Annotated in this window: 56 protein-coding genes, 1 tRNA gene and 1 pseudogene; 12 read left to right on the plus strand and 46 right to left on the minus strand. The window is 34.9% G+C overall.

Annotation, left to right across the window (positions count from 1 at the left end):
- Positions 1 to 334: 334 nt before the first annotated feature.
- The 5 genes from IEW94_RS16180 to IEW94_RS16200 form a co-directional block, all read right to left on the minus strand.
- Complete coding sequence (locus tag IEW94_RS16180; RefSeq protein WP_188655011.1) at positions 335 to 1534, minus strand: virulence-associated E family protein; 1200 nt, start codon at positions 1532 to 1534, stop codon at positions 335 to 337.
- A gap of 106 nt (positions 1535 to 1640) precedes the next feature.
- Positions 1641 to 1892, minus strand: coding sequence for a helix-turn-helix domain-containing protein (locus IEW94_RS16185; RefSeq protein WP_188655012.1), 252 nt, complete (start codon positions 1890 to 1892; stop codon positions 1641 to 1643).
- 452 nt (positions 1893 to 2344) lie between these two features.
- Positions 2345 to 4570 (minus strand): nitric-oxide reductase large subunit, encoded by a 2226-nt coding sequence (locus IEW94_RS16190; protein WP_188655014.1) that lies wholly within the window; start codon positions 4568 to 4570, stop codon positions 2345 to 2347.
- Between the two features lie 27 nt (positions 4571 to 4597).
- Positions 4598 to 4933 (minus strand): cupin domain-containing protein, encoded by a 336-nt coding sequence (locus IEW94_RS16195; RefSeq protein ID WP_188655016.1) that lies wholly within the window; start codon positions 4931 to 4933, stop codon positions 4598 to 4600.
- A gap of 13 nt (positions 4934 to 4946) precedes the next feature.
- Positions 4947 to 5255 (minus strand): 2Fe-2S iron-sulfur cluster-binding protein, encoded by a 309-nt coding sequence (locus IEW94_RS16200; protein ID WP_188655018.1) that lies wholly within the window; start codon positions 5253 to 5255, stop codon positions 4947 to 4949.
- A 584-nt stretch (positions 5256 to 5839) separates the two neighbouring features.
- Here IEW94_RS16200 and IEW94_RS16205 point away from each other — a divergent pair.
- Positions 5840 to 7120, plus strand: coding sequence for a chloride channel protein (locus tag IEW94_RS16205; protein WP_188655020.1), 1281 nt, complete (start codon positions 5840 to 5842; stop codon positions 7118 to 7120).
- A gap of 462 nt (positions 7121 to 7582) precedes the next feature.
- Here the strand turns inward: IEW94_RS16205 and IEW94_RS16210 are convergent.
- Positions 7583 to 7656, minus strand: a tRNA-Met gene (locus tag IEW94_RS16210).
- A 129-nt stretch (positions 7657 to 7785) separates the two neighbouring features.
- On the opposite strand from IEW94_RS16210, the gene IEW94_RS16215 reads away from it, so the two are divergent.
- Together IEW94_RS16215 and IEW94_RS16220 are read left to right on the plus strand one after the other, a co-directional pair.
- Positions 7786 to 8178, plus strand: a complete 393-nt coding sequence (locus IEW94_RS16215) for an START-like domain-containing protein (protein WP_188655022.1) — start codon at positions 7786 to 7788, stop codon at positions 8176 to 8178.
- 71 nt (positions 8179 to 8249) lie between these two features.
- The gene (locus IEW94_RS16220; protein ID WP_188655024.1) at positions 8250 to 9092 is read left to right on the plus strand and encodes an aminotransferase class IV; all 843 of its coding nucleotides are present in this window, start codon (positions 8250 to 8252) and stop codon (positions 9090 to 9092) included.
- Here IEW94_RS16220 and IEW94_RS16225 read toward each other — a convergent pair.
- The 5 genes from IEW94_RS16225 to IEW94_RS16245 form a co-directional block, all read right to left on the minus strand.
- Positions 9089 to 9649, minus strand: coding sequence for a YqgE/AlgH family protein (locus IEW94_RS16225; protein ID WP_188655026.1), 561 nt, complete (start codon positions 9647 to 9649; stop codon positions 9089 to 9091). The two genes, IEW94_RS16220 and IEW94_RS16225, sit on opposite strands and share 4 nt — an antisense overlap.
- 120 nt (positions 9650 to 9769) lie before the next feature.
- Positions 9770 to 10042, minus strand: a complete 273-nt coding sequence (locus IEW94_RS16230; protein ID WP_188655028.1) for an HU family DNA-binding protein — start codon at positions 10040 to 10042, stop codon at positions 9770 to 9772.
- Between the two features lie 192 nt (positions 10043 to 10234).
- Positions 10235 to 11182 carry a methionyl-tRNA formyltransferase gene (gene fmt, locus IEW94_RS16235; protein WP_188655029.1) on the minus strand — a complete coding sequence of 316 codons (948 nt, stop codon included), beginning with the start codon at positions 11180 to 11182 and terminating at the stop codon, positions 10235 to 10237.
- Positions 11179 to 13083 (minus strand): RecQ family ATP-dependent DNA helicase, encoded by a 1905-nt coding sequence (locus tag IEW94_RS16240; protein WP_188655031.1) that lies wholly within the window; start codon positions 13081 to 13083, stop codon positions 11179 to 11181. Before IEW94_RS16240 ends, fmt begins: the two co-directional genes overlap by 4 nt.
- 9 nt (positions 13084 to 13092) lie before the next feature.
- Entirely contained in the window at positions 13093 to 13647 is a 555-nt protein-coding gene (locus tag IEW94_RS16245; protein WP_188655033.1) for an AAA family ATPase, read from the minus strand.
- 89 nt (positions 13648 to 13736) lie between these two features.
- Here IEW94_RS16245 and IEW94_RS16250 point away from each other — a divergent pair, with 89 nt between their 5' ends.
- The 3 genes from IEW94_RS16250 (at position 13737) to murA (ending at position 16067) form a co-directional block, all read left to right on the plus strand.
- Complete coding sequence (locus tag IEW94_RS16250) at positions 13737 to 14030, plus strand: DUF493 family protein (protein ID WP_188655035.1); 294 nt, start codon at positions 13737 to 13739, stop codon at positions 14028 to 14030.
- Positions 14031 to 14099: 69 nt separating this feature from the next.
- Positions 14100 to 14747 carry a DUF4290 domain-containing protein gene (locus IEW94_RS16255; RefSeq protein WP_188655037.1) on the plus strand — a complete coding sequence of 216 codons (648 nt, stop codon included), beginning with the start codon at positions 14100 to 14102 and terminating at the stop codon, positions 14745 to 14747.
- Positions 14748 to 14756: 9 nt separating this feature from the next.
- The gene (murA, locus tag IEW94_RS16260; RefSeq protein WP_188655039.1) at positions 14757 to 16067 is read left to right on the plus strand and encodes a UDP-N-acetylglucosamine 1-carboxyvinyltransferase; all 1311 of its coding nucleotides are present in this window, start codon (positions 14757 to 14759) and stop codon (positions 16065 to 16067) included.
- A gap of 27 nt (positions 16068 to 16094) precedes the next feature.
- On the opposite strand, the gene IEW94_RS16265 is transcribed toward murA, so the two are convergent.
- The 3 genes from IEW94_RS16265 to IEW94_RS16275 all read right to left on the minus strand — a co-directional run bounded on the left by IEW94_RS16265 (position 16095) and on the right by IEW94_RS16275 (position 18932).
- Positions 16095 to 17135 (minus strand): serine hydrolase domain-containing protein, encoded by a 1041-nt coding sequence (locus IEW94_RS16265; protein WP_188655040.1) that lies wholly within the window; start codon positions 17133 to 17135, stop codon positions 16095 to 16097.
- Positions 17136 to 17233: 98 nt separating this feature from the next.
- Positions 17234 to 18310 (minus strand): acyltransferase family protein, encoded by a 1077-nt coding sequence (locus IEW94_RS16270; protein ID WP_188655042.1) that lies wholly within the window; start codon positions 18308 to 18310, stop codon positions 17234 to 17236.
- A gap of 25 nt (positions 18311 to 18335) precedes the next feature.
- Positions 18336 to 18932: an ankyrin repeat domain-containing protein gene (locus tag IEW94_RS16275; RefSeq protein WP_188655044.1), complete on the minus strand. Its 597-nt coding sequence runs from the start codon at positions 18930 to 18932 to the stop codon at positions 18336 to 18338.
- 223 nt (positions 18933 to 19155) lie between these two features.
- Here IEW94_RS16275 and IEW94_RS16280 point away from each other — a divergent pair, with 223 nt between their 5' ends.
- Positions 19156 to 21231, plus strand: a complete 2076-nt coding sequence (locus IEW94_RS16280) for a helix-turn-helix domain-containing protein (RefSeq protein ID WP_188655045.1) — start codon at positions 19156 to 19158, stop codon at positions 21229 to 21231.
- A gap of 54 nt (positions 21232 to 21285) precedes the next feature.
- Here the strand turns inward: IEW94_RS16280 and IEW94_RS16285 are convergent, their stop codons facing one another.
- The 18 genes from IEW94_RS16285 to IEW94_RS16370 all read right to left on the minus strand — a co-directional run bounded on the left by IEW94_RS16285 (position 21286) and on the right by IEW94_RS16370 (position 35306).
- Positions 21286 to 21549 carry a hypothetical protein gene (locus tag IEW94_RS16285; RefSeq protein WP_188655047.1) on the minus strand — a complete coding sequence of 88 codons (264 nt, stop codon included), beginning with the start codon at positions 21547 to 21549 and terminating at the stop codon, positions 21286 to 21288.
- A gap of 33 nt (positions 21550 to 21582) precedes the next feature.
- Positions 21583 to 22887: a cryptochrome/photolyase family protein gene (locus IEW94_RS16290; RefSeq protein ID WP_188655119.1), complete on the minus strand. Its 1305-nt coding sequence runs from the start codon at positions 22885 to 22887 to the stop codon at positions 21583 to 21585.
- 1 nt (position 22888) lies between these two features.
- A complete protein-coding gene (locus tag IEW94_RS16295) occupies positions 22889 to 23350 on the minus strand; it encodes an SRPBCC family protein (protein ID WP_188655049.1) in 462 nt (153 codons plus the stop codon).
- 3 nt (positions 23351 to 23353) lie between these two features.
- Positions 23354 to 23815, minus strand: coding sequence for a TspO/MBR family protein (locus IEW94_RS16300; RefSeq protein WP_188655051.1), 462 nt, complete (start codon positions 23813 to 23815; stop codon positions 23354 to 23356).
- Positions 23812 to 23985: a Lacal_2735 family protein gene (locus IEW94_RS16305; protein WP_188655053.1), complete on the minus strand. Its 174-nt coding sequence runs from the start codon at positions 23983 to 23985 to the stop codon at positions 23812 to 23814. Before IEW94_RS16305 ends, IEW94_RS16300 begins: the two co-directional genes overlap by 4 nt.
- A gap of 2 nt (positions 23986 to 23987) precedes the next feature.
- Complete coding sequence (locus IEW94_RS16310; protein ID WP_188655121.1) at positions 23988 to 24506, minus strand: glutathione peroxidase; 519 nt, start codon at positions 24504 to 24506, stop codon at positions 23988 to 23990.
- Between the two features lie 31 nt (positions 24507 to 24537).
- Positions 24538 to 25221, minus strand: coding sequence for an SDR family NAD(P)-dependent oxidoreductase (locus IEW94_RS16315; protein WP_188655055.1), 684 nt, complete (start codon positions 25219 to 25221; stop codon positions 24538 to 24540).
- A gap of 7 nt (positions 25222 to 25228) precedes the next feature.
- Complete coding sequence (folE, locus tag IEW94_RS16320) at positions 25229 to 25930, minus strand: GTP cyclohydrolase I FolE (protein ID WP_188655057.1); 702 nt, start codon at positions 25928 to 25930, stop codon at positions 25229 to 25231.
- A 55-nt stretch (positions 25931 to 25985) separates the two neighbouring features.
- Positions 25986 to 26258: a TIGR03643 family protein gene (locus IEW94_RS16325; protein WP_188655059.1), complete on the minus strand. Its 273-nt coding sequence runs from the start codon at positions 26256 to 26258 to the stop codon at positions 25986 to 25988.
- Positions 26258 to 26686, minus strand: coding sequence for a hypothetical protein (locus tag IEW94_RS16330; protein WP_188655061.1), 429 nt, complete (start codon positions 26684 to 26686; stop codon positions 26258 to 26260). Before IEW94_RS16330 ends, IEW94_RS16325 begins: the two co-directional genes overlap by 1 nt.
- A gap of 132 nt (positions 26687 to 26818) precedes the next feature.
- The gene (locus tag IEW94_RS16335) at positions 26819 to 28288 is read right to left on the minus strand and encodes a cryptochrome/deoxyribodipyrimidine photo-lyase family protein (protein ID WP_188655063.1); all 1470 of its coding nucleotides are present in this window, start codon (positions 28286 to 28288) and stop codon (positions 26819 to 26821) included.
- Positions 28278 to 29810, minus strand: coding sequence for a cryptochrome/photolyase family protein (locus tag IEW94_RS16340; RefSeq protein WP_188655065.1), 1533 nt, complete (start codon positions 29808 to 29810; stop codon positions 28278 to 28280). The genes IEW94_RS16335 and IEW94_RS16340 overlap by 11 nt, the downstream gene beginning before the upstream one ends.
- 1 nt (position 29811) lies before the next feature.
- Positions 29812 to 31122, minus strand: coding sequence for a DASH family cryptochrome (locus IEW94_RS16345; protein WP_188655067.1), 1311 nt, complete (start codon positions 31120 to 31122; stop codon positions 29812 to 29814).
- Positions 31092 to 31241: a DUF2256 domain-containing protein gene (locus IEW94_RS16350; protein WP_188655069.1), complete on the minus strand. Its 150-nt coding sequence runs from the start codon at positions 31239 to 31241 to the stop codon at positions 31092 to 31094. Before IEW94_RS16350 ends, IEW94_RS16345 begins: the two co-directional genes overlap by 31 nt.
- Positions 31234 to 32658 (minus strand): SDR family oxidoreductase, encoded by a 1425-nt coding sequence (locus IEW94_RS16355; protein ID WP_188655071.1) that lies wholly within the window; start codon positions 32656 to 32658, stop codon positions 31234 to 31236. The genes IEW94_RS16350 and IEW94_RS16355 overlap by 8 nt, the downstream gene beginning before the upstream one ends.
- Positions 32659 to 32705: 47 nt before the next feature.
- Positions 32706 to 33326, minus strand: a complete 621-nt coding sequence (locus tag IEW94_RS16360) for a flavin reductase family protein (protein ID WP_188655073.1) — start codon at positions 33324 to 33326, stop codon at positions 32706 to 32708.
- Between the two features lie 3 nt (positions 33327 to 33329).
- Entirely contained in the window at positions 33330 to 34640 is a 1311-nt protein-coding gene (locus IEW94_RS16365; RefSeq protein ID WP_188655075.1) for an ABC1 kinase family protein, read from the minus strand.
- Positions 34641 to 34649: 9 nt separating this feature from the next.
- Entirely contained in the window at positions 34650 to 35306 is a 657-nt protein-coding gene (locus IEW94_RS16370; RefSeq protein WP_188655077.1) for a TetR family transcriptional regulator C-terminal domain-containing protein, read from the minus strand.
- A 222-nt stretch (positions 35307 to 35528) separates the two neighbouring features.
- Between IEW94_RS16370 and IEW94_RS16375 the strand changes: the two genes are divergently transcribed.
- The gene (locus IEW94_RS16375) at positions 35529 to 36377 is read left to right on the plus strand and encodes a DUF2911 domain-containing protein (RefSeq protein ID WP_188655079.1); all 849 of its coding nucleotides are present in this window, start codon (positions 35529 to 35531) and stop codon (positions 36375 to 36377) included.
- Between the two features lie 91 nt (positions 36378 to 36468).
- Here IEW94_RS16375 and IEW94_RS16380 read toward each other — a convergent pair whose 3' ends face one another.
- The 12 genes from IEW94_RS16380 to IEW94_RS16435 all read right to left on the minus strand — a co-directional run bounded on the left by IEW94_RS16380 (position 36469) and on the right by IEW94_RS16435 (position 47444).
- Positions 36469 to 36669 (minus strand): helix-turn-helix transcriptional regulator, encoded by a 201-nt coding sequence (locus IEW94_RS16380; protein ID WP_188655081.1) that lies wholly within the window; start codon positions 36667 to 36669, stop codon positions 36469 to 36471.
- Positions 36659 to 37135, minus strand: coding sequence for a hypothetical protein (locus tag IEW94_RS16385; protein WP_188655083.1), 477 nt, complete (start codon positions 37133 to 37135; stop codon positions 36659 to 36661). Before IEW94_RS16385 ends, IEW94_RS16380 begins: the two co-directional genes overlap by 11 nt.
- Before the next feature lie 109 nt (positions 37136 to 37244).
- Complete coding sequence (locus tag IEW94_RS16390; protein ID WP_188655084.1) at positions 37245 to 38231, minus strand: Gfo/Idh/MocA family protein; 987 nt, start codon at positions 38229 to 38231, stop codon at positions 37245 to 37247.
- A complete protein-coding gene (locus IEW94_RS16395; protein WP_188655086.1) occupies positions 38209 to 39903 on the minus strand; it encodes a sodium:solute symporter family protein in 1695 nt (564 codons plus the stop codon). The genes IEW94_RS16390 and IEW94_RS16395 overlap by 23 nt, the downstream gene beginning before the upstream one ends.
- A 116-nt stretch (positions 39904 to 40019) precedes the next feature.
- Positions 40020 to 42542 (minus strand): PIG-L family deacetylase, encoded by a 2523-nt coding sequence (locus IEW94_RS16400; RefSeq protein ID WP_188655123.1) that lies wholly within the window; start codon positions 42540 to 42542, stop codon positions 40020 to 40022.
- Between the two features lie 90 nt (positions 42543 to 42632).
- Positions 42633 to 43703, minus strand: coding sequence for a magnesium/cobalt transporter CorA (corA, locus tag IEW94_RS16405; protein ID WP_188655088.1), 1071 nt, complete (start codon positions 43701 to 43703; stop codon positions 42633 to 42635).
- A 31-nt stretch (positions 43704 to 43734) separates the two neighbouring features.
- Complete coding sequence (locus IEW94_RS16410) at positions 43735 to 44265, minus strand: mechanosensitive ion channel domain-containing protein (RefSeq protein WP_188655090.1); 531 nt, start codon at positions 44263 to 44265, stop codon at positions 43735 to 43737.
- Positions 44266 to 44308: 43 nt separating this feature from the next.
- Positions 44309 to 44896 carry a Maf-like protein gene (locus IEW94_RS16415; RefSeq protein WP_188655093.1) on the minus strand — a complete coding sequence of 196 codons (588 nt, stop codon included), beginning with the start codon at positions 44894 to 44896 and terminating at the stop codon, positions 44309 to 44311.
- The gene (locus tag IEW94_RS16420) at positions 44896 to 45831 is read right to left on the minus strand and encodes a geranylgeranylglycerol-phosphate geranylgeranyltransferase (protein ID WP_229669561.1); all 936 of its coding nucleotides are present in this window, start codon (positions 45829 to 45831) and stop codon (positions 44896 to 44898) included. The genes IEW94_RS16415 and IEW94_RS16420 overlap by 1 nt, the downstream gene beginning before the upstream one ends.
- 15 nt (positions 45832 to 45846) lie before the next feature.
- Entirely contained in the window at positions 45847 to 46173 is a 327-nt protein-coding gene (locus IEW94_RS16425; protein WP_188655095.1) for a hypothetical protein, read from the minus strand.
- The gene (locus IEW94_RS16430) at positions 46166 to 46696 is read right to left on the minus strand and encodes a KdsC family phosphatase (RefSeq protein WP_188655097.1); all 531 of its coding nucleotides are present in this window, start codon (positions 46694 to 46696) and stop codon (positions 46166 to 46168) included. Before IEW94_RS16430 ends, IEW94_RS16425 begins: the two co-directional genes overlap by 8 nt.
- The gene (locus IEW94_RS16435; RefSeq protein ID WP_188655099.1) at positions 46677 to 47444 is read right to left on the minus strand and encodes a Rossmann-like and DUF2520 domain-containing protein; all 768 of its coding nucleotides are present in this window, start codon (positions 47442 to 47444) and stop codon (positions 46677 to 46679) included. The genes IEW94_RS16430 and IEW94_RS16435 overlap by 20 nt, the downstream gene beginning before the upstream one ends.
- Before the next feature lie 60 nt (positions 47445 to 47504).
- On the opposite strand from IEW94_RS16435, the gene IEW94_RS16440 reads away from it, so the two are divergent.
- From IEW94_RS16440 to IEW94_RS16450, 3 genes are all read left to right on the plus strand, one after another.
- Positions 47505 to 47894: a group III truncated hemoglobin gene (locus IEW94_RS16440; RefSeq protein WP_188655101.1), complete on the plus strand. Its 390-nt coding sequence runs from the start codon at positions 47505 to 47507 to the stop codon at positions 47892 to 47894.
- Between the two features lie 101 nt (positions 47895 to 47995).
- Positions 47996 to 51184 carry a cytochrome c biogenesis protein CcsA gene (locus IEW94_RS16445; protein WP_188655109.1) on the plus strand — a complete coding sequence of 1063 codons (3189 nt, stop codon included), beginning with the start codon at positions 47996 to 47998 and terminating at the stop codon, positions 51182 to 51184.
- A gap of 87 nt (positions 51185 to 51271) precedes the next feature.
- The gene (locus IEW94_RS16450; protein ID WP_188655111.1) at positions 51272 to 51718 is read left to right on the plus strand and encodes a DM13 domain-containing protein; all 447 of its coding nucleotides are present in this window, start codon (positions 51272 to 51274) and stop codon (positions 51716 to 51718) included.
- 16 nt (positions 51719 to 51734) lie between these two features.
- On the opposite strand, the gene IEW94_RS16455 is transcribed toward IEW94_RS16450, so the two are convergent.
- Positions 51735 to 52451: a DUF3307 domain-containing protein gene (locus IEW94_RS16455; RefSeq protein ID WP_188655113.1), complete on the minus strand. Its 717-nt coding sequence runs from the start codon at positions 52449 to 52451 to the stop codon at positions 51735 to 51737.
- Positions 52445 to 53047 (minus strand): SatD family protein, encoded by a 603-nt coding sequence (locus IEW94_RS16460; RefSeq protein ID WP_188655115.1) that lies wholly within the window; start codon positions 53045 to 53047, stop codon positions 52445 to 52447. Before IEW94_RS16460 ends, IEW94_RS16455 begins: the two co-directional genes overlap by 7 nt.
- A 245-nt stretch (positions 53048 to 53292) precedes the next feature.
- On the opposite strand from IEW94_RS16460, the pseudogene IEW94_RS16465 reads away from it, so the two are divergent.
- Positions 53293 to 53508: pseudogene (locus IEW94_RS16465) on the plus strand (TMEM175 family protein); the annotation flags it as partial.
- Positions 53509 to 53611: the final 103 nt, after the last annotated feature.

Raw genomic sequence — 53611 nt, forward strand, 5'->3', positions numbered from 1 at the left:
TCAGGAACCAAGCGTCTTGTTCCGTTTCCCTTTTGGGAAAGTGCCCCAGTTTTTCCAGTGCCTCTGTCACTGGAAAATTACGGGCTGTTTCACAATTTATTTTTTTTCTTTTCATCAGCTAAATAATTTATTTTTTCCATTTTCACCTACCTACTTACCTAAACCTTTATCAATAAGGGTTAAGGTCTTAGGTCAGTTCGAAATCCACCTTACCTTTCTTACCAATTAGGTAAGTTGGAAGGGAACCAGGTAACTTGGTTCTTAATAAAGTTACCTGAGGAACCCACTGAAACCATGGGGCATTCGGTCCCTCTAGGTAACTAGGTAGGTCGTTTTAGCCATTTATAGGTAATTCCAGTTCCCATGGACTGCTATTAAAAGTCGGTCTTGCCAAATATCCATACACCTGCCGCTTGGGGTGCTTCACGCGCTGAAAGTTAAAACCCGAAAAGGCCTTGCCAATGTTCACTTGGTTGAGCCTCACGTTCAAACAGGACAATGTGACCATGACATCGGATGCCGTCAGGAAATCCTCGATCTCGGTCGATTTCTCATAATACTTGGCGACCAGCTCCTGTTCCGTGGTGAGCCTTGTATATTTCTTGTTCCGTTCCTCGTTTTCACGGATATCCTGGATTGTCAGTTCAGGATTGAAACCATGGTTCTTATAGGCCAGATGGTATGCTTGTGTCCATACACTTTTGATATCAACCTCTTTTGAATACGCAAAATCAATCTGGCCCTTTAGCTCAAAGCACAGCCAACGCACGGAACCCGTTTCATCATTGAGAAAGGAGGACATATTGGTGGACCCCATAAAGGAACATATCCTGGGCAGGGTGGTGTTCTTTCTGTCATAGGGCAGTCTTTCGTTGATGAATGTCTTGGAGAAAAAGGCCTTTAGGGCGTTGACATCTTTTTTGGAAAGCACGGCCAGTTCATCGAGGTTAAACAGAAAATTCCTGCACAGTTGGATCCTGGCATCCTTATCGTTACTGATGTCCTCGGCCATATATTCGGCCAGTTCGGGCGGGCACAGGTACCTGCACCAGGTGGACTTGCCAGAGCTTTGTCCTTTGTGGCTGATTATCAAGGCCTGCTTGTTGAAATAATTGGGCTCAAGGGCACACCGTATCGCCCGGACCAACCATTTCCTTAAATGGTATAAGAAAGCATCATCGTCATAGGTGGGCACATGGGACGCCAATTTTGCAATATGGTCAGATCCGTCCCATACGGGAAGGGACTCAAAATAGGCCTTGATAGGGTTGTGCCTCTTGATAAGTTCCGACTTGATCAAGATCTCGAGCTTGGCGGAACTGATCTCGATTCCCGCTTTGGCCAGCTCTATGATCAAAGAGTTCACGTTGAGATAGTGCCATGATTTGTCCCCTTTAAGTGATATCTGGAAATCATGCGATATCTCATTATAAAAGATATCATACTTTGAGCAGAGATATTCATGGGTATAATCATAGATTGTTTTCTTCTTGGAGTCTTTGACCAAATAAAGCCTATTGTTCGTTGGATCCATGTCTTACGCTTTGGAAAACGGCAAAAGGTATTGCCATTTGATTAAGAATTGATTTTGGAAATTGAATGCCCCTGCCTTCTTTTACTTCTAAAGGTGCCGTAATGGTTTAGGCCCCCATCACAAGATCAGGTTTGCGGCTATTTTGCAGTAACCATTCCACGAGTTTACTTTTCTCGAAAAAGAGCATCTTGCCGTTGGGCTTGGAGTGCGGGATCTTTCCGGAAGCCGTCAGTTTATAAAGGTAGCTTCTGGATATGCCCGTATAGTCACAGGCCTCATCAAAGGTCAGGACCTCTTTGCTTCCTATCAGTAGTTTTTCCAAACGATCCAATCGTTCAAGAATTAATAAAGTGTCCATTTTTATTGTTTTTAGGTTAATAAAATGAACAAAAGCGCTTTTGTTATCCCTTTTTGGGATTATGGAACTAAAGGTATAAAAGATGGCTATTGAAAGAATGAAAATTTTGATAATTTATTCACAAATAATTGATAAACAACACATTAAAACAAAAAATATTAAATTATATAATGATTTCTTTCAGTGATTTTATTTGAATACTTATTGTATCAAATGACATTAATTTTAAAGGACAGAAAACGACCTGATTCTTGGTTTTTTTAGGTTATTAACAATTGAAATCTATGGTCTTTGTAATTTTTGTAGCTTGAAAGCGCAGTTTTTTTACTTAAACCACTTTGTTCAAAATTTGAAAATCAAGAAATCTGTGATTAGATTTCTTATGATAATAGAAATGAAGTTGAATTCTAAATAAGAAACAAAGAATCCAACCTCAAATCTTTTACATTGTTTTATTTGGTAATTTTTCTTTTTAAATTATAAATGGTTTCATCAATAGCAAACCAACAGAAGTAAAAAATACCAACTGAGAATATGATATCTCCAACCATACGCATCCATTTAAGTGTTTGAACAGTAGGCGAGTAAAGCAACTCAGAGTCCCTCGCGAATGAATACCCTTTGGTTATGGAAGTATAAGCTTGAATAATACCAACGGGAAGCAGGCTTAAAACAATCATGGCTATTAAACCAATATTAAGCAGCCAAAAAGCTCTTTTTAGCTTTGTATTTGACCACATTCTATCAGAATAGAAACGTAAACAGATCAAAATAAAGCCCATACCCAGCATACCATACACGCCAAATAAAGCCGCATGGGCATGTACCGCAGTTGTATTTAAGCCTTGTATATAGTATAGTGCAATCGGCGGATTGATTAAAAATCCAAAAATACCCGCTCCAACAAAATTCCAAAAAGCAACAGCTAAAAAGAAAAATATGGGCCATTTGTATTTTTGCATCCATTGTTTACTTTTCAAAAGGTTCCAATTCTCTCTAATTTCAAATCCCATCAGTGTCAGTGGGACCACTTCCAAAGCACTAAATGTAGCGCCCAATGCAATAGCTTGAATAGGTGTTCCTGAATAGTACAAATGGTGCAATGTGCCAATAATACCACCGGCTAAAAATATAGAAGCGGAGGCAACAGACACACGTCCTGCGGTTTTTGTAGATATGATCTTCATTCTTGAAAATATAAACGCAATAATGACGGTTGCAAACACCTCGAAAAAGCCCTCTACCCATAAGTGGACAAGCCACCATCTCCAATAATTAATAACAGGTAAGCTACTGTTCTCACCATACATGAGTCCAGAGAAAAAGAACATACCAATCGCTAATACCGATATTAACAATATGATCAATAAGTGTTTAGATTCATCGTTCTTACGAATACCATAAATAATATGGCGGCTTACCATGATCACCCAAAGCACTAATCCAATGCCTAAAAATATTTGCCAGAATCTGCCTAGATCCATGTATTCGTAGCCTTGGTGGCCAAAAAAGAAATTAGCCGTTAAATTAAAAAACTGGTGTATGCCCAGCCATTCACCAAACATAGAACCAAGTACAATAACTATTAGGGCAACAAATAAGAAATTAATGCCAAAAACTTGATATTTCATTTCTTTGCCTGAAATCATAGGAGCCAAAAACAGACCGGTACTGAGCCATATTGTAGCAATCCAAAACACTGCAAGCTGCGTATGCCATGTTCTGGTTACTGAATAGGGGAGGATATCCGATAAATTAAATCCAAAAAAGGCTTGACCTTCAACGGTATAATGCACGGTGATTACCCCTAAAACAATTTGCAAGGCAATGAGCAACGAGATGACTATAAAATATTTTAACAGGGCCTTTTGAGATCTGTATAATTTAAGATTTACTAGTGGATCTGAATCTGGTTTTGTAACCAAATCACCCTTTTCATGGTTTAGTAAATAGTAATAGGTAAGTATGCCGATGAATAACAACAGTAACACAATGGATAACCCGGACCAGACTAAAGAGCCCTTGGTAATTGTGTTGTCAATTAACGGTTCGTGTGGCCAATTTGATGTATAGGTGTAATCTTTACCGGGTCTGTTGGTACTGGCTGCCCATGATGTCCAGAATAGAAAAGCATTGAGTTGTTCTAATTTTTTAGTATCCGTTAAGGCACCTTTAGGAATGGCGTAAACTTCTTTTCCCTCTGAAAAAATAGATGTGTAATGTTTGATGTTTTCTTTAATGGCAGCTAACTGACTTTGCGAAATGGTTATTGACTTGTCCGCTTCATTATAGGTATTTGTTTTGATATCCTTGATTAAACGTGCTTTTAAGGCTGCTTTATTTTCAACATCTAAATTTTCATATTTAGAATTGAAATCCTTTTTAGCCCATGCATCGAGCATGAATACTGCTTCTTTATGGATCCAGTCCGCAGTCCAATCGGGGGCCACATAACTGCCGTGTCCCCAAATGGATCCCACTTCCATACCTCCAATAGACTCCCAAACGTTTTGTCCTGTTTGAATATCTTTTTTGGTATAAAGGACCTCTTGGGTCTCCTTTACAATAACGGTATCTGGTATGGGAGGTTGTGTTTGGTAAACTTCAGTTCCAATCCAAATTAGTGTTATGAAGGATAGTACAATAACACTGGTAAATGCAATCCATGTTTTTTTCATTGTGATAAATTTTTAAAATTTTTGGGGTTATAATGTAGCGTTAATTCGTTCTATACTATCAAAATTTGAAATAGACAGTCGAACGATACAGTCTGATAAACATCTTAAATCATGTGGGATATTCTCATCTAAAGCAATTAAATCTCCTTTTTTGAGGACTTGTTTCTCACCGTTTACTCCAAAATCAACCTCGCCATCAAAAAGTTCTAGGATTATAGGAAAAGGAGCCTTGTGCTCTTTCATGGATTGTCCTTTTTTCATTACGATTCTGACCTCTTTTGAGGTTTTGGTTTTTAGTAGTACTGTGACAGATGGTTTATTATCTTGATAGGTAATGTTTTCCAATATTGATATTGTATTCATGATTTTGATATTTTTATTTGTGGTCTGTAATTATTTTAAAAGTGAGATTGTTGATTTTTTCATCTAATATGATTTGACAGGCCAAACGACTCGTATTATCAACATAATTAACTTGATTGAGTGTTTTCGTTTCAGATAGGTCTTTTGTATCATTTAGTGAACCTTCAATAAGTTTTACATGGCAGGTACCACAAAGGCCGCGTCCAAGACATTCTCCAATGTCTTCGTAATACCGATCTACGACAAGCTCCATTAAATTGGGGTATTCAAAACGATTGAATGGGATTTTGATGGATTCATTGTTGCTTGTTATAATGTTCACGTTAAAATTCAATTTAAAATCTTTTAAGTTACTAAAATGCCCTTGTTTTTCAAAAGCTTATTGGATTGGGTACAAATTTAAGTTATAATTTTTAAATAGGATAAAAATATCCTATTTAAAATAAAATTATCCTTTGACGAAGAATGGACCAGAAATTAATAGACTTTTAGAAGCAGGAAAAAAATTAAAATAAAGATTTTAAAAAAATAGACATACAGAGAATAATTGGTTACTAGTCAAAATGCCTTATGTGATGAGACAAAAATGAAAATAAGATATTGTCAATAGGAATAACTTGGACGTTTTATTAATATTTGAAATTTTATATGAGCTAACAGATTGTAACCGCTACGTTTCTATTTTTCATATTTTTGCCCTGTGATCAATAATTTGTTTGAAAAAACAGTTTCTCCAGAGGTTATTTGAGGATAATTTTTCCATTTATTCGAATAACTTGATAGAAAGCGATGATTGGTACATTTGGAGAGTAACTAATTCTAAAATATATTTCAGTTATTCTTTATAGTGTAATATTTTACAAACTAATTTCAAAATTGTTTGTGATCTAAAATAAATAGAAAGAAGTGAAATTAAAGCGAAGAAGAAAATTAGTAAAATATTTAAACGTTTTAGACCAACCAATAAAGTTTAACCCTTTCGCTTTCAATCGGACTTTTTGGTTATGGGCTTTTCTCGGATTAATTGGTGGTATAATATCCGGTGTATATTGGGTTGGGTTGGAATTTTTAACTCACATATTAGCAATATTTGAGGGATGGAAAGTTATTCCGGTAATGGCTATATGTGGGTTTCTAGCTGGCTTGGTGATTCATTTCATTGGTGACCCAGGAGAGATTCATCTCATTGTGAATAACATTCGCTTCAATAAAGGCAAACTTGACCCCAGGAACAATCCTTCTATGATTCTTTCTTCTCTACTGTGTGTTGCTTCCGGCGGTAGTCTTGGCCCTGAAGCGCCATTGGTACAAGTAACAGGTTCAACTGGAACTTGGTTGGGAAAAATGTTCAGATTGAAAGGAGAGGAGTTAAGGTCATTGAGCATTGCAGGTATGGCCGCTGGTTTTACGGCATTATTTGGAGCCCCTTTGGGCGGTAGTTTATTTTCTTTGGAAATACTGCATCATGAGCACGCGGTCGAATATTATAAAGCGATTATTCCAGCCTTGGTGGCAAGCTGCTTTAGTTATTTGGTATTTGCAATAATAATTCATTTGGGACTTGCTCCAATATGGGATTTATCTGCCTATGAATATTCAGGAATTTTTGATTTTGGTTACGCTATCTTATTTGCAATTATTGGAGCAGGTTTCGGATGGGCATTTATTTTTAGTACAAAGTTTTTTAAATCTATTTTTGATAAAAAACCAATCCCTATTTATTTGAAAACTTTAATTGGTGGTTTTGTACTTGGAATAATAGCTTTTTATTTTCCTATAACACGATATTTTGGACATCAAGAAATTAACGAACTCTTATCAGGAAATTTTTCAATAAAATTATTATTTGCGATTTTGATTTTCAAAATTATCGCTATTTCAATAACCGTAACCTCAGGTTGGCGGGGAGGATTTATAATTCCATTGTTCTTTGTTGGTGCAACTTTGGGCTTAATTATTCACCAATTGTTTCCATCAATAAATCTGACCTTGGCAATTGTGAGTTGTATGGGAGCAATAAACGCCTGTGTTACGCGAACACCAATGAGCACTACCATTTTACTTGCGACCCTGACAGGTTTTGGACATTTTATACCAATTTTATTTGCAAGTTTAACAGGTTATTTCTTGGCTCCAAGAATACCTTTTATCAGTTCACAATTGGAGAACGGAAAAATTCAACACTAACTCTGTATATGCATACCCCTCTCTTTAAAAATAAAATTTAAGAAGTTTTGCTTTATGAAATTAGATCAATTAATCTATTGATTGTCTGGCAGAACGGTTGAGAGCTATTTCTTTAGGAATATATTTATTGGTTGAAATATTGGTGGTTCCATGAATGTAGAAATCTTTTTTTTAAGATTATATATTTAATTAATAAATGAATATATTGAACTAAATCTCTCCTAAGAGAATAAAAAAAATCTTTCGTTTATATCACAACTTGATGAATAATAAAGTCTGTAGAAAATAAAAATCTTAATTGTTTCATTAAAAAAGAATATTCTTTTCTATCAAATTACATCAATTAATATCAAAAGCTATAAATCATCTTAAAACTTCAAAATGTTGTACCTATGTTGTACCCAAGGCATTTTTATAAAAAATAAAAGGGTTTCAATTTCTCGAAACCCTTGTTATTACTTGTAGCGAGAGCGGGGCACGATCCCGCGACCTCCGGGTTATGAATCCGACGCTCTAACCAGCTGAGCTACCTCGCCTTTTAAGGCTGCAAATATAAAAACAATATTATTGTTAGCAAACATAAGTTATGCAAAATATTATTAAAAAATGTTGTTAAACTTATCAATTTATGTATATATTGAGCAACATAAATTTTAAAAACACTTATGGACGATAAAATTAAATTTGAAATAGAATTTCCTATACACGCTTCACCACAATTATTATATCAATATATATCCACACCATCAGGTTTATCAGAATGGTTTTCAGACAACGTGAATTCAAGAGGCGAGTTGTTTACTTTTATTTGGGACGATAGTGAAGAACAAGCCAAGTTATTGAGCAAAAAAACAGGAGAACGCGTAAAATTTAGATGGCTTAGCGATGAAGAAGATGAATTATTGACTTATTTTGAGATAAGGATCCAGGTGGACGAAATCACTAAAGATGTTTCTTTAATGATTGTTGATTTTGCTTATGATGATGAAATTGATGAGGCAAAAATGTTATGGGAAAATCAAATATCAAGCTTAAAGCAGGTTTTAGGTTCAGCATAGTAAATAATTATAATACAAATACTTAAGTGTCCTAACTCTTGTTTTTTTATAAGGGTTTTGGGCTTTTTTTTATGATAAATTTTAACGAAAAACTACAGGATGACAACGCATTGTTGTCAATACACAACAGAGGGTTTAACTATGGTGATGCGCTTTTTGAAACCCTAAAAGTATCTTATGGCAAGCCGCTGTTTTGGGAAGACCATTATTTTAGGCTTATGGCATCCATGCGTATGATGCGTATGGATATACCAATGAATTTCACCATGGATTTTCTAGAAAATCAAATCAAGCAATTACTGGAAGCTAATAATTTGCAACAGGTATCATCCCGTGTAAAACTAATCGTTTACAGGAGTGAGGGCGGATTCTATTTGCCAAAAACCAATGATGTAGGTTTTATGATAACAGCAAGTCAGATTGAAGATGATTTTTATTTGCTTAAAACCGATTCGTATGAAATAGACCTGTTCAAAGATTTTTATGTATCACCAAGTTTACTTTCTACACTAAAAACCAATAATAAGGCCATAAATGTAGTTGGAAGTGTGTTTGCCAATGAGAATAATTTGCAAAATTGTTTATTGTTAAATACTGATAAACAGGTTATTGAAGCACTAAACGGAAATGTTTTTGTAGTTAAGGGGCATACTATAAAAACACCACCCTTAACGGATGGTTGTTTAAAAGGCATTATGCGAAAACAGCTTATTGAAGTTATAAGTGAACTACCCGATTATGAGTTACTGGAAGCATCCGTATCACCTTTTGAACTTCAAAAAGCCGATGAAATTTGGGTTACTAATGTTATTATGGGAATTCAGCCTGTGACCAAATACAGAAAGAAATTGTTTGAAGCCAATGTGGCCAAAACGGTTTTGCAGAAATTAAATGTAAGAATGCGGTTGCACTAATTGTAATTGGGATTCTCCGGCGCATTGGACCAAATACTATACTCGCCTCCAAATTCGAGCATTTTTTCTTTCCAAAAAGATTCATAGTCTTTTTCTATGATTTCTTTTTTATAGATGTTTTCTGTAACAACCCAAGAGCTTGCTTTTAGCTCATTCTCCAATTGATTGGATTTCCAACCTGAATAACCAAGAAAAAAACGAATGTCTGTTTCATTAATTTGATGATTGGCAATGAGTTCGGCTACCTTATTAAAATCACCACCCCAAAAAATGCCAAGGGAAATTTCAATACTTTCTGGAATTAAATGTGGTACTTTATGAATAAAATAGAGATTATCCTGTTCTACAGGTCCACCATTATATACTTTAAATGAAGCTTCTACCTCAGGAACTAAATCATTAATAGTATACTCTAAAGGTTTGTTGAGTATAAAACCAATGGAGCCTTCATCATTATGGTCTGCTAGTAAAACTATAGACCTATTAAAAGAAATATCACCTATAATAGCAGGCTCAGCTATTAACAAATCACCTTTTTTTGGTTTCGTTGTAATCATTTAAGGCAAATTAGTGTTTTAAACTTAGTATTTATTTATTAAAAAAGCAACTGTTTGCTTGTTTTTTCAATAAAAAAAGCCTTCACAAATGAAGGCTTTTAAAATATTTAACGAAGTAAATTAGTTTATAGCGTTAGATAAATCTGAACCAGCTTTAAACTTAACCACTTTTTTAGCTTTGATTTTAATGGTTTCTCCAGTTTGAGGGTTTCTACCTTCTCTTGCAGCTCTTTTAGAAACTGACCAAGAACCAAATCCTACTAATGATACGCGTTTACCTTTTTGTAAGGCACCTTCAATATCAATTAATAATGATTCCAATGCTTTTTTAGCAGCAGCTTTAGTAATTCCAGCGTTTTCTGCCATTCCATCGATTAAATCTGTTTTGTTCATAATGTAAAATTTAATTATTAATAAATTGTTGGTTAAACATTTTTGTTAAATCCTATACAAATTTATACGGATTATGCAATCATGCAAGTAATAGCAAGGGAAATGCGCTGTAATGTTGATAACTTATGACATTTGTTGATAACGCCTATGCATTTTGTCGATTTTTTTCAAAATATCAGTAAAAATAGGGCTTTAGAGCATTTTGGCATCCGCTTCAAACGTATACCCATTTAAAAGTGATTTGACATCCATGGAACGTTTTCCAGGAAGTTGTATTTCTTTTATGATAATAAAGCCATTTTTGCCTGCAACTTTAAGGTCTTGTTTTGAGGCAATAACAGTTCCTGTCACAAAATTGTGGTCAGTTTCTTCTATTTCGCTTTTAAATATCTTTACTGAAACGGAATCATTATTATTAATCAGGGTACACCAAGCGCCTGGATATGGGCTCAAGCCACGGATTTTATTATGGATGTTGGTCATGGATTCGTTCCAATCTATTTTGCAGTTGTCTTTATTGAGCTTGTAAGCAGTTTTGATATCTTTAAATTCTATTTGTGGTGTTGTATTTACAGATCCATGTTGTATTAAATCAACGGTTTTTAATACCAACTGACTGCCTAAGTCCATTAGTTTATCATGTAAACTTCCGGCATTGTCATTGGGTTCAATAGCTATGGATTCTTGCAGAATCATTTCGCCTGTATCAATTTTTTCATCAATAAAAAACGTGGAAACGCCAGTTTTGGTCTCACCATTTATAATGGCCCAATTGATAGGAGCTGCTCCTCGATAATTTGGCAGTAGTGATGCATGTAGATTAAATGTACCATAAACGGGCATCTGCCAAACTGCTTTGGGCAGCATCCTGAAAGCCACCACAATTTGTAAATTGGCTTGGAGCGCTCTTAACTCAGCCAAAAACGATTCGTCTTTTAAATTAGTGGGTTGTAGGATTGTTAAGTTTTGCGATACGGCGTATTGTTTCACGGCACTTTCATGTAGTTTTTGTCCACGTCCCGCAGGTCGGTCTGGTGCTGTAATAACACCAACTATTTTGTACTGGTTTTCTACCAATGCCTGCAATGATGCCACAGCAAAATCAGGGGTTCCCATGAATACAATCCGTAGTTCTTTCATTTATGAAAAAGTTTATAAGTGTTTGTTTTTGTAACTGAAATGATTTGATGTTCTAGCAATAGCTGTATGACGTTGTTTAACTCTGTTTCGGGACATTTTAGAGCAGCTACAATGCTTCTTGATGACATGTCGGAATGTTCCAATAACTCAATAACACGATTTCTAAGAGCTTTTAGGTCTTGGGGTTTTATGTTTTTTTTTGCCTTGGAACAAACCGAGCAAATACCACAGTCAATTGTTTCCTTTTCTCCAAAATAGGAGAGTAGCTGTCTGCTTTTACAAACGGTATCGTTTTTAATGTAATCAAGAACAGCGTTCACTTGTGCCAGTTTTAAGTTGTTTTGTTGTTCTATAATGTTGGCAATTCTGTTAATGGTCTTGTCGTCTTCCCGAGGTTGGATAAACGTAATCTGGGCATCTGTTTTTGAAAGGTTTAGACTGATAATTTCGTCTTTTTCCAATTGTTTTAAAACAGAAATAACAACCGTTTCTGATGTTGCCGCTTTGTCTGCAATCTTTAGTGTGTTAATGGTGGTATCATGCTCAAAGATACCACCATACATTCTGAGCATGGTTTTAACAATGAGCGCCTTATCTTGGTGGGTTTCCAAATAATGAAACACGACGGGGTTTGATGCAACAACCTGCATGGATACTTTATTGTGGAACTGCCTTGATAAGTTAATAATACTGGTTCTGTCCAACAACAGCAACGCATTGTAACAAATTATATTGCTGAAATTATAGGTTTTACAAAATGTGTTAAAATCGAAATCATGCGTGGTGTATTCACCTTCTCCATAGGATATTTGAAAGTAATTGCAAAGCTTTCTATACACTTGCTTAATGTAATCAACGGTTGGTAATACGCTTAAAAATTGGTTTTTAACCAGCTGTTCATCACTATTGTTTTTAAGAATGACCGCAAAGGCTTTTTCACCATTTCTGCCAGCACGACCTGCTTCTTGGAAATAACTTTCCATACTTTCCGGCAGGTTAAAATGGATGACTGTTTTTACATCGGGTTTATCAATGCCCATTCCAAAGGCATTTGTGGCTATCATAACTTGCTTTTGGTTGTTCAACCATTGGCTCATGTTGGATTCTTTCTCCTTATTGGAAAGGCCGCCGTGATAATAAGTTGCGCCTATTCCTTTGGATTCTAAAAAGGTACTGATATCCAAAGTCAACTTTCTGTTTCTTACATAAATAATGGAAGGCGCTGTATATTTTTTTAATATGCTCTCAATGCGATAATATTTATCATCTTCATGCAACACCATATAGGCTAAATTAGGTCTTGCAAAGGACTGTTTGAAGATTTTAGGCTGGATAAAATCCAGTTCGTTGACAATATCCTCAACTACTTTTGGTGTAGCCGAAGCCGTTAAGGCCACAACATTAACACTGGGCTGAATTTGTCTTAACAACGTAATATTTTTATAGGCCGGCCTAAAATCATTGCCCCATTGTGAAATACAATGCGCTTCATCAACAGCAATCAGATTCACGTTCATTTGCTTGATACGCTCTTGAATCAGTTCCTGTTGTAAACGCTCTGGCGACAAATACAGGAATTTGTAATTGCCATAGATGCAATTATCTAATAAGCAATCCAACTGCTCGGGTTTAATGCCACTTGTTATCGCCATAGCCTTAATGCCTTTGTCCTTAAGGTTTTCCACTTGATTCTTCATAAGGGCAACCAATGGCGAAATAACAATACAAATACCATCTTTGACCAGGGCAGGTATTTGAAAGCACAGAGATTTTCCGCCACCAGTGGGCAATAGTACAAAGGTGTCTTCACCGGCAATGACAGCATCTATAATGTCTTCTTGAAGCGGTCTAAACTCAGTGAAGTTCCAATAGCGTTCTAATATGTTTATAGGATGTTGCAACAAGCAGCTTTAAAGGTTATCTATAATAAAATCGGTGCGTTCTTCAATAGTTCCAAAGGGAACTTCTGTAATAAAGTATCCTAAATCCTGATAGGTTTGCTTTAATAACTGATGAATTTCAACAGATTCCTCAAAGGTTTCAAGGCGTTCATTATCTGAAATGTAAATGGATTCCCAAGGTGGTAACAAAAACACATGGTTATATTTGTTATTGTGACAAATACTTAAAAAATCGTCATTATATACTTGGTTAAAAAATGCCATATAGGCTAATACATCAGGAATACCACGGTCAAAAAACACCAATGGTTCTTTTATAAGTGAGGCCTTTTTAAATTGTTCCAAACGTCCGTGTAACAATCTGTTGTTAAAATCCATGGGGTCTTTTACAAATGCAATAGGATTTGATTTGTGGTCTGACGGATCATGGGATTGTTTTGCTTCTAAAGTCAAGGTTCTGATAATTTCATCAAAGCAATAAAAATTCAGATGTTTCAATTCATTTATAATGGAAGTCTTTCCAGTTCCTGGTCCGCCCGTAATGACAATTTTCTTACTATTCAAGGAATCAATATTTTGCTGTAAAATTCGGAATTTAAATGATTAAAAAAAAATGTAACCAAAACAGTATATTTGCACCATATAAAATAATTATGAGTTCAAATCAAAATCCCGAGGAATTTTACGAAAAACTAAAAGGCCAATTATACGAAACGGCTGCGTGGCCATCAGAATACCTGTATAAGTTTATTATTAAATCAGATGTGCATGCCATAGCTAAAATTGAGGCTATGTTTAATAACATAGGTGCAGTAATTCACACAACAGAATCAAAAAATGGTAAATACACCAGCATATCCATTAACGTACTGATGGAAAACCCAGAAGCCGTGATTGCAAAGTACAAAGAAGTTGCAAATAATGTAGAAGGCGTCATTAGCCTTTAGTTTTTTTTTGTTACTTTTGAACTTGCATAACAACTACATGCACAAATATTTAACTCTACACATTTTATTTTGACAATAGATAATTTAGAATACAACACAGAACGTGAGCATTTAATCATTCCAGAATATGGTCGCCACATGCAAAAAATGATTAATTACGCCAAAACAATAGAAAACAAGGAAGAGCGCGAAAAAATCGCCAAGTCCATTATTGCCGTCATGGGTAACCTGCAACCGCATTTACGTGATGTGCCTGATTTTCAGCATAAACTATGGGACCAATTGTTTATTATGTCCAATTTTGAATTGGATGTTGATTCTCCATACCCAAAGCCATCCAAGGAATTTCTTGAGGAACATCCAGAACCATTAAAGTACCCACAAAATTTTCCAAAATACCGTTTCTATGGCAACAATATCAAAACCATGATTGACGTTGCTAATACGTGGGAGGAAGGTGAGCTTAAGGAAGCCCTTATTTTTACCATTGCCAATCACATGAAAAAGTGTTTTTTAAACTGGAACAAGGATACTGTTGAAGACGATGTTATTTTTCAGCATTTATATGAGCTGTCTGGTGGTAAAATAAACCTTAAGAACACTGATGAGGATTTATCAGATGCTACCAGCTTAATGCGTACCAAGACCAAATTCAATACCGGAGGAAAAAAAGGAGGCCACAAGAAAAACTCAAATCGCCAAAGAAAACGTTATTAAACCTAATGTATGGGAACATTTAAAATTGAAGGTGGCCATCAGTTAAAAGGTCAGATTCAACCGCAAGGCGCTAAAAATGAAGCCTTACAGATTTTATGTGCCGTATTGCTCACTCCAGAGCTTGTCACCATTCACAACATTCCTGACATTGTAGATGTCAATAAGCTTATCAATTTGCTAAGAAAATTAGGCGTTAAAGTTAATGAGCTTCATCACGGTTCATATACATTTCAAGCAGACGACTTGAATTTAAAATATTTGGAATCAGACGATTTTAAGGTTGACGGACGTGGTTTGCGTGGTTCCATTATGATTGTTGGTCCCTTATTGGCGCGTTTTGGAAAAGGCTACATTCCCAAGCCGGGAGGTGATAAAATTGGTCGTAGACGTTTGGATACCCATTTTGAAGGTTTGATAAAATTAGGTGCCAAATTTAGATACAGTAAAGAAGAACAGTTTTATGGTGTTGAAGCCAAAAAACTTAAGGGCGCTTATATGCTTTTGGAGGAAGCCTCGGTTACCGGAACAGCCAATATTGTTATGGCTGCCGTGTTGGCCGAAGGTACCACCACCATTTACAATGCCGCTTGCGAACCCTATTTGCAGCAATTATGTAAAATGTTGAATAGAATGGGTGCTAAAATTAGTGGCGTGGGATCCAATATGTTGATTATTGAAGGTGTTGATAGCTTAGGAGGCACCACACATACCATGTTGCCCGATATGATTGAAATTGGTAGTTGGATCGGACTGGCTGCCATGACCAAAAGTGAACTGACCATTAAAAACGTGAGTTGGGATGATTTGGGATTAATTCCCAATGTGTTTAGAAAATTGGGTATCACCGTTGAAAAACAAGGTGATGATATCCATATTCCGGCACATACCAATGGCTATGAGATACAAAGTTTTATTGATGGCTCTATTTTAACCATTTCAGATGCGCCTTGGCCTGGATTTACACCCGATTTGTTAAGTATTGTTTTGGTAGTGGCCACACAAGCAAGAGGCAGCGTATTGATTCATCAAAAAATGTTTGAAAGCCGTTTGTTCTTTGTAGATAAACTCATTGATATGGGCGCAAAGATTATTTTATGCGACCCACACAGAGCTACGGTGATTGGCCATGATTTTAAATCGACATTAAAAGCCACCACCATGACCTCACCTGATATTCGTGCTGGAGTTTCTTTGTTAATTGCGGCATTATCGGCTAAAGGCACGTCAACCATTCAAAATATTGAGCAGATTGATAGAGGCTATGAGCGTATTGATGAACGTCTGCGCGCTATAGGTGCTCATATAGAACGGGTGGAGTAGATTTTGGAAAAGTGCATGCACGCTTGATCACAAGCTTTTTTTTCGTCTAACTATTTTCACAACTCGGTTATATATGATTTCTGCTAAATTCCAGTCATAACCATCAAAGTTAGTTGTGTTATTAAATTGAATGACAACCGTGTCTATATCCTTAAAATATTTTGCGATGCTTTGATAACCAACTAGCAGGCCCGTATGCTCGTACTTATAAACGGAGGAATAAATCTCCTGTTCTCCTTCATTAAATACAGAACCATCATTTAAAGCTCTCAAGAATTTACCAACATCCTCTGCAGTTGCTAGCATTAAGCCTGTATACTGGGTTTTAAAATCTTCATCAACTCCAACATAATAGCCACTCATTACATCATTTATATCCACGTCATGCAAGGAACCAAACGTGTGTTTTAACCCAAGTGGATTTAAAATCTCTTCTTTTATATATTGTTGGTGTGGATATCCCAACGTTTTATCAATAAGATCTTCAATCAACATGTAATTGGTATTTGAATACCCATAATCTTTACCTGGTTTAAAGTCTGCTGGTAAATCCAGTGCATAATTAAGTGTTTCTTGTCTGTTTTTTGGAGGATTTATCCAATAATCAGGGTGGTCAACGTAATTGGGAATGCCACTTCGATGTTGCAGCATCATTCTCAAGGTAATCTTATCTGAATACTCAATTCTATCGGCTAGTTCTGGAAAATATTCAGCAAGCGTTTTATCCAACGACAAACGGCCTGCTTTGACTAATTTTGTGGTAGCAACAGCAATATATAGTTTGGTAATACTAGCAATTTTGAATAATGCTTGTGGATAAGCAGGTATTTTCTTTTTTCTATCATGCCAGCCTGCAGCATAAAACTCAGCTGGTTTTCCTGCTTGGTCAACATAAACAATCATGCCGTCAAATCCATAATTTATTCCTTCATTTAATTGTTCTTGAACCGTATCAGGTAGTGGTGTTATCCAAGCTCTCACCAAAATCCATGGTACAAAATACAAAGAAGCTATGCTTGCCGTAATAAATGCTATTCTGAGTATTCGTTTAATTTGTTTTTTGTTCATATTATTTTTGTTAATCTAGTTTTTTTATTTTCTGAGTACTGAAAATCAATCAAATATAAATATTTTTTAAGTTTAGTTTAGTTCAGCAGGTTTTGATATTACTTTGGTTTTTTTTCTTCAGTATTGAATTTCCATTTTAAACCAAACAACGGTCTTAATATATTGATTCTTCTTAAAATAAATTCATAAATAAGGAAACAAACCATAAAAGTGAAAAGCATGATTCCAACAAATTCTACAAACGGAGGCAGATTTAATGGCAAGATAATTAAGGCTCCTGCAAACAATACAAACATATGAATGATGTAAACCGGATAAGCTGCTTGACTTAAATAGGTTAACCTAGCGCTTGGTTTATTGAGGTATTGGTATCCAAGCCCAAAAACGCCAAATATCCAACAATTTGATTCAATAGCTTTGAGGTAATACATAGCAGGATTTTCAAAACCATTAAGACGTAACGCGAAAAGAATGACGGCTATGGCTATGTATAACCATTTCCATTTCAAGAGCGTTTGCCAAAAGCTATTGCCGCTATACACAAAGAGAAACCCAAAAAAGAAAGCTAGTAGGCCAATAAAAAATCCATGCCAGGTTTGTGCATATAATTCAAATAATTGTGGCTTAACCAGTATTAACTCTAGGATAAAGAAGACAGACACAGACAATGGACCAACTGCATAGGACATCACTTTTGATATTATCTTTTTGAATTTACCATTGTCATGTTTTTTCAAATAAAAAAAGAGGGGTGAAAGTATAATCACATAAGCGAAAATATTACCCAAAAACCACAAATGACCACTATCTGGAAAATAGCTAAAAGGCATCTTGTAGAATTTTTGAAAAATAATCATGTGCAAAGGCGTGATGGCAAAATAACCAAAAACAAAGGGTAAAAGAATGCGCTTGGCGCGTTCTGTGAGCAATTGTTTCCAATTTCGTTTTTTCATTGCAAAATAGAGGCCCATTCCAGATACAAAAAATAAGAGCGGAATTCGCCACACGTTTAACATAGTCATAGGTGTCCACAATCCTTCTAAAGCGTCCTCACTTCTTATAAAACCAATAAACATGGCCCAAGGTTGAAATATGATGGCTATATGGTAAATCAATAGTAAACCAATAGCGATAACGCGTATCCAGTCTATGTCGTATCTTCTTTCAGTTGTCATTCTAAGTTGTTTTATAATTGGTTATTTATTGTAACATCATTGCCACAACCGGACGCGCTTTTTGCAATTCATCCATATCAAGAGTGAAGCCCATTGGTTTTAATTGTTGAATGATCATATCGTAAAAAGGTTTGATCTCAGCAAAATTTCCCATTACAGTCTCACGTGGTGTTGCGCCAAAATTATTTCTAATGGTTTTATCTGCGTTGGCATCTATTAGCATTTGAACAATTTCAATACGGCCAAAAAAAGCGGCGTTATGTAAAGCGGTGCCTCCATCATTGTTTTTTATGGACAAATCGGCATGCGCGTCAATAAGTGCCTTGGCTATTTCTGGTTTATTAAATGTAGCTGCTGTCATTAATGGTGTTGAACCGCTCATGGGCTCTTTTTCATTTATATTTGTACCAGCTTTTATATGCTGTTTTACTGCGTCCAGATTTCCAGTTATAACAGCGGTTTGAATGTCTATACTAGGTTTTTTTGCTGTTGATTTGGTTTCAGTCTTACTAATAGTCTGACTGTCTTTTTTGTTAGATTGGGCGCAGCCAGTATTAATTAAAATAATGAATAGAGCCATTTTTAGTGTCATTTTAATGGAATTGATTTTTTGTGTTTTCATGATTTAAATTTTTTAGAATTATTATTTTGATTTTTCTACTACAAAGATCTGGTAATATGTGATGCAGCAATAAACAGCCATGTGGCAACTTATATCAAGTTTGTTTTAAGCATAAAAACTATGGCGCAGAAGTATCAATTATGAAGCATTTGTAAAATGATGTCTTAAAAAAAAGGAAAAGCGTTTAAATAAAATTTTCTATTTTAGTTAGAGTTAAAAATATATGTCTGGTAATCTTCATCAAGTGAAATTTATAGAACAAGCCGAGTCTTTGGTAGTTGAAAATATTTCCAATGAGCAATTTGGTGTTTCTGAGTTGGCAGATCTTATGAACATGAGCCGTTCAAATTTGCTCAGAAAAATCAAGAAACAAACCCAGCTTAGTGCCAGTCAATTTATTCGTGAAGTACGCCTTAAAAAAAGCATGGACATGTTGCAACAAACCGAGATGACCATTTCTGAGATTTCTTATCAGGTTGGTTTTGGAAACACCTCATACTTTATTAAATGCTTTAAGGAACTTTATGGATATCCGCCGGGCGAAGTTAGAAAAGGAGATAAAGAAGTCCCTGTTACAGATGCCATTACCAAGACACCTTCTGGTTTTATAAAACAGTACCGATTACCTATTGTTGTGATAACTGCCATCATTGTTGTTGCAGTAGCCGTTTTGGTTTTTAATATATTCTTTATTCACTCAGATGAAAAAGCGATGGACATAAAAAAATCCATTGCCGTATTGCCTTTTAAAAACATGAGTAGTGATTCTACTAATCTTTATTTTGTGAATGGACTTATGGAATCTACCCTCAATAATTTACAAAAGATTAAAGATTTAAGGGTGATTAGCAGAACGTCCGTAGAAAAATACAGGCATACAAACAAGACAATTTCTGAAATTGCAAAAGAGCTCAACGTCAGTTATTTGGTTGAAGGCAGTGGCCAGCGCATTGATGATCAGGTGTTATTGAATATTCATTTAATAGAAGCCTCAAATGACACCCCAATATGGGCTGAACAATACAAGCACAAGGTGGTAGATATTTTCTCTTTACAAAATGCGGTAGCCAAAAAAATTGCAGATGCCATTCAGGCTAAGGTAACACCAGCAGAATTGCAACAAATTGATAAAAAACCTACCGAAAATTTGGTGGCATACGATTACTACCTTAAAGCCCTAGAGCCCTATCAAACAGAGACTAAAGAAGGTTTGGAAAAAGCCATTCCCTTATTTAAAAAAGCAATAACCGAGGATCCTAAATTTGCCTTGGCATATTCTAAACTGGCTGTGTCTTATTACTACTTAGACTTAAATCTAACCAAAAAGCGTTATACAGATGTCATTAATAATTACGCCGACAAAGCCTTACTTTATGATTCCAAATCTGCCGAAAGTCTGATTGCAAAGGCACTCTATTACATAAACATTAATGAGTATCGATTGGCGGTACCACATTTAGAAAAAGCATTGGAATATAATCCCAATTCATCTTCTGTGGTACAAATATTAGCCGATTTGTATTCTCGTGTCATTCCAGATACAGGCAAATATTTGCAATATGCCCTAAAAGGCTTGCAAATTGATATTCAATCAAATGATTCAATAAGTAAAAGCTACATGTATCTGGCTCTTAGCAATGCCTTTGTTCAAAATGGTTTTACAGATGAAGCGCTCAAGTATATAGACCTTTCCTTAGATTACAACCCAAACAATTATTATGCACCTTATCTAAAAGTATTTATCCAATATGCAAAACAGCAAAATATGGTAAAGGCTACAAGGTCATTGGTAAAAGAATGGGAAAAAGATACTACGCGTTTAGATATTATGCAGGAAGTGGCAAAGTTTTATTACTTTCAAGAAAAGTATGATAGTGCTTACTATTACTACGATAAGTTTGTTAAAATTAAAGAAAGGAATGGTTTACACATGTATCCGCAAGAAGATTTGAAGATAGGATTAGTGTATGAAAAAATGGGCCATGACGAAAAGGCTAAAGCCTTTTACAAAGCGTATGCTGAATATTGTGAAAATGACCAATCTATATACCAATCAGCTAGTTTGGCAATGAAATATTTGCATGAGGGTAAAAACGATTTGGCCGTAGAACAACTTAAAATTTTTGCCACCAAAAACAATTACCAATATTGGATTTTGTTGTTTATTGAAAAGGATCCACTCATGAAATCCTTGAAAAGTCACCCGGAATATAATGAGGTCATTCAGAAAATTAAAGATAGATTCTGGGAAAATCACAATCAATTGAAACAATCATTAACAAAAAAAGGATTGATATAAAATCAAAAAACAGTTTTTGTCAAAAACCTTTTATTTTGGATAACTTCTAACATTTTAAAAAATACCAACGGCCAGTTCTGCCCAAATCATTACAAATCCAATAATAACAGTAGCTATCAATGCTAAGCGTTTTGATGGTTTAGAAACACGTTGTAAAATAAAATCAATAGCCAAACCAACACAAAACAAGAGTGCACCCATCACTAAAAAATCAAGACGACTCCAATTGACTTCGTCCGTAAATTGCATAGCTATAAATGGAATTAACAATAGCGCCAACAAACTAGAAAGAATAATAAAAAGTCTTTTGTTTTTCATAAGCATTAAAAACTAAATTTAATAAATATTTATTTAATTCAATGCTCTTTTATAAGTTTCCAAACAACGTTCCCTGGCAAATTTATGATCAACAATAGGAGTAGGATACGTAAGCTCTTGAAAATCGGGAACCCATTGTTTTATATAGTCTAGGTTTTTGTCAAACTTTTCAATTTGTGTGGTTGGGTTGAAAATCCTGAAATACGGAGCAGCATCCACACCGCAACCGGCAACCCATTGCCAATTCCCAACGTTGCTGGCCATTTCATAATCGTGTAATTTTTCAGCAAAATAGGCTTCACCCCAGCGCCAATCAATCAATAAATGCTTGCATAAAAAGCTTCCTACCAGCATACGTACACGGTTATGCATAAACCCGGTTTCATTGAGCTGTCGCATGCCGGCATCAACTAACGGATAGCCTGTTTTACCGTCACACCATGCTTTAAATTCTTGTTCATTATTTCGCCAAACAATGCGGTCATATTGCGGTTTAAAGCTTTCGGTAGCTGTATGTGGAAAATGCCAAAGAATTTGCATAAAAAATTCGCGCCAAATCAGTTCTTGCCAAAAGATTTCATTCTGTTCTGCAGTAGCTTGTTTAATAATGTTTCGAATACTAACGGTTCCAAAGCGCAAATGTGGCCCCAATCTGGAGGTAGAATCTTTTGCTGGGAAATTACGGGTTGCTTCGTAATTTTTTATAAGGTTTGTTGAAACAGTATAAGGCTTAATGGATTGTGTTGAAGTCTTGAATCCCATATCATTCAGATTAACTGATGGCAGAGATGTGTTTTTTACAAGATTGTTTAAGAGTGATTTGGTATCAAAAGTATTGATTTCTAATGCTTTAAAAGTAGATTTCCATTGTTTCATGTAAGGCGTGTACACAACATAAGGTGTGCCATCACTTTTTACAATTTCATCTTTTTCAAATATAACTTGATCCTTAAAAGTTTTGAATCCTATGGATTTATTATCAAGAAAGTTTTTTATTTCATAATCTCTCTTGGTGGTATAGGGTTCATAATCATGATTGGTAAAAACAGTCTCAATGGAATAATCTTGAACAAGTTGATTAAAAACATCTATGGGTTTGCCATGAAACATTCCAAGACTTAAGCCATAATCATTTTTAAGAGTTTGGTTTATGCTTTGTAAGGTTTCATAAATAAAGGTAACACGTGCATCGTCTTCAGGAAGCTTATCCAAAATTTCGGAATCAAAAATGAAAACAGGAAGTACAGGAAGATTTCCTTGTAAGGCATGATATAAACCCACGTTATCATCAAGCCTTAAATCGCGCCGAAACCAAAAAATATTGATAGGTTGCTGCATATTAGTAGGTTCCAAATAAAGCTTCTAATTTTTTGGTTCTGTAGTTGAAAATTTCTTCAAGTTTAGGTCTTATTAAAATGGGATGCACCAATTGCCCAAGAAACCCAAAAGGCACTTTGTAGTCAATGATATCTTCCATTTCAATGCCACCATCTATTTCCTTGATAAAATGTTTATGATGCCAAAGGGCATAAGGACCAAAGCGCTGTTCATCCACAAAATAATGGTTGTCTATAACATGAGTGATTTCTGTGACCCATTTGGTTTTAATACCCAAAACAGGTGTTACGATATACTGGATGATTTGACCAGCAAACATAGGTCTGTCTGCACCGGAGAGAATATGAAAACCCATATAATCGGGGGTGATAGTCTTTAGGTTTTTAGGATCTGATAGGAAATCCCAAGCTTGCTTAACAGTGATTGGCAACTTTTGTTTTTTGTGTAAGGTGTAAATCTTCATGTTTTAATTGTAAAGTAAAATGTAGAGATTCAAGGAACAAGCCACTATTAACCAAAGTGTATAAGGGAGTATTAATAAGGATTTTAAGCCCAATTGTTTTTGGTAGGTAAACAAAAATGCTGCTACAATATAGAGTAGGGAAACGATAAAAACGAAACCTAAGGCTATTAGATGCTGATTAAAAAACACAAAATTCCACCCAACATTCAAAATAAACTGAACAGTGAATAATATTTTCACTTTGGTGTTGGGCACCATCATATATAAATAGGCCATGTATATTGAAAAGCAAAACATGATTGTTGACCAGGCTACTCCAAAAGCCCATCCTGGAGGTGTCCAAGGCGCTTTATTAAGCTGCATATACCAATTGGTCTGAGGACCGTTATTCATTAATAATGTGCCAATAGCCAGAGCACCAAAATTGATTACCAAAAAAAACAGTATATATTTTAGTGTTTTCATTTTGGGGAATTTAAGCGGTCTATCTTGTTTAAGATTTCTTGAGCCTCAGCAAATTTTTTATCACTTTCTTTTCTGTCAGTGAGTAACAACATTTGAAATTCCTTCATGAGCTTTTCATACTTCTTTTGAAGCTTTTCCTCTTTTGGATTGGTTTTAAATACAGCAACCATGATTATTGTTTTAAATGTTTGGTAATGGTATCGCTCATAGGATTGACTATGGAATAATAAAAATCCACTAAGTTTCCGCTTGGGTCAACTAAATATTTTTGAAAATTCCATTTAACGGTTGAACTGGATTGGTCGTTTTTGCCTTTATCGGTTAACCATTGATATAATGGATGTTGGTTGTTTCCTTTGACATCAATTTTCTCGGTCATCACAAAAGAAACGCCATAATTAGCCTGACAAAATTCCTTGATTTGCTGTGGAGTTCCTGGTTCTTGGTTTCCAAATTGATTACAAGGCAGTCCAATAACCATCAAGTTGTCTTTGTAGGTATCATAGAGTTTTTGTAAATCCTTGTATTGACCGGTAAAGCCACATTTAGAGGCCACATTTACAAATAGAATATATTTACCTTTGTATTGTGATAAATCAATAGGATTTCCAGTTAAGCTATTGATTTTGATATTATAAATTGATTCTGTGGGTGTTGTTTGTGCCGTGGTTTTATTGAAAATTGAAAACATAAGAGTGATAATAAATAGTTTTTTCATCTGTTTAAATTTTAAAGGTAACAATCCCGCAGTCCATTTCAAAGACTTGACCCGAAATAGAGGCAGCTTTTTCAGATATTAAAAAAGCCGCCATACTTGCTACTTCATCAGGGTTTAGGAATTTCTTAAGTGGATGACGCTCTGTAATGGCGTCAATCATTTTGTCGTTGCGTAATAGTTTTGATGCCAATTCTGTGTTTGTGACAGTAGGGGCAATGGCATTAATTCTTAATGTAGGAGCCAGTTCTGCACCAAGTGATTTTACCAAGCCCTCAATGCCCGATTTTGCTGTTGCAATACTGGCATGAAAAGGCATTCCCAATTTTGCCGCTACCGTGCTAAATAACACAATGGACGGTTTTGTTCCTTTTTTGAGGGCTGGTAAATAGGTTTGAATAGCATTAACCGCTCCCAAAACATTAATTTCAAAATCGTCCCTAAAATCATCTAGACTGAGCCTTGAAATTGGCTTTAAATTAATGCTGCCTGGGCAATATACCAAGGCATCAGCAGTTTCTATGCTTGGTAATTCGTCTTTTAAAACATCGCAAGACATGTGTGTCAAGTTTTTGTGTTCTTGTTGCGGTGTTGTTCGGCTTATATTAATGACTTTATTGTTTGGCAGTAAAAGATACAATAGGGCGTTGCCTATTCCTTTACTGCCTCCAATAATGATAATTGTTTTCATCTATTAATTAATTGTTTAGATAATTCTGCAATTCTGCAATCTTTTCAGGTTTATTAAAAACACCACCATAGTACGATGTTACTGTTGCAGAAGTATCGTCCTTGATGCCTCTTGACGACACACATAAATGTTTAGCGTCAATAATAATGGCAATATCCTCAGTGTCCAGTATTTGTTTTAACTCATTGGCAATTTGATTGGTCAACCGCTCTTGTACTTGAGGCCTTTTGGCATAATATTGAACAATACGGTTCAATTTAGATAATCCAATAACTTTTCCAGAAGAAATGTAAGCAACATGGGCTTTACCAATTATTGGTACAAAGTGGTGCTCACAGTTGGAGTAAAAACTGATATTTTTTTCAACCAACATTTGATTGTATTGATATTTGTTATCAAACAAGGCTACTTTGGGTTTGTTTTGTGGATTTAAACCTGAAAATATTTCATCAATATACATTTTGGCAACGCGTTTTGGTGTGCCTTTTAGGGAATCATCGGTTAGATCCAATCCCATAACTTCCATGATTTCTTCAAAAAGCAACGCAATTCTTTCTTTCTTTTCAGCATCGCTGAGTTTAAAGGCATCAGGACGCATTGGGGTTTCCAAACTTGTAAATAAGTGGTCGTCACCAATCTCATCAAATGAAAAGGATTTTAAGGCGTGCCCATTTTTTTTTGTTTTTACTCGTAAAGTGTCTGTATTCATAGCAATCTTTTTTATGTGCTGTCTTTAAGTACTCATCTCTTAAAGCAAAGCAACGTTAACGTTTTGAAATTGAGTTATGTGTAATATGTTTTTGTCTTGAACATTTAAATCGCCCTTTGACAAAGCCTCTAAGCTTTACATGTTTTGTGGAACGGCCTTGAACACGTTTTCGCCATCGTTTAAAGCTACTTGGTTTTAATTCCCTGCGCATGAGTTCTATGACCTCTTGTTCTGAACAATTAAATTGATAGGCTATGGCTTCAAAAGGAGTGCGGTCTTCCCAAGCCATTTCTATAATTCTGTCAATATCTTTTGGAAGGTTTGTCATTAACTATCTATAAAGGCATATTGAGCGTCAAATTCAATCTTTTTGCTAAATAGTTTTTTGAAAAAACTTTTATTTTCCTTGAAATTGATATTGTTTTTAAAACGAATAAATTTTCCTTGGGCATGAATACTGCTTCCATTTGATTTGTATATCACTAAATGATAAAACGGAATTATCCATGTGTAGTTTCTTAAGCCTTTGTTGATTCTAACCAATAAACCGTTTGGGCGTAATTCTAAGTTGGCATATGTTATATCTGAAATGGAATTTACATACTGTTTTAAATTTGGGCTTACCTCTTCAATAACCATGCGTTTTGAGCCAATTCCTTTCATTTTAAATACTTCCAATAAAGAAAAAGGTTTGCCAACCACATCATTGATTAATTGGGTGTTGCTTTTATCTGAATATGTAGTATCTAAAACCATGAGTTAAAGATACAAAAAATTATAAAATGTTTAATATTTTTAATTAAAAGTTAAACAAAAAATTAACACTTAATTCTTTTTCGTCATTGACTTCAAACAATTGAACTATTTAAATATGTAATAAACAACTTGTTACGAATGCTTTATAGTGTGTTTTTTTAGGATGCGTTCGGCTTCTTTTTTTACCGTATTATCTTTTTTTAATTTCCATAAAATATCACTTGCTTTTTTTCTGGTTTCTTTAATATCTACTATTGGATAAGGATAATCTATTCCCAGTTTAAAGTTATGGAAAGCTTGATCCAGCTCTGTCATTAAGTAGGGCTGATGCACAAAAGGAATTTCTAACTGTCTTAATTCTGGAACCCATTTTTTTATGAAATTACCATCTGGGTCATGTTCTAAGCTGTTTTTTATAGGATTGTAAATACGAAGCGTATTTATGCCGGTTGCCCCAGCTTGCATTTGCAATTGTGGGAAGTGGATACCGGGTTCAAAATCCAAAAATAGTTGTGATAAATGCTTGGAAGCATCCTGCCAGGGTTGCCATAAATTATGAGTGAAAAATGAAACTACCAAGGCTCGCATTCTAAAATTCAAATAGCCGGTTTCTGCCAAACATCGCATACAGGCATCAATAAGCGGATATCCCGTTTGGCCTGTTTTCCAAACTTCTTGGTATTCTTTACTAACATGTTTCTTTAATTTTTGAAATCCTTTATTAATACTTTCTTCTTCCATGGTGTGTTCCATTTCAAACTTTTGAACAAAGTGCGATTGCCATCTCAATCTTGATATAAATGCATCCAAAGGTTTCTTGTCCTTTGCAGTGTCTCTTAACGTTTTGGCACGTTGATATACTTCCCGTATCGATAGGTTGCCCCATGCTATGTAGGGCGATAGTCTGCTACAGCTTGTTCTGGATAATTCTGGTTTTGAAATATGGAACATGTAGTTTTCATATCGTTTGTTTAAAAACGAATCTAAGTATTTTAGAGCAGTTGATCGTCCGCCTTTTTGGAACAGGGAATTTGTACTGGACTCTAGCGGCATAATTGAAAATAAGGTCTCCAAAGATTCAATTTCTTTTATGGTTAGCAATTGTGAATCACTTGGATGAAACGGTAAAAGATTGGTTTCAAAATAATCATTGTTTTTTTCTAACCAGTTTTCCCGATTCTTTAAACCACGAAAAACGCCATTGTTAATGGACTCATTCCAAGTAATCATATTGTTTTTGCAAAATCTCTTGAAGGATTGGTCTCTAACATAGGTTGTTAATATACCGGTTTCTTGGTGGGAGTATATCTCATGTATTTGAAAAACTGACAGTAATTGGTTTACGGTAGCGATAATGTCAGATTTCACTATTAAAATTTTGGAATTGTAAGAGTCTAATTCGGTATTTAAATCTACCAAAGACTGTTTGATGAAGTTCCAATGGCGTTCACTGTAATGCGGATCATTCATGAGCAATTCCTCAAAAACGTACAAGAGTAAAACCCGTTTACCAGACTTTAAAGCATTAAAAATTGCTTCATTATCCTGTAACCTTAGATCGCGCTTTAACCAGACAAGTTGTATTTGGGGTTTAGTATTCATCTTGATGTTCTATAATGTGTTTTGCTTTTGTTTTTATTTTGTGTAGTTCAGCAGCATCCATTTTATCCAATAACTTATACATCATGCCCATTCTGTAATTGTTTTCCAAAAATGGTCTTTTATCATCCAGAAAGTTCCAATACAAACTGTTAAACGGACAGGCACCATCTTCAGTCTTTTTGTTTTTATTATAATGACAATTACTGCAGTAATTACTCATTTTGTTAATGTAAGCAGCGGACGACACATAGGGCTTGGTAGCAATTTTTCCGCCATCAGCAAATTGACTCATCCCACGGGTATTGGTTATTTGCACCCATTCTATAGCATCAATGTAAATCCCTAAATACCAAGCATCAACTTCGTCGGGATTTGTTTGGGTCAGCAAGGCATAGTTACCGGTTATCATCAAGCGTTGGATGTGATGTGCATAACTGTTTTCAAGTGAGTTGTTTATGCTGTGTTTTAAGCAATTCATTTTTGTGTTTCCAGTCCAAAAGAACTCGGCCAACGAATGGGTGTTTTTTAATGTGTTTTCATTTTTAAAAGCAGGCATTAAAGCCCAATACATACCTCTCATATATTCTCTCCAGCCAATAATTTGCCTTGTAAAACCTTCTACTTGCGAAATATGAATCTCATTTTTATGAAGAGCGTAATAATTTGTAATGGTTTTTATAACATCTTTGGGAGCGATTAATTTTAGGTTTAGGGCAAATGATAATCTGGAATGAAAGAGGTTATTTTCCTCTGTATGTATAGCATCTTGGTAATCCCCAAAGGAAATCAATAAGTGCTCGCAAAAATATTTAAGCTGTTCCAGGGCTTGCTTTCTGTTAATTGGATATGGAAATGTATCTCCATTGAAATGGCCTATAGTTTTAATTTGGGCTTTTTGGATGTCTTTTACAATATCTGAAATATTATTTTTAAAGATTTTAGCTTTAGGAATGGTGTCTGTTTCATTCCATTTTTTTCTATTGCTTTCATCAAAATTCCATTTGCCGCCCTCAGGCTGGCCTCCAAGCATTAAGATATCATGTTTTTTACGCATGCATCTATAGAAATTTTCCATTACCCACTGTTTTTTACCTTTAAAAAAAATGGATAACTCCTTGCGGTCTGTATAAAAATGTTCAGCAGAAACTACTTTTGAATTGATTTTTAGTGATTTACAAAATGCTGTTAGTTGTTGTTCCAATCGATATTCATCTGGAAAGATATATTCAAATGTTTCAATATTATTTTTCTGAATTAATTGATTTAGATTATCAGTCAAATTGTGCTTATTATCATTACTATTGATTTTATAGTATGCAACTTGGTGCCCCATTTGTTTCAAATCTGAATGAAACTGACGCATGGCAGCAAAAAAACCAATAACTTTTTGAATATGATGTTGCACATAATCGGTTTCTTGTCTCATTTCAAAAAGGCAATACAAAACATTTTCGTTTTTATTTTTAAACCAAGAATGCTTGATATTAAGTTGGTCGCCTAATATGAGTCTGAGTATTTTCATTTTAAAAAAGTGTTTCTTGAAGCCATAAATTTTGGTAAGTTCCATTTGCATCATAACGATCTGCCTGTAATGACACATTAAATACTCTGTCTCTGGGGTCGTTGCCTACACCTGATACATACATCCAGTTACCATAATTACTATGTACATCATAATCTATAAGCATGGATTCAAAATAAGCAGCACCAATTCTCCAATCTAATTGTAGGTTTTTAGAAAAAAATGAGGCTACATTTTGTCGCCCTCGATTGCTCACCCAACCTGTTTTTTTCAATTCAATCATATTGGCGTTTACAAACGGCGAAGCTGTTTTACCATTAATCCAGTTTGACACTAAAGTTTGGTCAGAATTCCAATGGTAGCTTTTGTTTAAAATCCCACCAATTTTAAAAATATCGTTACCGTGTTTTAAGGCTATATATTTAAAGAAATCTCTCCAAATCAGTTCAAAAAATAGCCAGTAAGTAGATTCGTTTTTGTGGTATTTTTCTTCAAAGTCTTTCAGTTTCCAATAGATGGTTCTAGCTGAAATGCTTCCGTTAGCTAGCCAAGGAGATAATTTTGAGCTGTAATCCGTTCCTATTAAACCGTTTCTGGTTTTTTTGTAAACGCTTATTTTTTGTGTTTTAAAAAAATAATCATCCAAACGTTCTAAAGCGCTAGATTCGCCACCTTCAAAAGGAAATGTGGAATTTTTATGTGTTTTAAACGTTGTAAACCCCAGTTCTTCTAATGTTGGGATTGTTGTTGTGTTTTTAATGTTTAATATGGTTTCTGTGCCTTTGTTTTGCACAGTTGGTCTTACTTTACAAGACGTTTCAATTTTTTTTCTAAAATTAGTGAATACCTCTGGAATCGTTTGTGTTTCAGAAGCTACGTCTTCTGGATGAAAGAGGAATTGGTCAAATTCTTCATTAAAAATCACCGATTTGTGCACAGTCTTTTTAACCTTCTCAATAATTTTTAATTCTTCCTGTGTAAATTCTTTTTCAAAGTAGATTGATTCGATATTATGTGATTTTATTAAATCACTAACATGGTTTTCTGAATAACCTTTATAAACAAAGAGTTCAATATTGAGCTTTTTAAGGTTCTGCTTTAAATTGTTAACCGTTTCAATCAAAAAACGGACTCTAAATTTCTCCGTTTTTTTAAAACCAAATTTAGTTAATTCAAAATTTCTAAGGTCAAAAACAAATATCGCAATAACGTGGTTACTGTTTTTAATGGCAGTATTTAAAACCATATTATCCTGAACTCTTAGGTTGTTTTTAAACCATACTAAGGATATGTTGTTTTGTTTCGTCTGCATTTTTCACTACAATAAGTTACATGCTCCCAATTGTTTTTCCATTTTTTTCTCCAGGTAAATGGTAATTGGCAAACCGGACAAATTTTTTGAGGCAAATGTTGTTTCAATAACCTAGGCATTTCCAAGTTTTTTTATCATGCCCTTAAAAATCAATCCATGAAATGGTAATACGCTGTACCAGTAAAGTCTGCCGGCCAGACCGCGAGGTCTAAAGGTGGCTGTTTGCTTAAGTGTTTCATCTTCAATTTTAAATTCCAGCCAAGCTTCGCCTGGGAGCTTCATTTCTGCGTACAGCAAGAGTTTTTTCTGGGATTTATCGGCATAAATAACACGCCAAAAATCAAGAGCATCTCCAATATTCAATTCGGTTTGATGGGTTCTGCCCCGACGTAACCCAATGCCGCCAACCAGTTTATCTAGATAGCCTCTGATTTTCCATAAAAACGTGCCATAGTACCAGCCTGTATTTCCACCAATAGACCAGATTTTATTAAGAGTGGCATCTGTATTTTTAACCTGTATTTCTTTGTAATCTTTAAAGCATCCGTATGAAGGTACATTGATGTATTTATGCATGCTGTTTTTTAGGCGACCACTGCTTACCATGGAGTCTTTCCAACTGGACACAATGCTATTTTGCTCAATTTTTTCAAAAGCCAGTGCTACGGCTTCTTTGTATGTAATAGGATGAACATCCAGTAATTGATTGATATTGCTTGGTTTTCCAACAATTTGAACGCCCATACTATCAACCAATGTTGACGCCAATTTATAGGATGTGGATGTTACAAAATACAGCCAATACGATGATAATTTGGGAGTCATTACAGGCACGGTTATAATGTGTCGTTTTAGTTTGCGGATCTTGGCAAACTGCAACAGCATGTCTTTGTAGGTGAGTATTTCTGGTCCAAAAATATCATAGGATTGATTGTAAAGTTCCGTTTTCCCTTTAGCTCTTGTTAGAAATGTTAATACATCTCTCACGGCTAGAGGCTGTGATTTGGTATGTAACCATTTTGGAGCAATCATCACAGGAAGTTTTTCAACCAAATCGCGAATAATTTCAAAAGACGAACTGCCCGAACCAACTATTATTCCAGCTTTAAAGGTTGTCAAGGCATATTTTTTTGAAGCTAAAGCTTCTTCTACATTTTTACGTGAACGAAGGTGTTTAGAAAGTTTTTCTTCATTGGTTATCCCGCTCAAATAAATCACCTGCTTTGTCTGGGTACTTTCAATATAGGTTTTAAAGTTGATGGCGCACGCATGTTCCAAAGCTTCAAAGTTTTTGGACGTATTGGACATAGAGTGAATCAAATAATACGCTACATCAATGTCCTTGGGAATATTCTTAAGGGTTTCTTGTTTTAAAAAATCAGCTTCAACAAATTGTATGTGCTTGTCTTCAAGATAGGTTTTATCAGCACGTAACGTGTCGCGTACAGCACATACAACGTCATGACCTTCATTAACCAACATGGGAATGAGGCGTTTTCCTATATAGCCTGTTGCTCCTGTAACAAGTATTTTCATTGGTTATGAATTTAGTTTTATAACCAGATGCTAAAAAAATAATAACCTTATTGAATTTTTGGTCTCTGGTATTCCAATCGTGTTTTTAAGCAAGGTACTGAATAACCATCCAATCCATTGATAGTGGCCACTTTTCCTTTTGACAAATTGATAAACCCATCATCTTCCAATAGGTTGTTGCCTATGTATAAATCTTGGATTGCTCCAATCACTAAAATGGTATTGTTTGCCTTGATGTCATATTCCTCAACATATTTCATGGCCATTTGTATGGGTGCGTGTTTTACAAAAGGCACGTTATAACGGTCCTTGTACTCTTCTTCTAAATTGGTTACATCAAATTCTGAAATGGACTTATCATATTTAGCTGAGGTGTGATGCGCGTCTGCTAAAACAGATTCGTGAACATGATTGATGGTGAAATATTCTGTTTCTTTAATATTGTCATAAGTATTCCGGATTACGGTTGTAGGCCTTAAAAAGAATCCCAAAAGGGCAGGGTTGGAGCCAATATGGGTTACCGAACTAAAAATGGCCACATTTGAAATACCATCGTTTGATTTTGTGCCAATCAAGTTGGCCGATTTATAGCCTGAACAGCTATTGATGAGATTGATTTTATATAAATGATGCATGGCATCAATATCTTGTTTTGTAAAATGCGTCATTGGTTAGTTTGCATTTAAATTATTAATCTTAATGTGTTTAGCTTTAAGATCAAACATTAAGTTATACAATCCAAAGAATGTTCTATTTATATAAATAAAATGCTTGGAACCTCGGTTGCCATTCATTTTTCTTAATTCGGTGTTTTTAGAATAACGCTCACCCAGCTCTGCAATCTTTCCAAAGAAATCAGCATTTGAAAAATCAAAATAATCATTGTGAAATGGTTGCGTAAACAGACTTAACATTTCATGGAACATATTGGTAAAGAAGTCCAGCTCTTCTTGAGTATCATCATCTTTTAGAATTTCCAATTCGTATAATTTGGACACAAAATAAGTTTTATTGTTGATGTTTTTGGGTTCCGCCAGTTCAAAATAGGGCGTATAAAATTCATTGGGAATAATTTTCATGCATCCAAAATCCAATGCAATTAATTGACCCTCTTTTGAAATCAAAAAGTTGCCCGGATGTGGATCGGCATGAACTTTTTTGAGTTTGTGGATTTGATACATATAAAAATCCCAAAGCGCTTGTCCTAACTGATTTGCTTTTGCTTGATTGGTATTGTGGGCTGTGAATTCAGAAAGATGTTCACCTTCCATATAATCCATGGTAATGATACGTTCAGAAGAAAGATCTTCATAATATTCTGGAAACGATAGGTTGGAAATGTGAGAGCACGCCAAAGCAATTTCCTTACTTTGACTGATTTCCAACCTATAATCTGTCTCCTCCATTAATTTTCCTTCAACTTCTTTAAAGTATTTATCAGAATCCTTGCCCTTTATGTTAAACATGCTCATGGCAATGGGTTTAACCATAGCGAGATCTGATGCAATACTTTCTGCAACTCCTGGATATTGGATTTTCACAGCAAGTTTTTTCCCATTTTTTTCTGCAATGTGCACTTGGCCAATGCTAGCAGCGTTTACAGAAGTTGCATTGAAGGAATCATAAATGTCATAAGGTGATTTTCCAAAGTATTTTTTAAATGTTTTGATGACCAAAGGCGGTGATAACGGCGGAACAGAAAACTGGGCCAAAGAAAATTTTTCAACATAAGCTTGAGGTAGGATGCTTTTTTCCATACTTAGCATTTGAGCCACTTTTAAAGCGCTTCCTTTAAGTTGTTTTAACCCGTTGTAAATGTCATCAGCGTTGTTTTTGTTGAGGCGTTCTTTGGCTTCAAATTCAGTATTCACTAATTTGTCACCGTAATATTTTAGGTAATTAACACCTACTTTAGCACCGGTTGATACTAATTTTGAGGCTCGTTGTATTTTTGAAACAGGTATACTGTCTATGGTCTTCATATAGAGAGATTAGTTCATGTGCATTTTTTCCTTGAAAAGAAATTTTCCAAGGTCAATAACACTTTTTAGTGGAGCAATATGTAATACATCAAAACTGGTATTGACGGATTTTTCAATAAATATGTCTGTTTTTTCAAATCCAGCAGACGTATCATCCAACCAAAATTTTATGGTAACCAAGAGTTGTATCCACGCTGATTCTTGTAATGCTTTCTTTTGGATTTTTTCTATGTTTTCTTGATTGATATCCAAGGTCTCAATATCTAATTCAGAAATGTACTGTGCAAAACTTTTTCTAAGCCCCGATAAAGGAGCAAGGCTATTCAAGTCTTTTTTACAGTCTTTTAGAACATAAATCACATAGCTTCTATTAGCTGTTAAGTTTTCAAAAAACGTAAAGTAGAAACTCAACAGCTTGTTTCTGGCATCAAATGATTGATAGTCTTTACTGGCTTGCAAGATTTTTATGGTGTTATCAAAAAACGTACTAAATATTTGTTTCTCAATGGCCTCAAATGAACCAAAATAGTTGTAAAATTGAGATTCTTCAAAATTATTGCTTTTAGAAAATAGATAAACAGATTTTGGTTTATCATGATGTTCAAGCACATAATCCATGTACATTGTTAATATATCTGAAGTTGATATTGTTTTCTTTTTAGCCATAATTGTTATAATTATAGTACAAAGATACAAAATGTTTAATCTTTATTAATAAAAGTTAAACAAAATTAACATAATAATTTGATATTATCGTATATTAGGTAAATTGAAAAGGGTTCAGAAGGAAAATGGATAACCAAAAACATGATAACATCTATTCTGTTTTAGGTTTTTGTTAACATTTAATAGCTTATTTTTATAACAATCATTAAAAACTACTAAACAATGAAAAAACACGTATTATTTATTTTTTTACTGGCAGTATCTGTAGTAGGATATTCGCAGATAGAGACTCCGCAACCAAGTCCTACAGCCAAAATGGAACAAAAAGTGGGATTGACGGATGTAACCTTGGAATATTCTCGTCCGTCCATGAGAGGACGTACTATTTTTGGAAATTTAGTTCCCTATGGGAAAGTATGGCGCACCGGAGCCAATTCCAATACAAAGATTACTTTTAGTGATGATGTCACTATTGATGGACAAACCCTTAAAGCAGGATCTTATGCTATTTATACCATACCTAATGAAAAATCATGGGATGTGATTTTTTACACAGACACTAATAATTGGGGGACTCCACAAACATGGGATGATAGTAAAGTGGCTGCAAAAGTTACGGCAAATGTATATGATATGCCCATGAAAATCGATACTTTTACCATGACGTTTGATCATTTGTCCAATAGTGGAGCTACTTTAGGTATGCTTTGGGAAAATGTCTATGTAGGTGTTCCGTTTAGTGTTCCAACCGACAACAAAGTGTTGGCTAATATTAATGATGTTATGAGCGGCAATCCAACAGCAAATGATTATTTTGCGGCAGCTGTTTATTATCTACAAGAACTAAAGGACATTAAAACTGCAAAGGAATGGATTGATAAAGCCATGTCTATGACTGAGAAACCTGCTTATTGGCAACTTAGGCAACAGTCTTTGATTTATGCCAAATTTGGCGATAAAAAAGGAGCTATTGAAATTGCTAAAAAATCTTTGGCAGGAGCTGAAAAAGCAGGTAATCAAGATTATGTAAAAATGAACAATGATTCCCTAAAAGAATGGGGAGCTATGTAATTTAGACTTCTTAGACCGTTTAGAACACTTAGATTATAAGCTTTTTGAAAGCTAGACGAACAAAGCACAACCAAATTGGTTGTGCTTTGTTTTAATCACTGTTTTCTAATATAAAGATGTCTTCAACGGGTATTTTGAAAAGTTTGGCTATTTTAAGAGCCAATAGGGTGGAAGGCACATATTTGTTTTTTTCCATAGCATTGATGGTTTGCCTGCTTACACCTATTTTTTCGGCTAAATCGGCTTGTGTCATATCATGAATAGCACGTTGTACTTTTATGTTATTCTTCATTGCTATTGGATTTTAGTTTTAAAAAGTTAAAACGAACAATAAAGAAAATTAACGGTGTAAACATATTAAAAACTAATACATGAAAATATGCCAAATCGTAAATAAACAAAGTAACAAACAACAATATTGCATAATTTACAATTATTGCCCAAACTAGCGAATCTTTGCGTAATTTATAAATAAATTCATCCTCAACTTTCTCTCTTGAAAATCCAACAATAAGACCACCAATTATGATGGCAATTGTAATAAGTTCATCAACAATACTATTTTCTTGAATGTTAAAAAAAGATATTTTACCATCAACGCTAATGTTGAGTCCGTCATAAATTGAAAGGACTTTTGTTGTTAAAAGATTGGTTTCATAACCTTCAATGGTAAATATAATTCCAGCAATTATACCCACGATAAAAAGTACCCAACCTAAGGTTTTATACTTGTTTGGTAATAAATAATTTGTTTTCATAACTTTTCGTTTTAAATGATTTATCTGATTGATAAATTAAAAGTAAAACAAGTTTTACATATAGACAAATAAAATTAACAAAAAGTAATAAAAACCAGTCTTTTAAATATTAATAATGCAGTTTAACAAGGTCTCTGATATCATCCAGGGTTTTGATGAGTTGTTTGCTAAACTCAAACGTCATGATATCGCTTTCGGTTTTGCCTTTTCTTAGTAGTTTGTTGAAGTGAACGGTTTCGTAATTATATCCAATGGTGTTATACCCAAAATCAATAATTTCTTCTTTTCCATCTACAATCAATGAAACTGTACTTGGACAATGAAATTGCCTATTGATCTTAATCGTTCCTTTTTCACAATAGAAAATGGCCTCCGTAGGTAATTCCTCAAGTAGCGAACTGTTTAGATTGGCAGTAACATTGTTGTCATAGTGAAAGGTTATGTTGCAAGATGAATCTGCACTATTATCAAAAAATGAAGCCTTTGCTTGTATGGATTTAGGGACATCTAAAGTTGACAACGCAGCAAAAATAGGGTAGATGCCAATATCTAAAAGGCTACCACCACCAAGTGATTTTTTAAAAAGCCTGGAGTTATCATCAAATTCACGAAAAAAGCCAAAACTAGCCTCTACTTTTAAAATGTTTCCATAGGTTTTGTTTTTCAATTCCTGCAAAACAAATTGGTAATGCGGAAGAAAATACGTCCAAAGCGCTTCCATGAGCAGGACATTTTTCTCTTTGGCTCTTGCAATCATCGTATCAACTTCAGTAGCATTCATAGCAAAAGGCTTTTCGCATAACACTGCAATACCATGATCCAAACACAACAAGGTATTGTCTTTATGCAAGGCATGTGGTGTGGCAATGTAAACCGCATCAACATTGGAGTCGTTTGCTAAGGCCTCATAACTTGAGTAAGCTTTTGAAGCTCCATATTGGTCAGCAAAATCGTCGGCTTTTTCTTGGGAGCGAGAGCCTACGGCATACAATTCAGCATCTTGTATGGTTAATAAATCCTTTGCAAATTTATGGGCAATGTTTCCCAGGCCAATAATTCCCCAACGGATCTTTCTATTTTGAAGTGATTCTTTCATTTGTGTCATTTATTACTTGTATAATTAATGCTATACCCATGACTAGCATACATCCAAACAGATTGAGCCATAAATAAGGCATCCAGTCATACCACCAACCAATAATAATAATGGCTTGTGTGATTAAGGCCGCAATAAACACTGCATTGGCTTTTACAAACTTAAAGAAAAAAGCCAGCAGGAAAATACCTAAAACATTTCCGTAGAATATTGACCCAATTATATTTACCAACTGAATTAAATTATCGGCAAGATAAGCTATACATGCTATGGATATGGCTATAAAGCCCCAAGCCATGGTAAACCATTTGGTAGCGTTTAAATAATGTGTTTCATCTCCATCTTTGAAAATGGAGCGTTTATATAAATCCATAGTAGTGGTAGAGGCCAGAGCATTTAACTCGCCTGCTGTACTGGACATTGCGGCACTTAAAATCACGGCAAGCAATAGGCCAATCAAGCCTCTTGGCAGGTTGTTTAAAATAAAATGAATGAATACATAGTCTTTATCATTGGTTTCAACACTCACTAATGTGTCATCTGATGCTTTTTGAATCAGCTCTTTGGCAACCTCTCTGTTGTTTTTGTCGGCTTCATTTGCAAGATTTATATCCTTGATATATTTAACATTCTTAGTTTCTATATAAGAATTAACTAAATCTTTTTTGTTATTAAAAATCTCATTTTGTTTCTTTTCTAAAGCTTTATAATCTTCTGCGTAAGGTGAATTTAAAACTGTTTTTTCCGCCGCTGGATTAAAGTTGATAGGTGAGGTGTTGAATTGATAAAACACAAAAACCATCACGCCAACCAACAAAATGAAGAATTGCATAGGGACTTTAAGTAAGCCATTAAAAAGTAATCCCATTTGCATTTCTTTGATGGATTTTCCCGAAAGGTAGCGTTGTACTTGGCTTTGGTCAGTTCCAAAATAGGAGAGCGCCAAAAACGTTCCGCCAATGAGTCCGCTCCAAACGGTGTATCTGTTTTTCAAATTAAACGAAAAATCCAACATGTTCATTTTACCACTAGCCCCAGCAATGTCAAGAGCTTTGGTAAATGTGATGTTGTCTGGCAAGTAACTTATGATTAAAAAGAAAGCGGTGAACATACCAATAAAAATGACAGCCATTTGATGTTTCTGCGTCATGCTTACGGCTTTTGTACCGCCGGATACCGTATAAATAATTACCAATAACCCGATGATAATGTTTAGAATATTCAAATTCCATCCCAATACGGCGGATAGTATAATAGCTGGAGCATATATGGTTATTCCAGCTGACAGACCACGTTGAATTAAAAACAACGAGGCTGTTAAACTTCTTGTTTTAAGATCAAATCTGTTTTCTAAAAACTCATAAGCCGTGTATACTTTCAAACGATGATATAATGGAATAAATACCATGCAGATAATAATCATGGCTATGGGGACACCAAAATAAAATTGTACAAACCCCATACCGTCATTAAACGCTTGTCCTGGTGTTGATAAAAATGTGATGGCACTGGCCTGCGTTGCCATAACGGATAGCCCTATAGTCCACCATTTGGCATCGTTTCCACCTTGGATAAAATCATGGACGTTTTTGCTGCCTCTTGTTTTCCAAGAACCATAGATTACTATAGTGAATAAGGTGCCCAATAATACAATCCAGTCTAATAATTCCATATACCTAGTAGCGTTTCATTACGATATAGAATATTATAAAATACAACACATTAGCAATCAACACGATGGTGTACAGTCGTTTCCAAGGTGTTTTGCCTGTTGTTTTGTTATTCATACTAGTTCTTTAATTTTGTAGTAACCTTAATATTGTCTTTTCCAATGGAAAGCATATTGGCAAACAGCCGGTAGGCTCCAGAGACGCCTTCAGGAAATTCCCTAAAAAAGCTCAATCCTGTATAAATATAATAGCCTTTACCATATTTGGCAACCAAAAGACTTCCATCTTTGGGAGTTTCGCCTTTATCATGCATAGACAAAATAGGCGTGAAATTGTCTGACCACTTATCAGGAAAATATAAACCGCGCTCTTGTGTCCACCCTTCAAAATCTTTTTGGGTGATTTTGTTTGGATAATTAAGAAGCGGATTGTTCGGATTTAAAAAAGTTACTTCTGCATGTTCATCAGTGACCCGGTCTCTAGATAAGCTTAAATCGTAAGGCGCTAAGTCATCAACTTTTAATCTTGAATTTGTATTGTATTGCACAATCATATTGCCACCTTGTTTTACAAAATCAAACAGTACTTGTTGTTTATATTTTAAATCCTCTACCGTATTGTAAGCCCTAACGCCAACAACTACAGCATCAAATCTGCTCAAGGTTTCGGCATTAATATCTTTGGGAGAAATGGTAACTACATTATAACCAATTTGTTTTAAGCTTTCTGGAACCACATCACCAGCGCCTTCAATATACGCAATATTATCGCCTTTCTTTTGAATATCTAATCTAACCACTTTGCTTTCACTGGGTAATAACACCGTTTGAAAAGGGATATGGTCATAATCTATTTCATCAAGTTCTTTGGTATAAATACTATCTCCAATATGAATCATCGGTGTGATGAGCCCTTCGTTTTCATTCTTTGGAGGAATAATAGTAAAAACAAGGGTTTGTTCTTCTCCTTTATGTACTATTGAAATGGTTTGTTTTTCGGGATAAACGCTCCAGCCTTTTGGATGAGCAATTGATACATACCCTTCCACTTTATCTTTTCCAGCTTTTACAATAACAGGGATTTCTTTTTGTTCATCCGTATTAAAAATGATGACCTTTTCTGCAACTTTAGCCGAGACTTCTGGAATAATGACGAACGGTTTGTAAACTTCTCCTTTTACGGGATCATTGGTTTTATAAACTACTGGTTTTGAAATGGTCACAGGAACATTATCAATCAATAGATTGAATTCTACAGCGGCTGCAGGCGGCGTTTCAGGAAGACCAATTAATACAGGGTTATCAACTCTGTACATGCCCAATGTTCCTTTATGCATAAGCCAATAAGGCGTTGTTGGCTCTTGGTTTTTTGAAATTAACAAGGTATCCTTGATAGTTTTATCTTGATTGTTTTTTAGTGTTATATGTTTTGAAACCAGGTGGTTGTTAATGTTGAGGCTTTCTAAAGCAATGTTTGTATTACTTCTGTTGATGGCTTCAATAGTCAGCGGAACGCTTGAATTTGGTGTAGCTTGGTTAGTATTTGCAACAGCCTCCAAATACAATCCGGCACAAGCGGCAATAATATTTTTTATTGCTTTGGATTTAAGCGTTCTCCAATGTTCATCATCTAATTTCTGAATTAATTGATACGCTTTTACCAGTTCTGGAATTGATGCCGATGGATTGTTAAAATCATAATCAGATTCCACTTTGTTCAGAATATTCCCGATAGGTTTTCCACCTTTTACGCGGTTCCAAGACGTGTCAATACCATCAAAAATATTTGATTTATCAGTTGGTAAATCACCTTTTAAAAGCTCAAGATATTCTGTTTCCTCACCCCGACTACCCGTACTGCCAAAGCCTTGTGTTTTATGACTGCTCCTGCTTAATGCCGCAATTTCGGAATTACTCAATCCTTTTGATGGGAAATAGGTTCCTGTATTGATAGTCATTAAATTAGTTTTATCAGCCTTATCAAATTTTTCCTGACTGCCATAAAACCACCATGAAGTATTAAAAAATAAGCGTTGCGGTTGCCAGAGACTGGTTTGGTTTAGTTGTTCTGGGAATGCTGATTGTTTGTTGGCCAAATCAAAAGCTTTAACACTTAACATGGCCGAACTGGTATGGTGCCCGTGTGTTGTGCCTGGAGTTCTATGGTCAAACCGATTGATAATGACATCGGGCTTAAATTTTCTGATTGCCAGCACTACATCACTCAACACTTTATCTTTGTCCCAAATGGACAAGGTTTCATCAGGATTTTTTGAGTATCCAAAATCATTGGCTCTTGTAAATAGTTGCTCACCACCATCAATGTGTCTTGCCCCTAACAATTCTTCAGTTCTAATCACACCCAAAAGTTCCCTGATTTCTGGGCCAATTAAATTTTGCCCGCCATCACCCCGCGTCATGGATAAATAGGCTGTTCTGGCTTTTATTTCATTGGATAAATACGAGATGAGCCGTGTGTTTTCATCATCAGGATGTGCTCCAACATACAATACCGAACCCAGAAAATTCAGTTTTTGAATGGATTCATAAATTTCAGACGCATTTAATTTTTTTGGCTGTTGCGCCTGGATCAGTAATGGAGCATAACAAAAAATAAGGAGGTAAAGTAACGTTTTTCGCATCATGTATTGAATTGGTAATTTACCAAATATAGAAAAAGAAATCAGCGAACTTGAAGGCTTTAATGTTTCTTTAACGAAATGAAAAGAAAACTAAAACCATTTCTTTTTTTTGAAATAAAATAACATTGCAAGAAAAAGAACAATCATAATGCCCCACAAAATAAAGTAGGCGTATTTGTAATGCAATTCTGGGATGTGGTCAAAATTCATTCCATAAACCCCGGTAAAAAAGGTGAGCGGAATGAATATAGTGGCTATAACTGTAAGCACTTTCATGACTTCATTCATTTTGTTGCTCAAGGCGGTCATATACATGTCCATTAAACTCCAAATCATTTCCCTGTAGATATCAATATTTTCTGAAAGTTGAATGACGTGGTCATAAATATCCCTAAAATAATGCAGGGTTTTGTCTTTTATCAATTCATTTTCGTTCTTTTCAATTTTGCTAATTATTTCACGTAACGGAAAGATAGCTCGTCTTACTTTTAAGACTTCTCGTTTTAGATTTTGTATTTCCTGGCTTATTTCTTCTTGTGAAAATCCATTGAACAAATTATCCTCCAAATCCTCAATCTTATTGCCCATTGTTTCAACAACAATATAGTAATGGTCTATCACGGCATCAATTAAGGCATAAAGTAAATAATCTGCGCCCAAACCTCTGATGCGCCCTTTTGAAAGGCGTATCCGGTCGCGTACAGTATCAAACACATCACCTTCGGCCTCTTGAAAGGACAATACATAATTATCGCCCATAATGAAACTTACCTGTTCTGTGATAACTTGTTCATCCTTATCATAATACAGCATTTTTAAGACCACAAACATATAATTGTCATAATCCTCAACCTTGGGCCTTTGCGATGTGTTAACAATGTCTTCTAATGTGAGCGGATGGATATTGTAATGATTGCCTATTTTTTCAATTGAATCTACATGGTTGAGTCCATTGATGTTAGTCCATGTTACGTTTTTGGTTAATTTATATTGGAAGGTATCTTCAATTTTGACATGGACTTTCTCTTCAATAACGTCTTGGTTGTAATCAAACGATTCAATAAAAAGATTTTGGGACTCTTTTTCGCCAGTGTAAACAATAGATCCAGGACTTAATCCTATCTTTTTTTTATATTGATGTGTTCTTTTCTTATTCTTCATGAAAAGCTATTGATATTATAAATATAAGATTTTAATCATAATCTTCCTCAATAGCATCTTTTTGAATAAGGGTTACTGCTTTTTGTAACATGAGATTGTTTGGATACGTTACTAAATTACCATTGTCTAACCTTAAATGCAGCTGAAAAGCGCCAATATCCTCAATGATGGCTTCAACAGGAAAATCTTTATCGTGAATTTGTATTTTATCTCCAACTTTATAAGGAAAGGAGAAAAACATGATAACGCCAGACGTGATATTACTTAAAATAGACCAAATGGCAAATAGAGCAATTCCAACCACAGCAAACACTGACGAAAATACCAATGCTATTTGATTGGGTTCAACTCCCAATACAATGGCTTCAATGAGTATGGCAATTAAAAATAAAGTAACGGTAATATATCTGCCCATGAGGTTGACCCTGGCTATATTGATGTTGCTCCTTTTGCCAATCCCTTTAAGTATTTTTTTAAAAATGAAGTTTAAAACAATAAATAGAACAATTAAGATGATAGAAAATATAATCTCTTTTGAAAATGTGCCAAACGAATTTTCCATACTGAAATAAAATTTTTAACAAAGATAAGTTTAATACACCAAATTACTTTACCAATTCTAAAAGGACTTGATAAACCAAGTTCACTGGAAGCCCCATAACGTTAAAATAAGAGCCTTCAATTTTTGTGACACCAATCTGGCCAATCCATTCCTGGACGCCATAAGCACCGGCTTTGTCAAATGGTTTGCAGATTTTGATATAATAATCAATTTCATCGGCAGTGAGTTCTTTAAACGTCACTTTTGTGATATCATTGATTGTTTTTTGAATGGTTTTGGTAGTAAAACAAACCGATGTAATGACCTCATGTGTTTTCCCACTTAAAGATTGTATCATATTGAATGCATCTCTTTCACTATTAGGTTTTCCTAAAGCTTGGTTGTTATGCCACACAATGGTGTCACTAGTAATAAGGATATCATGCTCTTTAAGTTCTTCTTTAAATGGTAATGCTTTTAATTGCGATAGATAATCACTAATTTCAAAGTGTTTTAATCTAGGTGGATATTCTTCTTTTACAGGTTTTAATCGAATTTCAAAATCCAAGCCCAGTTCTTTAAAAAACAACTGTCTTCTTGGTGAGCCAGAAGCTAAAATGATATGATGGTTTTTTAATTTTTCCTTAAGCATTATGATAACAAAACATATTTGTACAATAACATGGACAACATGCCAAAAAGCATGACCAATTTAAACAGATTGCTGATGATTTGAAAATCCTTTTTAGTTTTTGAATAAGCTATTTTAATGATTGTATAGATTAGTGGAGCCACTATTAAAACCAAAAAATAGATAACCGCAATAGGCTGTTTGTATAGTGTGTTAACAATGTAAAAAACAATAAGCAACAACGGAATAAATGATAATGCAAACAATAGCTTTAATGCCCTGTCACGCCCTAAAACAATGGGCAGTGTTTGCATGCCAACTTTGTAATCACCATCAATATCTTCAATGTCCTTGATGATTTCCCGAAGGAAATTCAATATAAATGCAAACAAGGCGTAGTCCAATAAAATTTTGAAAAAAGTAAGTTGAATGCCTTGGTTTTGAGGTGTGATAGCAGGAATTAACTCAAATATTCCAACAATGATAATGCTTAAGGCGACCAAAATTGAAATGACAATATTGCCAATTAATAAAGTCCGCTTTAAATAAGAGGCATACACGTATAACAACACCGAAATGATCACAAATATGGAGAACAATCCACTTTTGGCAACTATGTTTGACAGGTAAAAGCCGATTGCCATGCCCAAAACATTTAAAATAATAAATAGATTATAGGCTGTTTTTTCAGATATGTGTTTTCCAATGATTACCTTTTCTGGTTTATTGATTTCATCGGTCTCAACATCATAAATATCATTAATGACATTTCCTGCCGCCGCAATGCAAATGGTTGCTACCATTAAAAGAATAAATTCAAACCCGTTTAAGGACATGCTGACTCCAAAAGGTTTCAATAAAGCATATTTGATAAGCCATTGAACCAAAGCAATCATCAATAAATTTTTCCAACGGATGAGGTCAAGGATGCTTGGTATCATATTATACTTATCCATTAGTTTTCAAAAGCTCTAGAAAAGAGGTGATATTATGTATTTGTAGCAAAGAAAGGAAAGCAAAAGGCTTAAGCCAATTGTTACAACCATAATTTTAACGGATTTCCTTTTTTCTGCTTTTCTTATCCTATTTTTAATACCCTCCTTTTCAGTTTTAGTCAATCTTTTATGAGAAAAGTGGATTTGATGGTGTATATGAGTTTCTTCATTTAACTTGTCTTTTAATTCGGAAAATGCTTTTTTAGAGTGTTGGTTGAAAATGCTTTGGTTATTTCCAAACCCAATATACCCAAAACCTGTACTATGCCTTCTCCTTTGTCTAGTCATTAAAAAATCAATCATACTTGGCATCAAAGTTTTTGTTCCATTTTTCCTGGACTTTAAGTACCTGTTCTATAACATCCCTTACGGCCCCAAAGCCACCATTTTTATGGGACACATATTTAGAAATATTCTTTATTTCTGGCACGGCGTCTTGTGGACAGCATGGTAGACCAACTCGCTTCATAACTGGATAGTCGGGTAGATCATCACCCATATAAAGAACGTTTTCAGATTTGATATTGTATTTGTTGAGGTATTCATCCAATAGTTTGATTTTGTCATGGGCTTTTAGGTAAATGTCCTTAATGCCCAATCCTTCCAAACGGATACGGACGCCTTCATTTGATCCGCCGGTAATGATGCAGATATTGTACCCTTGGTCAATGGCGGTCTTAAGAGCGTAGCCGTCTTTCATGTTCATGGTGCGTAACAATTCTCCTGAACTGGTAACGGTTACCGTGGCATTAGTTAAAACACCATCAACATCAAAAACAAAGGTGGTTATGTGTTCCAGATATTCTTTATAGCTTTTTTCTTCCATGGGTGTGTTGTATTGAAGCTGTCAACAATTCATAAATGTCTTTATGATGTGAACCTTCAAGTAATTTTAAATGTTTTTTAATGGTTTTTTTGTCGTTGCGTTTGGCGGGGCCTGTTTGTGCCATGTAAGGGGACATGGTCTGGATTTTCTTGGCAGTCTCTAAAATAAGGGGTTTTAGAACATCAAATTCCACACTTTTAGATTCTGTTATTTCATGGGCAATCCTGTATAATTGATTGGTAAAATTATTGGCGAAAACAGCAGCTAGATGCAATGAGCTTCGTTGTTCTGTGCTTACCTTATAACTGGTACTTCCAATACTTTCGGCCAATAACTTTAGCGTATTAAAATCATTCTTATCCATAGCTTCAATACAAATGGGAACATTTGAAAAATCCATATCGGCTTCCTTACTAAATGTTTGCAATGGATAAAATACACCACGTCTGTGCTTTTTATCCAAATCATGAATGCCAACACTACCTGAGGTGTGCACCACCAGTCTGTTTTCAAAAGTAAGCTTGGAAGAAAGATTGGAAATGACATCATCACTCACTGCCAAAACATACACGTCAGCCTCTTTTAGCGAAGACAGATTATCTGTAACTTCAACGGTGTTTTTATATAAATCAATAGGTTTTGTTTTTCGGCTAAACCATTGATTTACAATAATATTTTCAGCTTTATTGAAAGCTTTAAACAAATGTGTACCCACATTACCAGCGCCTAGTATAACAACAGAAATCATAGTGCTAAAATAAGTAAGTAAACGGTTATATAAAAGCCTATTGGTGTATCTTTGTTTACTATGGAAAAAAAAGATATAAAAAACCGAGATGATATTTTTTTGTTGGTCTCAACATTTTATGGCAAAGTGCGTAAGGATGCTGTTCTAGGGCCTTTTTTTAATGAGGTCATCACCGATTGGGACGATCATTTAAGTAAACTCACAGCTTTTTGGGAATCCAATTTGTTTTTGAAAACAAAATATTTGGGAAATCCTTTAGAGGCTCACGTAAAAGTTGACAGTATGTTTAACCATTCCATTACAGACAAACATTTTGGTTTGTGGTTAAACCTTTGGATTCAGACCATAGATGAGCTCTTTACGGGAGATTATGCCGAAAACGCAAAGCATAGAGCTAGAAAAATGGGCACATTTTTATATTTAAAAATTTTTGAAGCGCGACAAAACTAAGCATTCAATACGTTAAAATTTAAGGATATTTTTATGATTTATATCATTTCTTACTGAACAAAATGCCCTAAATTTGTGGCTCATTATTGAACTTAAATATCATGTTAGATAAAATCTCCAAAATCCTATTTTCTACACGTCTTACTGCAGTTTTATTTCTTGTGTTTGCGGCTGCGATGGCAACGGGAACCATTTTAGATGCCGGACAAAGCACGTCGCCAACGCCGTATACAAGAACCTTGATTTACAACGCTTGGTGGTTTGAGGCTATTCTATTGTTTTTTGTTATAAACTTTGCTGGTAATATTTTTAGATACCGTCTTTATAAAAAAGAAAAATGGGCCACGTTTACGCTTCACATTGCGTTTGTGTTCATCATTGTTGGTGCATTTATAACCAGATATACTGGTTTTGAAGGCATGATGCATATTCGAGAAGGCGCTACAGAGCATACGTTTCTTTCACAAAAAACATATGTAACGGCTTATATTGATGGAGACTATAAAATTGATGGTGTACCGCAACGATTACCTATTGAAAGGCAAGTGGATTTTTCTCCTCGTTTAAAAAACAGTTTTTCCATCAATGCTAAATATGACCAACAACCTGTGTCAATAGAATTAGAAAAATTTGTTGCAGGAGCAGAAGAAGATATTGTGCCCGATGATAATGGAGAAAATTATCTAAAAATAGTTGAGGCAGAAAATGGGGGAGCGGTCAACCATTTTTTGAAGGATGGTCAAATAATGATTATCCACAATGTATTGTTTACACTTAATTCTCCTACCGAAGGCGCTATTAATTTCACTTATAATGATGATGGTCTTTTTATTAAATCCCCATTTGAAGGCGAATATATGACCATGGCAACCATGGCTAAAGGCGTTTTGGTTAAAGATAGCCTACAGCCTTTGGCATTGCGTTCACGGTATGTCATAGGCAGTATGCAAATGGTGTTTCCAAAACCGGTTATAAAAGGCAAAATAGACATTGTAAAAAAATCCCAGATACTAAATACACAGGATGAAGATGGATTACTGTTTAAAATTTCAACCAATGGAGAAAGCAAAACAGTAGGTGTTTTAGGTGGCAAAGGGCTAAATAACCCATTTAAAACAGTTAAAATTGGTGGATTGGATATTCACCTTCGTTATGGGGCTAAAGTATTGGAACTTCCATTTGATATTAAACTCAATGATTTTGAGGCAGAGCGTTATCCGGGAACAACCAGAGGCTACTCATCATACTCCAGTAAAGTAACCGTTTTTGATAAAGAAGATGGAAATTTTGATTATAAAATTTATATGAACCATATATTAGAACTTAAAGGATACCGCTTCTTCCAATCTAGTTTTGACGGCGATGAAAAAGGCACTGTGCTTTCAGTCAACCATGATTTTTGGGGAACTTGGGTAACCTATATTGGTTATTTTATGTTGTTCTTTGGATTGATGGCCATTATGTTTAGTAAGGGAACTCGATTTAAGTTTTTGGAAAGCCAACTAAATAGCATCAAGGCAAAAAAATCAAAATTCCTGGCCATCTTATTGATAGGTTTTGGTTTGAATGCATTTTCGCAAGGACATTCTGAAGGTGACGGACATATCCATTCTAAACCAACAAAAGCACAAATAGATTCTATTTTAAAGGCCAATATTACTCCAAAAGAACATGCAGATAAATTTGGACATTTGGTTATCCAAGATTTAAGTGGTCGTATGATGCCTGTTAATACCTATGCTTCAGAATTACTTAGAAAGCTAAGTAAAGATGATGAGTATGAATCTTTTAATGCCGATCAAATATTCTTGTCAATACAAGAAAGTCCCATGCTTTGGTACAATGTGCCAATCATTTATTTGAAATCCAAAAAAGACGACTCTATTAGAAAAATAATTGGGGTTGATAAAGACGTGAAATATGCTTCGCTCTCCGATTTTTTAACAGATGAAGGACAATATAAATTGGCACCCTATCTTGATGAGGCTTATAAGGCACAAGTTCCCAACGCATTTCAAAAAGAGTTCAAGGAAGCCGATCAACGGGTTAATTTATTATACAACACTATTGAAGGCAAATCCTTGAAAATATTTCCAGTTCCCAATGATTCAAATAATAAATGGATCTCATCGGCAGAATACAGGGAAGGTAATTATAAAATAGAGGATTCTCTATATGCCAATTTTGTAAACAATGGGTTTAGAGCGTATCTATATACGTTACAAAATGCTAAAGAAACAGGTAATTTTAAAGACGCTGACAAACTGTTGGAATCTTTCAAAAAAACCCAACACCGTTATGGTGAATCCGTGATGATAAGTGACAAAAAGGTCAATACTGAGGTGCTTTATAATAAATATGATATTTTCAAAAAATTGTTCAGTTGGTATCTGTACGCAGGAACTTTGTTGTTCGTGGTTCTTATTGTCCAAATTTTTAAAAGCAAAAGCAAGGCATTAAAAATTTCGATTAACGTATTTAAACTAGCCATTTTAGGGCTGTTTATTCTACATACCTTAGGACTTATCTTGCGTTGGTATATATCTGGGCATGCACCTTGGAGTGATGCCTATGAGTCCATGATTTATGTGGCTTGGGCAACCATGCTCTTTGGTTTGTTGTTTGGTAGAAAAAGTGACCTTACTATAGCTGCTACAGCTTTTGTGACTTCCATGATATTAATGGTCGCCCATTGGAACTGGATGGATCCTGCTATTGCCAATTTACAGCCAGTTTTAAACAGTTATTGGTTAATGATTCACGTGGCCGTTATTGTGGCAAGTTATGGTCCTTTTACCTTAGGAATGATATTAGGTTTTGTGGCCCTGTTTTTAATGATTTTTACAAACAAGGATAATAAAGAAAACATGCTCATTAACATTAATGAAATTTCTATTATTAATGAAATGTCTTTAACCATAGGTTTAGTTATGCTAACCATTGGAAACTTTTTGGGAGGTATGTGGGCCAATGAAAGTTGGGGACGCTATTGGGGCTGGGATCCAAAGGAAACTTGGGCTCTTATCAGCATTATGATTTATGCCTTTGTTATTCATATGCGATTAGTGCCAGGACTTCGCGGACGTTGGTTTTTTAACCTGATGTCGGTAGCAGCTTACGCTAGTATCATGATGACGTATTTTGGGGTTAACTTCTATTTGGCAGGATTGCATTCTTACGCTAGTGGAGACCAAATTGTGAGCGTTAAATTTATTGTGGCAGCTGTGCTGTTTTTAGCTGTGGTAGGATATTTTTCTTATAGAAAATATTTGAAATTTTACAAGAAATAGAATTTTCAAAAGAAGCTGATTAAACTTCTTTGTAAGCTAGTTGGATTGTTTTCGACATAAATTGAAACAATCCAACTATTTTTTGTCATGAAACTTCTATTTATAATCATTTTAGCAATTACCACTTTTCAATCCTGTTCAACATCTTCTGATGATTCCATGGACAGCAATCAAATGAACGATTCTATGCCAAATGATAATTCAGATAATGGAACAATGGACACCAACTCAGGGAAATTGTATATGGGTGATTTTATGTCTGGAGCGCATACAACACAAGGGAAAGCCACTGTAAATTCAGAACATACAAAATTAAACTTCACGAATTTTAAAACCGATAATGGTCCTGTGCTAAATGTGTATTTAGCTACCGATACATCAGTAACTTCATACATGGATTTAGGCGCTTTAAAAGGAATAGAAGGGGATTACGAATATGATTTGCCAAACAATGTTGATTTATCCACCTATAAATATGTGATTATTTGGTGTGTTGAATATTCCGTTAATTTTGGATATGCTGTTTTGGAGTAAGAAAGTGTAATGGCAACTAGATTAGTTCTATGATATATTTATATTCCATTCCAAACAAAAACGCCAGGCCAAAACTAATTAATGTTCCAATAAGGATGTACTCTGTTAACTTTCGGTCTTTGGATTTTGATAAATCCCCAAATCTGAATACGGATTTTGCCGCCAGTAAAAAACCAATACCTTCCCAGTAATTCATGGCAATAAAAGCAAATATAAACAAGCGCTCTAGCATGCCAATGTAAGCACCGGCATTTTCTAAAGACTCTTGGCTGGTATTTTCTTCTAAATACCATTTTGATATGATGGTTTTCATGATGATGGAAGATACCACCGTAACGCCTATCACATTAGTAATTAACAATAAGACCTTTGGGCTATAAAAGCTTTCTATATTGAGGTTATAGGGCTCGTAGATATTGACCACAATAGCTATAACTATAATGTGCAACAATTGGTCCGTCCCAAAAAGCAATCTGGGGTTTATTTTGGATTTAAGGAGAAGCTTGAAAACATCAATGATATAGTGTGACACAATGATGATGACCATGCCCAACCAATACTTAAAATCAGCTTGAAGCACCAACAGAAGAGCCCCAAAATGAACTACTATGTGCCAATATAGAAATTTAGATTTGAGCTTGTTTGTTTCCTTATGAACCACCCATTTTTCTGGCTGAAACAAAAAATCTCCCAAAAAGTGGGCCAGTACGAGCTTTATTGACAAGCTTAGCATACCGTTTTTATTTGTGAGTTATAGTATAGTACCATTTTCAAAATTTCATCATAGCCACTACGTTTTAAGCCTTGGCTAATGTTCCCTTGGGTTTTATCAAAATAATTGGCAAGTTCTTTTTGATTTAGTTCAGGATGTTCCATGGCGATTTTAATTAAGCTAGCGGTGGTAACGGTCCAATTGTTCATGGTTAACTGGGCCAATTCTAGCATAATGTTTATTTGTGAGTCAAAGGCCGTAAACGGTGATCTTATGGCCAAGGTATTCTTTTTTAACCGTTCAAAACACTCTCCTGAATTAACAAATGCACTGCCATTGGATTCAGTTATCTTGTTTGATGTATATGTTTTATCGCCAATGCCTATCGCCATCCGCACATCAATATCTTTAAACTGTTTTATGGTGGCTTTTATTAAAACGGCTATTTCCAAGGCATCTTCTGGTTTTACTTCCAGTTGAAAACTGTCGCCTCTATAAATTTCCCATTGTGTAGGTTCTTTGCCGTATTTATTGAAGACTGTTTTTAAAGCATCAAGCCATTTTTTTGGTTCGCTTTCTTTTGAATTGACAATGTCTCCTGTAATAATACTGGTCATTTTATACTACTTTATAGTCAAATGTATCCATTTTTTGGTTAATCACCAAATATATTAGTTAAAAGGCTAATAATATAAAATATTAGTTTAAAAGCTAATAATATAAAATATTAGTTATATGAATGATATTTATCTTTATCTTAAAATGCAATCATATTAGTTGCAACTAAATATATGTATATTATTTATTGCTGATAATTTGTATTTTGTGTACTCAAAAATATCAATGATAAAAAAATAATATAATGACAAAAGGACGACTTGAAGCCTTTACGGATGGGGTTTTGGCAATTATCATCACCATTATGGTATTGGAATTAAAGGTGCCTCATGATGGAGGCGCTTTTGAAGATTTAAAACCGCTGTTGCCAGTTTTTGTAAGTTATGTGCTGAGTTTTGTTTATTTGGCCATTTACTGGAACAATCATCACCATATGATGCATACCGTAAAGCATGTTAATGACCCGTCCTGAAATAAGGCTACATAATTTTAAACATTATGTACAAAAATGACAAAGTAATCAGACGGTATTCAGAACCTTTTAAACTGAAAATTCTGGACGA

Source organism: Yeosuana aromativorans (genome assembly GCF_014646655.1).
GTDB classification, from domain to species: Bacteria; Bacteroidota; Bacteroidia; order Flavobacteriales; family Flavobacteriaceae; genus Yeosuana; species Yeosuana aromativorans.

Bases quoted from the DNA above. Each gene is read 5' to 3' on its own strand.
- IEW94_RS16180 (WP_188655011.1), bottom strand. From the start codon at position 1,534: ATGGATCCAACGAACAATAGGCTTTATTTGGTCAAAGACTCCAAGAAG.
- IEW94_RS16185 (WP_188655012.1), bottom strand. From the start codon at position 1,892: ATGGACACTTTATTAATTCTTGAACGATTGGATCGTTTGGAAAAACTA.
- IEW94_RS16190 (WP_188655014.1), bottom strand. From the start codon at position 4,570: ATGAAAAAAACATGGATTGCATTTACCAGTGTTATTGTACTATCCTTC.
- IEW94_RS16195 (WP_188655016.1), bottom strand. From the start codon at position 4,933: ATGAATACAATATCAATATTGGAAAACATTACCTATCAAGATAATAAA.
- IEW94_RS16215 (WP_188655022.1), top strand. From the start codon at position 7,786: ATGGACGATAAAATTAAATTTGAAATAGAATTTCCTATACACGCTTCA.
- IEW94_RS16220 (WP_188655024.1), top strand. From the start codon at position 8,250: ATGATAAATTTTAACGAAAAACTACAGGATGACAACGCATTGTTGTCA.
- IEW94_RS16225 (WP_188655026.1), bottom strand. From the start codon at position 9,649: ATGATTACAACGAAACCAAAAAAAGGTGATTTGTTAATAGCTGAGCCT.
- IEW94_RS16230 (WP_188655028.1), bottom strand. From the start codon at position 10,042: ATGAACAAAACAGATTTAATCGATGGAATGGCAGAAAACGCTGGAATT.
- fmt (WP_188655029.1), bottom strand. From the start codon at position 11,182: ATGAAAGAACTACGGATTGTATTCATGGGAACCCCTGATTTTGCTGTG.
- IEW94_RS16250 (WP_188655035.1), top strand. From the start codon at position 13,737: ATGAGTTCAAATCAAAATCCCGAGGAATTTTACGAAAAACTAAAAGGC.
- murA (WP_188655039.1), top strand. From the start codon at position 14,757: ATGGGAACATTTAAAATTGAAGGTGGCCATCAGTTAAAAGGTCAGATT.
- IEW94_RS16265 (WP_188655040.1), bottom strand. From the start codon at position 17,135: ATGAACAAAAAACAAATTAAACGAATACTCAGAATAGCATTTATTACG.
- IEW94_RS16270 (WP_188655042.1), bottom strand. From the start codon at position 18,310: ATGACAACTGAAAGAAGATACGACATAGACTGGATACGCGTTATCGCT.
- IEW94_RS16275 (WP_188655044.1), bottom strand. From the start codon at position 18,932: ATGAAAACACAAAAAATCAATTCCATTAAAATGACACTAAAAATGGCT.
- IEW94_RS16280 (WP_188655045.1), top strand. From the start codon at position 19,156: ATGTCTGGTAATCTTCATCAAGTGAAATTTATAGAACAAGCCGAGTCT.
- IEW94_RS16285 (WP_188655047.1), bottom strand. From the start codon at position 21,549: ATGAAAAACAAAAGACTTTTTATTATTCTTTCTAGTTTGTTGGCGCTA.
- IEW94_RS16290 (WP_188655119.1), bottom strand. From the start codon at position 22,887: ATGCAGCAACCTATCAATATTTTTTGGTTTCGGCGCGATTTAAGGCTT.
- IEW94_RS16295 (WP_188655049.1), bottom strand. From the start codon at position 23,350: ATGAAGATTTACACCTTACACAAAAAACAAAAGTTGCCAATCACTGTT.
- IEW94_RS16300 (WP_188655051.1), bottom strand. From the start codon at position 23,815: ATGAAAACACTAAAATATATACTGTTTTTTTTGGTAATCAATTTTGGT.
- IEW94_RS16305 (WP_188655053.1), bottom strand. From the start codon at position 23,985: ATGGTTGCTGTATTTAAAACCAATCCAAAAGAGGAAAAGCTTCAAAAG.
- IEW94_RS16310 (WP_188655121.1), bottom strand. From the start codon at position 24,506: ATGTTTTCAATTTTCAATAAAACCACGGCACAAACAACACCCACAGAA.
- IEW94_RS16315 (WP_188655055.1), bottom strand. From the start codon at position 25,221: ATGAAAACAATTATCATTATTGGAGGCAGTAAAGGAATAGGCAACGCC.
- folE (WP_188655057.1), bottom strand. From the start codon at position 25,930: ATGAATACAGACACTTTACGAGTAAAAACAAAAAAAAATGGGCACGCC.
- IEW94_RS16325 (WP_188655059.1), bottom strand. From the start codon at position 26,258: ATGACAAACCTTCCAAAAGATATTGACAGAATTATAGAAATGGCTTGG.
- IEW94_RS16330 (WP_188655061.1), bottom strand. From the start codon at position 26,686: ATGGTTTTAGATACTACATATTCAGATAAAAGCAACACCCAATTAATC.
- IEW94_RS16335 (WP_188655063.1), bottom strand. From the start codon at position 28,288: ATGAATACTAAACCCCAAATACAACTTGTCTGGTTAAAGCGCGATCTA.
- IEW94_RS16340 (WP_188655065.1), bottom strand. From the start codon at position 29,810: ATGAAAATACTCAGACTCATATTAGGCGACCAACTTAATATCAAGCAT.
- IEW94_RS16345 (WP_188655067.1), bottom strand. From the start codon at position 31,122: ATGCAGACGAAACAAAACAACATATCCTTAGTATGGTTTAAAAACAAC.
- IEW94_RS16350 (WP_188655069.1), bottom strand. From the start codon at position 31,241: ATGCCTAGGTTATTGAAACAACATTTGCCTCAAAAAATTTGTCCGGTT.
- IEW94_RS16355 (WP_188655071.1), bottom strand. From the start codon at position 32,658: ATGAAAATACTTGTTACAGGAGCAACAGGCTATATAGGAAAACGCCTC.
- IEW94_RS16360 (WP_188655073.1), bottom strand. From the start codon at position 33,326: ATGACGCATTTTACAAAACAAGATATTGATGCCATGCATCATTTATAT.
- IEW94_RS16365 (WP_188655075.1), bottom strand. From the start codon at position 34,640: ATGAAGACCATAGACAGTATACCTGTTTCAAAAATACAACGAGCCTCA.
- IEW94_RS16370 (WP_188655077.1), bottom strand. From the start codon at position 35,306: ATGGCTAAAAAGAAAACAATATCAACTTCAGATATATTAACAATGTAC.
- IEW94_RS16375 (WP_188655079.1), top strand. From the start codon at position 35,529: ATGAAAAAACACGTATTATTTATTTTTTTACTGGCAGTATCTGTAGTA.
- IEW94_RS16380 (WP_188655081.1), bottom strand. From the start codon at position 36,669: ATGAAGAATAACATAAAAGTACAACGTGCTATTCATGATATGACACAA.
- IEW94_RS16385 (WP_188655083.1), bottom strand. From the start codon at position 37,135: ATGAAAACAAATTATTTATTACCAAACAAGTATAAAACCTTAGGTTGG.
- IEW94_RS16390 (WP_188655084.1), bottom strand. From the start codon at position 38,231: ATGAAAGAATCACTTCAAAATAGAAAGATCCGTTGGGGAATTATTGGC.
- IEW94_RS16395 (WP_188655086.1), bottom strand. From the start codon at position 39,903: ATGGAATTATTAGACTGGATTGTATTATTGGGCACCTTATTCACTATA.
- IEW94_RS16400 (WP_188655123.1), bottom strand. From the start codon at position 42,542: ATGCGAAAAACGTTACTTTACCTCCTTATTTTTTGTTATGCTCCATTA.
- corA (WP_188655088.1), bottom strand. From the start codon at position 43,703: ATGAAGAATAAGAAAAGAACACATCAATATAAAAAAAAGATAGGATTA.
- IEW94_RS16410 (WP_188655090.1), bottom strand. From the start codon at position 44,265: ATGGAAAATTCGTTTGGCACATTTTCAAAAGAGATTATATTTTCTATC.
- IEW94_RS16415 (WP_188655093.1), bottom strand. From the start codon at position 44,896: ATGCTTAAGGAAAAATTAAAAAACCATCATATCATTTTAGCTTCTGGC.
- IEW94_RS16420 (WP_229669561.1), bottom strand. From the start codon at position 45,831: ATGGATAAGTATAATATGATACCAAGCATCCTTGACCTCATCCGTTGG.
- IEW94_RS16425 (WP_188655095.1), bottom strand. From the start codon at position 46,173: ATGATTGATTTTTTAATGACTAGACAAAGGAGAAGGCATAGTACAGGT.
- IEW94_RS16430 (WP_188655097.1), bottom strand. From the start codon at position 46,696: ATGGAAGAAAAAAGCTATAAAGAATATCTGGAACACATAACCACCTTT.
- IEW94_RS16435 (WP_188655099.1), bottom strand. From the start codon at position 47,444: ATGATTTCTGTTGTTATACTAGGCGCTGGTAATGTGGGTACACATTTG.
- IEW94_RS16440 (WP_188655101.1), top strand. From the start codon at position 47,505: ATGGAAAAAAAAGATATAAAAAACCGAGATGATATTTTTTTGTTGGTC.
- IEW94_RS16445 (WP_188655109.1), top strand. From the start codon at position 47,996: ATGTTAGATAAAATCTCCAAAATCCTATTTTCTACACGTCTTACTGCA.
- IEW94_RS16450 (WP_188655111.1), top strand. From the start codon at position 51,272: ATGAAACTTCTATTTATAATCATTTTAGCAATTACCACTTTTCAATCC.
- IEW94_RS16455 (WP_188655113.1), bottom strand. From the start codon at position 52,451: ATGCTAAGCTTGTCAATAAAGCTCGTACTGGCCCACTTTTTGGGAGAT.
- IEW94_RS16460 (WP_188655115.1), bottom strand. From the start codon at position 53,047: ATGACCAGTATTATTACAGGAGACATTGTCAATTCAAAAGAAAGCGAA.